The organism is Micromonospora sp. NPDC048894 (assembly GCF_040649765.1).
Taxonomy (GTDB): Bacteria; Actinomycetota; Actinomycetes; order Mycobacteriales; family Micromonosporaceae; genus Micromonospora; species Micromonospora antibiotica.
Window position 1 is genome coordinate 468,066 of sequence record NZ_JBEZFY010000003.1, and the last position, 57,671, is coordinate 525,736.

The window sequence follows — 57,671 nt, forward strand, 5'->3', positions numbered from 1 at the left end:
ACGGGCCTGCGGGCTCTCCACCAGCAGGGTCCGGGTGGCCTCGGACTCCCGCTGCGAGGCCAGCTCACCGAGCAGGTTCTCCCGGTAGAGGGCCAGCGACAGGTCGGTGAAGGCACCGGTCGCGGTGGCGATGTCCGCGTCGGTCATCGACCCGTCGTCGTCGATGAACCAGACGAAACCGAGCAGCAGGTCGTCGTGCCAGATCGGCACGCAGACCCGGGGGAGCAGGTCGAGGGCCACGTCGGCGGGGGTACGCACCGGCTCGCGGGCGGTGAGCACACCCATCCGGCGGAACCAGGCGATCACCTCCGGGGTGGTCTGCCGGCGCAGGATCGACATCCGGCGTACCTCGTCCATCGGCCCGTCGTGTTCGCTGTAGACGACCACCCGCTGCCGCCGGTCCTCGATGAGGGCGGGACGCCCCACCCGGGCGGCGACGGCGTCGACTATGCGCTGAAGCTCACCGTGCATGGATCTCCCCTGGTTGGCTGCGCGGCAGGGGGTGCGACAGCCGGTGCCCTACCCTGTGCGGCCGGTGGGCCTGTGCGCAAGGTCCACCGCGGATATACCGACAAAAGGACGGCCCCCACGGCGACTGTTCCGGCAATTGTCCGAAGAGCCACGACGATCGACGATCGTAGGGTTCCACCTGCGGTGGGCAGCGGGCCGCCGGCGCGTAGGAGGGAACGCCCGAGTGACAGCTGGTAGGCCCTGGCGGGGGGTGCTGGTCGCCATCACCACGCCGTTGCGTGACGACCTCGGCGTCGACTTCGACCGGCTCCAGGAGCACGTGCGGTGGCTCGCCGAGGCGGGCTGCCACGGGGTGACGCCGTGCGCGTCGGTGGGGGAGTACCGGGCGCTGTCCGACGACGAGCGGGCCGACGTGGTGCGGGCGACGGTGCAGGCCGCACCACCCGGCTGCGCGGTGCTGCCCGGCGTCGGCGGGTACGGCAGCCGGCAGTCCCGCCGCTGGGCGGAACAGGCCGCCGCCGCCGGGGCCGCCGGGGTGCTCGCCCCACCCCCGGACGGCTACCCCGCAGGCGACGCCGACGTGGTCGCCCACTACCGGGAGGTGACCGCCGTCGGCCTGCCGGTGGTGGCCCACAACGACCCGTACGACACCCGGGTGGACCTGACGCCGGAGCTGCTCGCCCGGGTCGCCGAGACCGACGGGATCGTCGCGGTCGAGGAGTTCTCCGGTGACGTGCGGCGGGTGCACCGGATCAGGGACCTCTGCCCGCACGTGGACGTGCTGGCCGGCGCGGACGACGTGCTGCTCGAACTGGTGCTGTGCGGGGCCCGGGGCTGGGTCTCCGGCCTGTCCAACGCGCTGCCCCGGCAGGCCCTGCGGCTCTACGACCTCTGTGTCGCCGGGGATCTGGCCCGGGCGTTGCCGCTCTACGCCGAGCTGCACCCGGCGTTCGGTTGGGGCTCCCGGCCGGAGGCGGTGCAGGCCATCAAGCTGGCGATGGACTGCGCCGGACGGTTCGGCGGCCGGTGCCGCCCGCCGCGCGGTCCGCTGCCGCAGCCGGCCGTCGCCCGGCTGCGCCGGGACCTGGTCCGGGCCCTGTCGGTCACCGTCGATCCGGTCGTCGACGGTCGTCCCCGGTGAACCACCCCGGCCGGCGGGGCCGGTCGACGGGCGGGCCGGGCGGGTGGATCGGGCGGGTCGGGGAGGTCCCGGCGGACGCTGGTGGCCCGCCGTGACCCGACGCGGGTCCTTCAGGTGTCGGAAGCGGCCGGTCCACCTGCCGACATCTGCACGGTGACCGGCCCCGGCCCGTCCTCCTAGATTCGCTGCGCGGCCCAGTGACAGGTGCCCCGGCAGCCACCCCCCCCGCCGACACCGGACCGGACGCCGTGTCCCTCCCGACGAGAGGTGAACCTGTGCACCGTGTTACCCGCAACAAACCCCGACTGAGGCGTTCCGTGCTGGCCGCGGTCCTGGCCGGCACGCTGGTGGTGACCGGCGCGGCGCAGGCCGCCGCGGCCCCGGCCAATCCGGCCGGCGGCACCGCGCCGTTCCAGGTCCTCGACCCGCAGGCCTGGCAGAACCCCGACACCATGACCTGGGACGACTACCAGGCGGTGCCGGGTAAGAACTGGGCCGACCCGAGCGTGCGGGGCGCGATCCGCAACTTCAAGATCGCCCTGGTCGCGCTCGACTATCCGGACCAGACGTTCGCGGTGTCCCAACGGGCCCGCTCGACGGTCTTCGGCAACCCCCAGTCGGTCGCGGCCAACATTCCCCGCGCCGACGTGCCGAAGTTCTACCAGGACTTCCTCAACACCCCGAACACCCTGAACAAGGGGCACACCCTGCACGAGTACTGGATGCAGGACTCCAACGGGCGCTACGGCGTGGACCTGGCCGGGTTCGGGCCGTACCAGCTGCCGGCGAAGTCCTACCAGTACGGGCTGGACAACAGCTTCAACCCCGGCGCCTGCCCGGGCGGGGAGGCCTGCAACAAGAACATCCGCACCGACGGGCTGGGCGCGTGGCGGGCGGCGGTCGGTGACGAGGTCGCCAACCAGTACGAGCTGGTCTTCATCCTCAGCGCCGGGCAGGACGAGTCGTCCACCTGGCAGGAGTTCGGGCAGATGATCTTCCAGAACAAGGAGGACGTGCCGGACTCCTGGGGCCCGCCGGACCCCAACCTGCCGAACTGGGCCAAGACCCGCTACGTCGAGTGGACGTCCTGGAAGGCGGCGGCGACCCTGTGGCCCAACGCCGGCTCCGGCTCGTCCACCCAGGGGGAGAGCTCCGGCATGGGGGTGTACGCCCACGAGCTGACCCACCTGCTCGGCATCGGCGACAACTACAACAACCCGTACGGCGAGCCGTTACGCCGGGCGTACACCGGCATCTGGAGCATGATGTCGCGGGGCTCGTTCAACGGCCCCGGTGGCCCGCACACCCGCTGGCAGATCCCGCCGACCAACGGTGGCTCGATGGGGTCGTTGCACACGGTGCGGGACAAGCTCAAGATCGGCCTGCTCGGTGAGGAGCACGTGCTGCGGCTGTCCCGGGAGGCGCTGGCCTCCTCGGGTCTGGTCACCGCCCAGGTGACCGCCCGCGCGGTCGATGCCGGCCCGAAGGGGCTGACCGGCGTGAACATCGCGCTGAACAAGGACCTCTCGCCCGCCTGCACGGTCGCCACGAACCCGCTGTGCGACGGCGGCAGCTTCAACAACTACACCGTCGAGGTCGTCGACCGGATGGGGGCCGACTCGTTCACCCCGGACCGGGGCGTGCTGCTGAGCAAGACCAAGAACGCCGACAACGCGCCGTTCCAGTGGGTGGTGGACGCCAACCCGCAGGACATCGACATGATCGACTTCTACCGGCCGGACGGCACCCCGCAGAAGATCACCATGGGTGACTACCGGCAGCTCTCCGACGCGCTGTTCCACGCCGGGGCGGACACCGGCAGCCAGTACGAGTACGTCGACGAGGCCAACCGGCTGCACTTCTACGTCATCGACCTCAAGCGGGACGCCGCCGGCTCGCTGTCGTACACGGTGGCGGTGCGGTCGCTGGACGGCACCGGGGGGCCGAGCAGCCACGGCGTGACGCTGGGCAAGGGCGAGGTGACCAGCACCGGCAAGCCCACGAACCGGGGTGTGAACTGCTCGTTCGAGCTGACCAACACCGGCGCGTACTCCGCCGGTGGGCAGCAGCACCCGGAGGACGTGACCGCGTACCTCAAGTCGGACGTCTACCGGCTCTCGGCCGAGGTGGCCGGCAAGGGCTGGCGGACCTGGCTGCCCAACCCGCTGGCCACCGCCCAGTTCGGCAAGTCCACCACCGTCCGGGTGTCGGTGGGGGCCACCGCCGCCGCCGCGGACACCGGTTTCGTCAAGCTCACCGCGACCTCGGAGAGCGACCCGTCGAAGACCGTGACGAAGCAGTGCCGGGTGGAGAAGTCCTGACCGGGATCGATCGTCGCGTCGGGTCCGGGACGGCACACGCCGCCCCGGGCCCGACGCACGGGTGGGAGGAGACGACGTGCGGCTGTCCACGGGTGCCCGGCGCGGCACCGGCGCGCTGCTGACCCTGCTGTCGGCCGGGGCGACGCTGCTGGCCGGGGCGACCGGCTGTGCCGGCACCGACGGCGGACCGGAGGCGGTCACCCCGACCACCGTCCGGGTCCTGGTCCGTGACATCAACATCCGGGCCGAGGGTGTGGACTGCGCCGGCACCGGGCCGTACCTCTACTTCCACCACCGGGCGCCGTTCCGGGTGCTCGACCCCGACGGGGCGGCCCTGGTCACCGGGACCCTGCCGGCGGGCACGGCGGTGGCCGCGTTCGCCGAGGACCTCGAGGTGGAACGGGTGCCGACCTACTGCGAGTTCGCGGTGCCGGTGCAGGTGCCGCAGCGGGCCGGGTACCGGCTGGAGGTGGCCGGCCGGCCCGCGCTGGAGCTGACCCCGGACAGCAGCGAGGGGCCGGCGCTGGTGGCGGTGGTGCCGGCATGAGGCGGCTGCTCGCGGCGCTGCTGGCGGTGCTGGTGCTGGCCGGCTGCTCCGCCGGGCCGACCGCGGAGACCGCGCCGGTGCTCGCCGGGGGCGCGTCCACGTTGCCCGGTCCGGTCCCCGCCGACCTGGCGTTGCGCCCGCCCCCCGGCACCGCCCCGGCCGCCCCCGCGTTCACCGGTGCGCTCACCGACGGCACCCCGCTCACCGCCGCCGGGCTGTGGGCGGACCGGCCGGTGGTGTTCACCTTCTTCAGTTCCTGGTGCACCACCTGCGTCGCCCGGCAGGACGCGCTGAGCGAGCTGGCCCGCCGCCACCGGGACCGGGTGGTCTTCGTCGGGGTGGCCGGCGCGGACCAGGCCGACGAGTTGCAGGACTACCTGCGTACGCACCGGGTGGAGTACCCGGTCGTGGTCGACGAGCAGCAGACCGTCTGGCGGTCGTACGCGGTGCGGGAGCCACCGGCCGTCGTGCTGGTCGCCAAGGGCGGTGCGTTGCTGCGGGGCTGGCCGGGCGGGTTGGACGCGGCGGCGCTGGAGCAGCGGTTGGAGGAGCTGGTGCTGGCCGGTTCCGGATAACGGGCCGGGTCACCCGCTCGGGGGAGTGGCACGCCGGCCGGTGCCGCAGCGGTCCACGGCGACGCGTCGGGCACGGTGTCGAGGCGCGTCGGGCACGGTGTCGATTCGATGGTGGGGTCGACACCGTGCCCCGCGCCGTGTCCGCCTGCCCGCCTCCCGGGGCGCCGTCGCTGTTCGCGCTGGTGGGGGTCGGGGAATCGACCGGGGAGCCGGGTCTGGGCGGCCGTTCGGGCAGGGTCTCCGACCGTCGAGAACTTTTGTTTAGACGTGCAAAAGTTTCTCCGTTCGAGGTCTATCTTTAGCCGTCAGCCACCGTTAGTGTCCGGTTCACGGACGTAACACGGCTGACATCCCCCCTTGATCGACCAGTCATCCACCGGGCCACGCGTATTCGGCGGCGCAGGTCCTTACCGACCCTCCCAGCAGGACTCGCACGTCTCCGTGGCCGCAGGGCCACCCTCGAAAGGTGGAAATTGTGAACGAGGAACAACGCCGTTTGGCCGCCGACCCGCAGTACCGTGCCCAGGTCACCCGTCGTCGGCTGCTCGCCGCGTCGGCCGGCGCCGCCGCCGTCCTCGGCGCGGCCGGACTGCCGGTGCTCCAGACCAAGGGCCCGGCCCGCGCGGACGGCAAGTGGCGGGTCGACCCGCTCATCCCGACGCAGAACCGCGGCATCATCCTCTACAGCGTCCGGGACCGGATCTCCGCCGCCCCCGACGACAGCGGCGTGCCCTACGGCTTCGAGCGGGTGCTCGCCAGCCTGGCCGAGATGGGCTACAAGGAGATCGAGTTCGCCGGCTACAACCAGCACACCTCGATCCTGGGCCGGCAGATCACCCCGACCGAGATCCGCAAGATCCTGGACGACAACGGCCTCGTCGCCAACGGCACCCACACGTCGATCAACGCGGCCACCTTCCAGCAGCAGCTCGACATCGCCGAGGAACTCGGCATGAAGAACATCGGCACCGGCAGCGACCCGACCAACAGCGCCTACCAGGCCGACTGGGACGCCGCCGCCGACCTGTGGAACGAGCTGGGCCGGCAGGCCAAGGAACGCAAGATGCGTCTCTACACCCACAACCACGACGTGGCCTACTCGTTCCTGCTCGACAGCGGCCCGCTGGACGCCAACGGCAAGCCGACCCGCTCCTCCGGCGTGCGCCGGCTGGAGTACTTCTTCGCCAAGACCGACCCGAAGTACGTCTACTTCGAGTGCGACATCTACTGGGCGTACGTGGCCCGGTTCAAGCACACCAAGTACACCAACTCCGCCGGCCAGCAGAAGACCTCGCTGTTCGACCCGATCCTCAACGTGGCCCGGCGTACCAAGCGGTTCCCGCTGTTCCACGCCAAGGACGGCAACCGCAACAGCACGCTGGCCAACGGCTACGAGATGATCCCGCTCGGTGAGGGCGACATCAACTTCCAGCAGTTCTTCGAGACCATCGGCGAGTCCGAGTTCCACCACGCCAACTGGGAGATGGACACCGCCCCCGGCGGTGCCGCCAACCCGGGCCAGTCGCTGGACTTCGCCCGGCTCAGCTACGCCAACATGGCCGACCTGACCATCTACCGCAACGACTGACCGCCCCCGACGGCCGGTTACCGGCCGCAGCTGGGCACCGACCGGCGGTTCGCACCACCGTCGGCGGCTCCCGGGTGGCGGTCGCGTCCCCTGACGCGACCGCCACCGCCCGGACGCCGTCGCTTTCCGACCGCCACGCCCCGACCCCGCCCCGGCAGACCCGGGCAGGAAGTCGGCACGGTCCCCGGGCGGTACGCCCCCGCAGGCCCCGCCCGCCACCACGTCACCTCTTCCGACCCGTACCCCGGGCCGCGATGCCCCGTGCCCGCAGCACGGGCCGCGCCCCCGGACCGTGCGGCAGCTCACCGGTCGGCGAACCATCCCGGGGCAGGGACGGCGTCGTCCCGCCTCACCGGAGAGCCAGGCGCAGCACCACGACACCCCGGGTGGCCCCGGCACCCGCCCGGAGCAGGTAGCACATCGTCCCCCACCGGAGGAACCAGATGGCAAGATCGGTACACCGATGGCTCGCCGCGATCGCAGGGGTCGGGATCGTCGTCCCGCTCGCCGCGACCGCCCCGGCGTTGGCCCAGCCGGCCCAGGACCAGACAAGCGTCCTGGTGTTCACCAAGACCGACGGTGAGCGTCACCCGTCGATCGACAAGGGCGTCAACGCGATCCGCACCCTGGGCAACGGCAACGGCTTCACCGTCGACGTCACCCAGAACGCGACCGCCTTCTCCGACGACAACCTGGCCAGCTACGGCGCGGTCGTCTTCCTCAACACCACGGGCGACGTGCTCAACGGCGGCCAAGAGGCGGCCTTCGAGCGCTACATCCGCAACGGTGGTGGCTACCTCGGCGTGCATGCCGCGGTCGAGGCCGAACCATCGTGGACGTTCTACCGCGACATCGTCGGCACCACCGTGGCCGGTACGGCGTCGAGCGGGTCGGCGACCATCGACGTGGCCGACCGGGCGCACCCGGCGAGCAAGCCGCTCGCCCGGCAGCTCACCCTCAACGACCAGTGGTACAACTTCACCACCAACGTCCGGGGCACCGCGCACGTGTTGGCCACGGTGGACGAGAAGTCCTTCACCGGCGGCACCATGGGCTTCGACCACCCGATCTCCTGGTGCAAGGACTTCCAGGGCGGCCGGTCGTTCTACACCGGACTCGGCGACTCCGCCGACACGTACGCCAACGGGGCGTTCCGCAAGCACCTGCTCGGCGCGATCCAGTGGTCGGCCGGCATGGTCCAGGGCGACTGCGGTGCGACGGTCAAGGCCAACTACGAGAAGGTCATCCTCAACGACGAGCCGGGCGAGCCGATGACCCTGTCGGTGCTGCCCGACGGCCGGGTGCTGCACAACACCCGGGCCGGCGAGATCCGACTCTACGACCCGAAGACCGGCGCGAGCCCGGTCATCACCACCCTCCCGGTGTACCAGCACGACGAGGACGGCCTCCAGTCGGTCACCGTCGGCCCGGACTTCGCCACCGACAAGTGGGTCTACGTCTACTACGCGCCGAAGCTCGACACCCCCATCACCGACGCGCCGGTGACCAGCACCGACCCGAGCGCGTGGGACGCCTACAAGGGACACAACCAGCTCTCCCGGTTCAAGTGGGTGGAGGAGCCGACCCCGCACCTGGACCTGGCCAGCGAGCAGAAGATCATGAAGGTCGACACCGACCGGGGCGTCTGCTGCCACGTCGCCGGTGAGATCAAGTTCGACGGCAAGGGGCTGCTCTACCTGGTCACCGGCGACGACACCAACGCCGGCGGCTCGGACGGCTTCACCCCGATCAACGAGTCGCCTACCCAGGGGCCGGGCTACGACGCGCAGCGTTCCGCCGGCAACACCAACGACCTGCGGGGCAAGGTGCTGCGGATCAAGGTGAAGGCGGACGGGTCGTACAGCGTCCCGGCCGGCAACCTCTTCCCCGAGGCCGAGGACCGCGACGACAAGACCCGCCCGGAGATCTTCCTGATGGGCCTGCGCAACCCGTTCCGCTTCGACGTGGACTCGCGGGGCTTCGTCTACATCGGTGACTACTCGCCGGACTCGCAGGTGCCGAACGCGGCCCGGGGGCCGGAGGGCACCGGGCGGTGGATCGCCGCCAACAAGGCAGGCAACTACGGCTGGCCGTACTGCTACTCGCCGACCCTGCCGTACATCGACTACGACTTCGTCACCAAGCAGTCCAAGGGTGCGTTCAACTGCGCCGCACCGGTGAACGACTCGCCGCGCAACACCGGCCGTCGGGTCCTCCCGCCGGTGCAGGACCCGCAGCTCAACTACACCTTCCGGGCCACCACCACCTGCGCCGAGGCGTACCTGAGCACCCCGCCCGGCACCTGTGAGTTCCAGTGGCCGGTGCTCGGCACCGGGGGCGTCGGCCCGATGGGCGGCCCGGTCTACAAGTACGACGCGGCGCTGGCCTCCGAGACCAAGTTCCCGGAGTACTACAACGACGCGGTGGTCTTCGGGGAGTTCACCCGGGACAAGATCTACATGATGCGCACCAACGGCAGCGGCAAGCTGGTCGGGGTGGAGCAGTTCCTGCCGGGCTTCGTCTTCGACAACCCGATGGACATGGAGTTCGGCCCGGACGGCAGCCTCTACCTGCTGGAGTACGGCGACGGCTTCTTCCGGGCCAACCCGGACGCCGCGCTGTCGGTGATCCGCTACGCCAAGGGCACCCGGGCGCCGGTGGCCGAACTGAAGGCCAGCCCCACCTCGGGTGCGGCACCGCTGACCGTGCAGTTCTCCGCCGAGGGCTCCTACGACGCGGACCCGGGCGAGACCATCACCTACGCCTGGGACTTCGACGGCAACGGCAGCACCGACTCGACCCAGCGGGACGCGTCGCACACCTACACCACCGTCGGGGTGTTCACCGCCAAGCTGACGGTCACCGACACCAGCGGCAAGACGGCGGTGCTCACCCGCGAGATCACCGTGGGCAACACCGCGCCCACCGTGAAGGTCACCTCGCCGCTGTCCGGCACGTTCTTCAACTGGGGTGACACCGTGCCGTGGACGGTCACCGTGACCGACCCCGAGGACGGCCCGATCGACTGCAGCCGGGTCACGGTCTCGTTCGTGCTCGGCCACGACACCCACGGCCACGGCATGAGCGACGCCAACGGCTGCTCCGGCTCGTTCGAGACCCCGGCCGACGGCGCCGACCACGCCGGTGGCTACCTGTACGGCGCGATCAGCGCCACCTACACCGACAAGGGCGCCAACGGCCAGCCGGCGCTGTCCTCGCTCGACCAGATCGTCCTGCAGACCTTCCGGCAGCAGGCCGAGTTCGCCCAGGTCCAGCAGGGCGTCACCCTGGCCAACACCACCGACGCCGGTGGCGGCCAGCACGTGGCCGGCATCGACAGCGGTGACCACATCGCGCTCGACCCGATCAACCTGGGCGGGATCGACAAGATCACCTTCCGGTACGCCGGTGGCTCCACGGCCACCGTCGGAACCCCGCGCGGCATCGTCGAGCTGCGGCTCGACTCGCCGACCGGTGCGCTGGTGACCAGCGCGACGCTCAACGCGACCACCGGCACCAGCGCCTGGGCCAGCCAGACCTTCCCGGTCAGCCAGGCCGCCGGCACCCACGCGCTCTACCTGGTCTTCAAGCCCGTCTCCGGCGGACCCACGACCAGCCTGTTCAACCTCAACTGGGTGGAGTTCGGCGGCCCGACCTCCTGACGTCACCCTCCGGTCGCCGGGAGGACGGAGACTCCGTCCTCCCGGCGTCGTATCGGCACCGGGCGGTCACCGGCGGTCGACCGGCCGGACACCGGTGGTGTCCGACCTGGCCGGACACCACCGGTGTCCGGCCAGGTCTGACTGACCGGCCAGTGGCCGGCCGATCGTCGATGATCTAGCGTCCCGTGCGCCGGGGACAGCGCCACCAACCCGGTGAGGAGCAGAAACGAGGGGGGACAGTGCCGTTGCGTGACGAAGCCGCCGATCGGGGAGAGCAACTCCGCCCCGACCGTTCGGGGCCGACCGTGACCTGCCCGCCGGGCTGGCGTCCGCTGCGGGTGGCGATGATCGGCCAGAAGGGCGTGCCGGCCACCTACGGGGGGATCGAACGGCACGTGGAGGAGATGGCCAGCCGGCTGGCCGGGCTCGGCCACGAGATCACCGTCTACTGCCGGGACAGCTACGGCGCGGTGGAGACGACCCGGCACCGGGGCATCCGGTTGCGGCGGGCCCGCACCGTGCCCAGCAAGCACCTCGACGCCATCGTGCACTCGGCCACCTCGACCCTGGCGGCGCTGACCGAGCGCCCCGACATCGTGCACTACCACGGTCTCGGCCCGGTGCTGACCGCGCCGCTGGCCCGCTATGCCTCCCGGGCCCGGGTGGTGCTCACCGTGCACGGGCTGGACAACCAGCGCGACAAGTGGGGCCGGGCGGCGCGGGCGGTGCTCGGCACCGCGTACCGGCTCAGCGGACACCTGCCGGACGCCCGGGTGACCGTGTCGCAGGGGCTGGCGGCGCACTACACCAGCAGGTTCGGCCGGCCGGCCCGCTACATCCCCAACGGGGTGGCCACCCCCACCCACCGGCCGCCCCGGGAGCTGTCCCGGTTCGGCCTGCGCCCCGGTGGCTACCTGCTGCTGGTCGGTCGGCTCGTCCCGGAGAAGGCCGCCGACCTGCTCGTCCGGGCGTTCCGGCGGCTGCCGACCGACCTGCGGCTGGCCATCGTCGGCGGTTCGTCCTTCACCGACGAGTACGTCGCCGGGCTGCGGCAGGCCGCCGGTGACGACCCGCGCATCGTGTTCACCGACTTCGTCTACGGCGACGTGCTCGCCGAGCTGTACTCGCACGCGGCGGCCTTCGTGCAGCCGTCCCGCCTGGAGGGGCTGCCGCTGACCCTGCTGGAGGCAGCCTCGTACGGGTTGCCGGTGGTGGCCAGCGACATCGAACCCCACCGTGAGGTGTTGGCCCACGACGGCCCCGGGCACCGGCTGTTCCGTGACGGCGACGCCGACGACCTGCTGCGGGCGTTGGCCACGGTGACCGCCGACGTACCGGCCGAACGGGCCGGTGCCGCGCTGCTGCGTGACCGGGTCCTGGCCGAGTACAGCTGGGACGCGGCAGCCCGCGAGCTGGAAAAACTCTACTTCTCGCTGGCCCTGCGCGCCCCCCGTCCCGAGGAACCGGACGTTGGGTCGCCCACGGCCGACGTAACGGCCCATGTCCCCCGATCGCGTCGCCCGTTAGATTAGGCCGTTCTCCCGGCCGTCGGCGGCGACCGGCAACAGTTCCCTGGAAACGAGTGGTCGGCGAGCGGTGGACGGACAGCGACACGGCACGGAGGGCGACCTCGGCCTGCCCGGGGGGCGACCCCGCCGGTGGTCCGCCGGTGACCGGACCACCCGCCTGCTGACCGGCGGCGCGGCGCTGCTCTGCGCCGTGGTGGCGGTCGGCGCCGGGCTGGCCGCGACCGGGGGCGGCCGGATCGCCGCCGTGCTGCCCCTGGTGATCCTCGCCGGGCTGGCCGTCGGCGCGCTCGCGCTGACCCGCTTCTCGGCGTACGTGCTGCTGATGCTGGCGGTCCGGTCCTGCGTCGACCTGTTCAAGCTCAGCGGCCCGACGGCCGGCCGGGCCGACGGTGCCGGGGCGACCCGCACGATGGACCCCTCGACGATCCTCGCGGTGCTGTTCCTGCTCGCCGCCGGCCTCTGGCTCGCCGCCCAACTGCGGCAGCACGGCCGGCTGCGCGGCTCCCCGCTCGGCGTGGCGATGCTGCTGGTCGGGGCAACCTGCCTGGTCAGCGCCGTCGGTGCCGCCCAGCCGGTGCCCAGCGCCCTGGAGGCGCTGCGGATCGGCACCGTGGTGGTGATGTTCGTCGTCCTGGAACAGCTCATGCCGGACCTGCCGGCGGTCCGCCGGGTGCTGCTCGCCGCCTACGTCTCGCTGGCGCTGGCGGTCGGCTACACCGTCGTGCTGTCCCTGCTCGGCCACCCACCGGCAGAGGTCAAGGGAGACTTCACCCGGATCAGCGGCCCGTTCAGCCAGTCCACCACGTTCGGCCGCTACCTCATGTTCATGGTGATCTTCGGGTTCGGCATCCACCGCTACCTGAGCCGCCGACTGCGCCTCGGCCTCGGCGTGCTGCTCGCCGCGTCGCTGCTGTTCCTGCTGCTCACCAACACCCGTAGCGCCATCCTGGGTGCGGGGCTGGGCCTGCTGGTGGTCGCGGTGCTGCACCGCAGCCGGCGGATGCTGGTGGCGCTCTGCCTGGTCACGGTGGCCGGGGTGGCCCTGCTGCCGAGCGTGGCGCACCGCTTCGGGCAACTCGCCGACAGCAGCGCCGTGGGCGGCGGCCCGACCGGCAACACCCTCGCCTGGCGGGTCGGCTACTGGTCGGAGATCGTGTCGCTGGCCAACCGCAACCCGGTCACCGGGATCGGCCCCAACATGACGAAGTTCGAGGCCGACGAGGCGAAGAAGCCGCACAACGACTTCCTGCGCGCGTACGTGGAGACCGGGCTGGCCGGGCTGCTGGCGTACCTGGCGATGATGGCGCTGTGCCTGCACACCGGGCTCAACGCGCTGCGCCGGGCCCCACCGGGCACGCTCGGCCGGGGCATCGCGATCGGCTTCCTGGGCTGCGCGGTCGCCTTCGTCGCGGTCAGCGCCGCGTCCAACGTGATCTCGAACGTGGTCACCCTGTGGTATTTCGCGGCGTTCGCCGCGGCAGCCGGCGCGGTCGCCCGCGGGCTACCGGACGACCTGTCCCGGCCGGCGACGCCCCGACCGGTGACGACCGGCCGGACCAACCGATGAAGGATCAAGCAGTGGGGAGCACCAGGGTGGAGATCGTCGACTATCTGCGGGTCGCGCGGCGTCGACTCTGGCTGCTGGTGGGCATTCCGCTGGTCGCCGGGGCGGCAGCCGCGTCGATCGTCCTGCTCGGCCCGCAGCAGTACGCCGCCACCTCCTACGTCGCCGCGCCCGCCCTGGTCGGCGGTAGCGCCGCCCAGCAGTACACCGGCACCCAGGCCGCCAACCAGTTCGCGGCGGCCTTCGCCGCGGCGGTCACCTCCCCGCAGGTGGTCGACCAGGTGGCCGCCGACACCGGGGTCCCCGCCGACGCGCTGCGCGACGGCCTGGCGGTCAAGCAGGTCGGCGCGAGCAGCCAGCTCACCGTGACCTACACCGCCGACGACCGGTCCACGGTCGCCCCGGTGCTCACCGCCACCGGCAAGCGCGCGCTGGCGTTCCTGTTCACCAGCCAGGTCAACATCGCCACCGACGAGGTGAAGGCGGCCACCGACGAGCTGACCGGCGCCACCCGGGCGATCAACGACTGGGAGAAGACCAACAAGGTCAGCCAGCCGGACAAGCTCTACCAGTCGACGCTGCAGGAGATCGCCAGCCTGCGGCAGCAGCAGTTGCAGATGCAGGCGGTCGGCAACAGCCGGGGCGCCGACGCCGCCGCCGACTCGATCAGCGCCGGGCAGAAGCGGCTCGACGAACTCGGCCCCAAGCTGCCCGACTACCAGGCGTTGATCGCCCAGCGGGACAGCGCCACCAGTGCGCTGGCCTCGGCCCGGCAGGGCCTGCAACAGGCCCGCGCCCAGTCTCAGGCGGCCGACCCCGACAAGGTGACCAGCGTCGGCGAGGCGCAGCCGGTGTCCCGGATGAAGGCGCTGGTCGCGCTGGTGCTCCCGGTGTCCGGTGCCGGCCTGCTGCTGGCCGTGCTGCTGGTGGCGGTGCTGGAGTGGCTGGCGCGCAGCCGTCGGGCCGGACAGCCGGCGGCCGTCGGCCGGGCCACCCCGGCCCCGACCGGTGGGCGGCGCAGCAGTGACGACACGGTGGTGCTGCCGGCGGTGACGGCGACCGTGCCCGAGCAGCACTCCCGCCGCCGGTAGGCCGGGGTGACCGAAGCGTCCACCCGGGGCGACCAGCACGTGCGGGGGATGGCCCGGGGCGGCGGTCTCAACCTGCTCGGTGCCCTGCTCAGCCAGGCGGCGGTCTTCCTGGTCATGCTGCTGCTGGCCCGGGTGCTGGGCATCCGGGAGGTCGGCCGGTACGCCCAGTGCTACGCGGTGCTGTCGCTGGCCGGGCTGCTGTCGCTGTCCGGGTTCCGGGCCGGGCTGACCCGGTTCGTGGCGGTGCACCTGGCCGACGACGACGCCCCGGCACTGCGCGGCACCGTCCGGTTGGGGCTGGCCGTCTCCGCCGGCTCGTCGGTCGTCCTCGCCGGGGCCCTGGCCTGGGGGGCACCGTGGCTCGCCGACCGGCTCCACGACCCGGGACTGGTCACCGGCCTACGACTGGTCGCGCTGACCCTGCCCGCGTCGACGATCTGTGAGGCGGCGCTGGCGGCGACCCGGGGCTGGCGCACCCAGCGGCCGTACACCTTCATCGGCCAGCTCTACGAGCCGGGCACCCGGCTGCTGCTCACCGTGCTCGCCCTGGTCACCGGGGCCGGGTTGACCGGGGCGTTCTGGGCGCTGGTGGTGGCCGGCTGGTCGGCCGCCCTGCTCGCCCTGCTGTCGCTGGCCCGGCTGGTGCGCCGGGTGCCGCCGGCCCGCCCGGTGCACCGGCCGGGGGAGCTGTTCCGCTTCTCCACGGTCAGTTGGGTGTCGTCGCTGTCGTCGACCGGGCTGATCTGGGTCGACACCCTGCTGCTCGGCTTCTTCGCCAACCCGGAGATCGGCGTCTACAACGTCGCGACCCGGCTGGTCACCGTGGCCATCTTCGTCCTCGCGCCGGTCAACGCGGCGTTCGGCCCGTACCTCGCGCACCTCTACCACCGGGGGGACCTCGACGACGTCCGCCGGGTCTACGCGGTGGCCACCGGCTGGGTGGTCCGGTTGTCGCTGCCGGCGTTCGTGGCGCTGCTGGTCCTCCCCGGTGACCTGCTGCGCGTCTTCGGCGGCGAGGTCGCCACCGGTGCGGCGGTGACCGTGATCCTCGCCCTCGGCCAGCTCGTCAACGCGGCCACCGGGCCGTGCGGCACGGTGTTGAACATGTCCGGCCGGGTGGCGCTGAACATGGCCGACAACCTGGTCGCCCTGGTGCTCAACGTGCTGCTCAACCTGTGGCTCATCCCCGCGTACGGGATCGTCGGCGCGGCGGCGGCGTGGAGCGCCTCGCTGATCGTGGTCAACATCGCCCGGGTGGTGCAGGTCCGCCACCTGACCGGCGCGTTGCCGTTCACCGTCGGGATGGCCAAGGGGCTCGCCGCCGGGGTGGTCGCGCTGGCCGCCGGGCTGCTGGTGCGCTGGCTGGTGCCGGGCTGGCCGTGGCGGCCGTTCGTCGGCCTGACCACGATCGTCGCCGTCTACCTGGGGACCGTGCTGGCGCTGGGGCTCAGCCGGGAGGATCTGATGGTGCTGCGCACCCTGGCCCGCCGCCGTCGCGGCGACCCGCCCGACACCGCCGCCGGGGACGTCCCGGGCGGCGTCCCGTCCGACGACGGTCCGCCCCCCTCCGGGGTGGGCGAGGGTGGCCGGGACACCTCCGACCGGGCGGTGTCGCGGTGAGCGCGGGGCCGCGCCGGGTCGCCGTGGACCGGCTCCGTCGGGTGGTACGCGGCACCCGCGCCTGGGCGCGGGCGGCGCGGCCCGGCCGGGTCGGCGTACTGCCCGACTTCCTGATCATCGGCGGGCAGCGGTGCGGCACCACCTCGCTGCACCACTACCTCGCCGCGCATCCCGACGTGCGGGCCGCCACCGGCAAGGAACTCCAGTTCTTCAGCCTGCACTTCGGGCGGGGGACCCGCTGGTACCGGGCGCACTTCCCGCCGGCCGCCCCGGGCCGGCGCAGCTTCGAGGCCAGCCCCTACTACCTGTTCCACCCCAGCGTGCCGGCCCGGGTGGCGGCGACGCTGCCCGAGGCCCGGTTCGTGGCGCTGCTGCGCGACCCGGTCGAGCGGGCCTACTCGCACTACCTGCACACCCGCTCGTACGGGCTGGAGCCGTTGGGCTTCGCCGAGGCGCTCGCCGCCGAGTCGGGGCGGCTGGCCGGGGCGCTGGCCGACGGGCCGGACACCCCGGCGGCCCACCACGCGCTGCGCAACTTCTCCTACGCCGCCCGGGGCCGCTACGCCGAACAGCTCGACCGCTGGTACGCCCACCTGCCCGCCGACCGGCTGCACGTGATCCGCAGCGAGGACCTGTACGCCGACCCGGCGGCCACCTATGCGGGCGTGCTGCGGTTCCTCGGGCTGGCCCCGTTCACCCCGGCGGAGTTCGCCCGGCACACCCGCCGGGCGGACACCGGCCCGTCCCAGCTCACCCCGGCGTTACGGGCCGAGCTGGCCGCCGGGTTCGCCCCGCACAACGCCCGCCTCGCCGAGCTGCTCGGCTGGCCCCGTACCTGGTGAGCGAGCGGGCCACGCCCCGTCGCCGGGCTGAACGCCGCTGCGCCAACGTGCGGGACCATGAACAGCTGGCGATTATGTAGACGGCACGCCGAGGACAGTGCGCAAAATCGCAATGTGATCATGGGAGCCCACCGGGCTCACCCGCGCCCGCCGCACACCGCCTGCCCCGAGAGCACCGGCCCGGGGCCCCACCGCACCTACCATCGGACCGCGTGCGGTGGGGAGCCGGTCAGCGGATCGGGGCGAGGACGCTGGCCGGGTCACCCTGCGCCCGCACCAGCACCGGGCTCGGGCCGATCGGCAGCGCACCGGTGCGGGCGGTCGGGTCGGCACCGACCGGCCCCCCGGTCACCCCGCCCGTGGCCGGCAACGACACAGTGCCGGTGGAGGTCGACCAGACCACCAGGGTGCTCTCCGCACCCCGCCGGAACGCCACCCCGGTCAGGCCCTTGCCGTTCACCGGCTCGACGGTCGCGTCCCGGGCCGCCGCCGCCAGGGCGGCCATCATCGCGCCGGCCTGCCGTTGGGTGCCGTCCGGGTCGAGCAGCCCGTAGCGGACCTCCGCACCGGCCCGGTTGTTCGGGTTGTACGCCAGCGGCAACCAGAGCACCTCGTGGATGCCCCCGGCGACCAGCATGCTGACCACCTTGACCATCTCGTCACCCCGGGCCGCGGCGGCGTCGCCGCCGTCCTTCCAGAACTGCCCGACCTCCCACGCCTGCACCGGCACCCCGGACGGCGTCTCGGCCCGCAGGTAGTCCAGCAGCGCCGGCACCCCGGAGAAGTGCTCGTAGAAGTGCAGTTGCCGGACGTCGACCACCCGGTCGTCGAGCAGTTTCTCGGTGACCGCGAGGTAGGCCAGGTTGCGGGAGTTCTGCGCGTTGTCCAACGCCGTGCGCAACGCCGTCGGGTCGTTCACCGCCGGGATCAGCCGCCCCCGGGTGCCGATCCGCCGCTGGAAGTACGCCTGGTACGCGGCGACGGCCTGGTCGGGTTGCCCGGCGCGCAGCAAACGGTCGGCGACCCCCATCCCGTACGCGACGCTGCTCATGCCCGAGTCGACCACCTTGGCCTTCGGGTCGGCCGACCGGATCGCCTCGGCGGCGGCGGTGACCAGCCGGCGGTAGTCCTCCGGGCTGCCCGCCCAGTACTGCTGCGCGTTGACCTCGTTCTCGATGGCGTACTCGCCGACGCCGTACGGCGCGTACCGCTGCACCAGTGTGCGGACGAAGTTCTGGTAGGCGGCCAGGTCCGTCGGCATCGCCGACTCGGTCTTGTTGGCCTGGCCCCGGGTGAACTTCGCCGTCCCGCCGGTCGCCCAGCACACCCCGGTGCGGATCTTCAGGTGCAGGGTGATGCCGAGCTTGCGGCTGCGTTCGGCGATCTGGTCCACCGCCGCGAAGTCCGGGCTGCCCTGGGTCTTCTCGATGTCACACCAGCTCAACTCGTGGTACGTCGTCGAGCCGGTGAGCTTCTCCAGGTAGGGCACGAACTGGTCGTGCCGGGAGAAGTCCCAGTGCGCACCGAACGGGTTGCGGACCGGCGCACCGGCCGGCAGCGGCGTACCGCTGGCACCGGCCGACGGCCCGGTCGCCGACGGGGCGGGCCGGGGAGCAGGAGCGGGATCGTCCGAACAGGCAGCCCCGGCGACCAGGGCGAACAGCAGCGCACCGGCGATCAGCGTCCGCCGCCCGGCCCGGCGGGCCACCGCCGCCCCGGCCCGACGGTGTGCCGACGACCCGGCCCGGCCGGTCGCCGGTGGTCCGGCCGCCCGCCGCCCCGGCGACCCGTCCCGGCGGTTCACCGGTAGCCCAGTTCGCGCAGGGTGGCACCGGAGAAGACCCGGACCAGCACCCGCAGGAAGGGGTCCAGCTCCCGGCGGTAGGTGCCGACCCGGGAGCCGTAGATCGGGGCGTCGGTGCCGGCGGCGGCCCGCCGTCGCTCCGCCTCGGCGGTGTACTTGCCCGCCACGTCGTGCTGCTTGCCGTCGTAGTCGAGCACGCCAGCCTCCCAGGGTTCGCCGAGGAACTCGAACAGGCCACGCATGGCCTTCTCCGGGTCGGTGACCGTCTCCTCGTAGCGCAGTTCGTGGTAGCGGTCGGCCGGCAGCCGGGCCCCGGCGGCGCGGGCGATCCGGATGTAGCGCGGCCACTTCACCACGCACTTGACCGCCGACCAGTAGCCGAACCGTTTGCGGTGCGACACCACCACGTCCCGGCCGTCCCGCACGACGTGCACGAACTGCGCGTCGGGGAAGACCTCGGCCAGGAAGTCGATGGAGAGCGCGTACAGCGGGGTCTTGTCGGCCCAGCGGGTCTTGCCCCGGGAGCGGGCGTAGTCGGCCTGGATGCCGCCGAAGAAGTCGGCGATGCGGCCCAGCCAGTAATCGCGGGGGAATCCGAAGCGGGACAACCGCTCCCAGTCCCGCCCGACGATGCGTTGCATGTCGGCCAGGAACCGGGTCTCCGGGCCGCAGCTGACCCGGGAGTGCGAGTCGAGCACCAGCCGCAGCATCGTGGTGCCGGACCGCTGGCACCCGACCAGGAAGATCGGCCCCTGCGGCCGACCCGCCCCGGCTGCCGCGTCCGGCGCGGGCCGGGCCTGCGGGTCCGGTGCGGGGTCGGCCGTCCGTGCGGGCCGGGCCTGCGGGTCCGGTGCGGTGTGCGGGGCCGGGTCGGTGGGGTCAGCCATGCTCCACCGCCTCGGGTCGGCCGGCCGACGCGTCCAACCGGCCGGTCAGCTCGGTGCACAGCGCCCGTACCCGGGGGTCGATGTCCAGCCGGGGCCGCGCCGGGCTGCGGACGCCGACGTGCGCGTGCAACACCGGGTCGTACGGCAGGTCGAGGAAGGCGCACAACCGCCGGGTGTACCCGGCCGGGTCGGCGACCAGCGCGTCGTACGAGCAGAGCAGGGTGTCCGGGCGGTCGGCCAGGCCCAGGGAGAAGTACAGCGAGTTGCGGACGTACCAGAACAGGGCGGCGGCGGTGTGCGGGGTCATCCGGTCGTGGTCGAAGCCGGCGACCAGCTCCCGCGTCGACGGGTCCAGGCGTTGCCCCTGCCAGCGGTCCCCGATGGTGCCTTCGGCGATCGCCCGCAGCGCCCGCAGGTTGGCGTCGCCGAACTTCGCCACCTCGGAGCGGGCCCGGTCGTCGACGTCCCGGTACGCCCACAGCGCCCGCCCCGGCGCAACCCCGGACAGGTCGAGCAGCTCGTCCACCCGGTGCGTGTCGCACAGCGGCTTGACCAGCACGTACCGGTGCCGGCTGCGCCGGATGACGGCGGTCAGCACCGGGTCGGGGCGCAGCCGGAAACGGTGGAACACCACCCGGTCGTTCTCGTTGCGGACCTCCACCGACGGGTCGGCGTCCAATCCCCGGGTCAGCATGTTGGTGCCGGAGCGTTGCAGGCCCACCAGGTAGACCGGGACGGCCCGGCCGGGCGGCCCGGGATGGGTCCGTCGCCAGCGCCACTTGGCCAGGGCGGTGCGGGCCCGGTCGACCGGGTCGAGCCGGTCCTCCTCGACCAGTCGCCGGATGCCCTCGGTACGCGCCCAGCGCAGGTGCCGGCGGACCCGACGGGCGGTGTACGCCAGCGCCGAAGGTTCGTCGGGGTGGGGCACCGGGTCCTCCTCGGGCACGTCGGGCGGGGTGGGGCACACGGTACCGGCAGATCATCGCGGCTGACCACGTGGCCGTGTGGTCAGCCGGCGATGGGCCGTGTGGCTACTTGGGGATCATGAGCTGGACTCACGACACCGGTGTTGCATACGGTGGGGCCCCTGGTCACCGCTGCTGTCCGGGGCGACCACCCCACCTCCCGACCCCCGACGGACCCCAGCAGCCACCTCCGGAGCAGGCCGATGCGTGTCCTCCACGTCAACAAGTTCCTCTACCGGCGCGGCGGCGCCGAGGGCTACCTGCTCGACGTCGCCGAGCTGCAACGGGGCGACGGCGACGAGGTGGCCTTCTTCGGCATGACCCACCCGGACAACGACGCGCCCACCCCGTACGCCAGGCACTTCCCGTCCCACGTGGAGCTGGACCCGACGCCGCGCGGCGCGGGCGCCCGGGCGGCGGTCGCGGCCCGGATGATCTGGTCGCCGGCCAGCCGGCGGGGCCTGGCCCGGGTGCTCGACGAGTTCCGGCCCGACGTGGTCCACCTGCACAACATCTACCACCAGCTCTCCCCGTCGGTGCTGGCCGCGGTGCGCGCCGCCCGGGTGCCGGCGGTGATGACCCTGCACGACTACAAGCTGGCCTGCCCCAGCTACCAGATGCTCGACCGGGGCGCGGTCTGCGACGCCTGCGTGACCGGCGGTCCGCTGCGCGCGGCCCGCCGCCGCTGCAAGGACGGCTCGTTGGGGGCCAGCTCGCTGCTCGCCGTCGAGTCGTGGCTGCACCGCACCACCCGGGCGTACGGGCCGGTGCAGGCGTTCGTCAGCCCGAGCCGGTTCCTGGCCGACGTGATGCGCCGGGCCGGGGTCTTCCCCGACCGGATGCACGTGGTGTCGCACTTCGTCGACGTCGCCGCGACGGCGGTCAAGACGGCACCCGGCGGGCCGGTGGTCTTCGCCGGCAGACTGGCCGCCGAGAAGGGCGTCGACGTGCTGATCGAGGCGCTCACCCGGCTGCCCGACGACGTGGTGCTGGAGGTGGCCGGGGACGGCCCGGCCCGCGACGGGCTGACCGAGCTGGCCCGGCGGCGGGCCCCCGGCCGGGTCCGGTTCCACGGCCGGTTGGACAAGGCCCGGCTGCACGAGCTGGTCCGCTCGGCCACGGTGGTGGCGGTGCCGTCGCGGTGGAACGAGAACCAGCCGATGGCGGTGCTGGAGGCGTACGGCTGCGGGGTTCCGGTGGTCGCCTCCGACCTGGGTGGCCTGCCGGAGCTGGTGACCCCGGGGGTGGACGGTGAGGTGGTGCCCGCCGACGAACCGGTCGCGCTGGCCGCCGGGTTGCACCGGGTGCTGGCCGACCCGCAGCGGGCGTACCGGATGGGGCGGGCCGGTCGGGCGCGGGTGGAGCGGGACTTCTCCCCACAGGCGCACCTGACCCGGCTGCGGGAGGTCTACGCGAGCGCCGCGCAGGCCGTGCGGGAGCCGGTGTGAACCCGCCGGTGCGGGTGCTCTACCTGGCCGGCAGCGGACGCAGCGGCAGCACCCTGGTCACCACCGTGCTGGGCCAGTACGACGGGGTCTTCGCCGCCGGGGAGCTGCGGTACCTGTGGCAGCGCGGGGAGCTGAAGAACCGGCCCTGCGGCTGTGGCCGGCCGCTGCGGGACTGCCCCCTGTGGGACCGGGTGCGCCGGGAACTGCCGACCGACCGGGCCGCCGCGATCGCCGCCGGGCTGCGCGGCCGGCTGCGGATGCGCGGGCTGCCTGCGCTGCTGCGCCGGCACCGCCGCGGTCTCCGGCCGGTGCCCGCGCACCCCGACGACGCGGTCCTGGCCGACCTGTACGCGGCCGTGGCCCGGCACACCGGGGCACGGGTGGTGGTCGACTCGTCGAAGCTGCCCCCGTACGGTGCGTTGCTCGGCGCGCTGCCCGGCATCGAGCTGCGGGTGCTGCACCTGGTCCGTGACCCCCGGGCCACCGCCTTCTCCTGGCGTCGTCGCCGGGGTCTCGACGGCGACACCGACCCGGAGCTGATGAGCCGACCGCCGGTGTGGAAGGCGGCCCTGCTCTGGCTGGTCTGGAACACGGTGACCGTCCGGCTGTGGGGTGACCGTGCACCGGCGGGTTACCTGCGGGTGCGCTACGAGGATCTGACCGCCGACCCGGAGGCGACGCTGCGCCGGATCGTCGCCTTCGCCGGGGTCGACCCCGACGGCGGCCCGTTCACCGGCCCGGCGACGGTACGGCTGACGCCGACGCACTCGGTGGCCGGCAACCCGTCGCGGCACCGGACCGGCCCGGTGCCGATCACCGCCGACGTGCAGTGGCGGCGCGACCTGTCCCGCTGGTCGTACGCGCTGGTCACCGGGCTCACCGCGCCGGGGCTGCGCCGGTTCGGCTACCCGTGGCGGCGCGGCGTCCCGGCACCGGCCGGGGCGGGGCGGCCCGCGCGGGGTGGGCCGGCTGCGACCGGTGGACGGTCGGTGGGCGTCGGGCGGGCGGGGTCGACCGGGCACGAGGAGGGCTGAGCGATGTTGGCGGTGGTGGTGGGCACCGGGCGGTGCGGCTCGACGCTGGTGCAGGAGTTGTTGTCCCGGCACCCAGGGGTCGGGTTCGTCTCCGGGGTCGACGACAAGCTGTCCCGGCTCAACCTGGCCGGCCGGTTCAACGGGCCGCTGTACCGGCGTTCCGCGCCCCGCCCTGCGGGTATGACGTCGCTGCGGCACAGCCGCCGGCTGCTGGAGAAGGGCCGGTTGCGGGTCGCCCCGTCGGAGGCGTACGACCTGCTGGACCGGCACGTGGTGGCCGGTTTCTCCCGCCCGTGCCGGGACCTGACCGCCGACGATCTCACCCCGTACCTGCGGCGGCGGCTGCGGGCCTTCTTCGACGCCCGGATCGAACGGCAGGGTTGCCGGCTGCTGCTGCACCACGTGACGGGCTGGCCGCGCGCCGGGTTCCTGCGGGCCGGCTACCCGCAGCTGCGGGTGGTCAACGTGGTCCGCGACGGTCGGGCGGTGACCAACTCCTGGCTCCAGATGGGCTGGTGGGACGGCTGGCGCGGGCCGGACAACTGGTTCCTCGGGCCGCTGCCGACCGACCTGCGCCAGGAGTGGGAAGAATACGACAGGTCGTTCCCGGTGCTCGCCGCGCTGGGCTGGAAGATGCTGATGGACTCCTTCGCCGAGGCGCGGGCCGCGCACCCCGAGGGGCAGTGGCTCGACGTGCGCTACGAGGACCTGCTCGCCGACCCGCGCGGCGAGGTGGCCCGGATGCTCGACTTCCTCGACCTGGACTGGTCACCGGCGTTCGAGCGGGGTTTCGGACGCTACCGGTTCCACGCCGGGCGGCAGGCCGCCTACCACGAGGAGTTGGGCGACGCGCAGCTCGCCGCCGTGGAACGGGTGCTGGACAAGCCGCTGCGGCAGTGGGGCTACCGGGACTGACCGGCACGTCCACCGCCCCGCCCGGTGTCGTCGGGGCGGCCGGGGCAAAGTTCCTACAGGTGCAGGTGGTGGTGCCGGTCGGTCGGCCCATAACGTGCGCGGTCTCGCCGAGATTCAAGGAGACCGCATGGCTGGATCGGGAACACCCCTCCGCGCCGGGGTGGCCGCACTGTCCGCGATGGTGCTCGCCGCCCTGGGCGCGGCACCACAGGCGCTGGCGGCGCAGGACGTACCGACGATCGTGGTCCAGGACGGGGTCACCCAGCCGGTGTTCGGCTATGGCGACGCCATCCGGGAACGCCTGTTCATCGACTCCACCTTCGACAGCGACAACGACGGTCTGCGCGACATCATCGCGTTCGACCTGATGCGACCGGCGGCCACCGCGAACGGGCTCAAGGTGCCGGTCATCATGGACGCCAGCCCGTACTACTCGACGGTCTGCCGGGGCAACGAGTCCGAGTGCAAGGCCGACCTGGACGGCGACGGACTGCTCGACAAGTGGCCGCTGTTCTACGACAACTACTTCGTGCCGCGCGGCTACGCGGTGATCCTGCTGGACATGGTGGGCACCAACAACTCCACCGGCTGCCCCACCACCAACGCCAACCAGGACAATCTCAGCGCCAAGCAGGCGATCAACTGGCTCAACGGCCGGGCCACCGCGCGCAACGCCGCCGGTCAGGTGGTCACCGCCGACTGGCACAACGGCAAGTCGGGCATGATCGGCAAGTCGTACGACGGCTCGCTGGCCATGGCGACGGCGGTGACCGGCGTCAAGGGCCTGACCACGGTGGTGCCGATCAGCGGCCCGACCGAGTACTACGACTACGTACGCAGTAACGGCGTGGTCACCCGGGGTAACAGCTACGTGGCGTCGCTGGCCAACACGGTCACCAACCCGGAGCGGCGGGACTACTGCAAGCCGGTACGCGACGCGATGGCCGCCGCCGACGGCGACGAGACCGGTGACTACACCGCCTTCTGGAACGAGCGCAGCTACGTCAAGAAGGTCCCCAACATGACCGCCAGCGTGCTGCTCTACCACGGTCTCAACGACGACAACGTCCGCGCGGACCACTTCAGCAAATTCTGGTACGCCCTGGCGGAGAACAACGTCCAGCGCAAGCTGTGGCTCTCCCAGGAGGGGCACGTCGACCCGTTCGACTCGCGGCGCGCGGTGTGGGTGTCCACCCTGCACCGGTGGTTCGACTTCTGGCTGCACGGGATCGCCAACGGCATCATGGACGAGCCCCGGGTCGACCTGGAGCGGGCAGCCGACGTGTGGGAGACCCACGCCGACTGGCCGATCCCCGGCAAGGCCGACACCGAGGTGTTCCTCCAGCCCGGCACCACCGGGGCGGGGGGCCTGAAGCTGGTGCCGACGGCCAAGCCGGCGACCGGCGCGTTCCAGGACAGCCGGACCCAGAGCCAGAACACCATGATCCTCAACCCGGACACCGTGCAGCCGAACCGGCTGGCGTTCCTGTCCGCGCCGCTGACCGCGCCCCTGCACATCTCGGGCACGCCGAAGGTGCAGCTGCGGGCCTCGGCCGACCAGACCGACACCAACTTCGGGGCGATCCTGGTCGACTACGGCACCGACGAGCGGGTGGCGCACCGGGCCTCCGGTGAGGGCATCGTCACCCTGGCCACCGAGGACTGCTGGGGGCTGAACAGCCCGACCGACGACGGCTGCTACAAGCAGACCGCCAAGCGGGTCGCCACCGCCGACTACGAGCTGGTCACCAAGGGCATCATGGACGCCCAGAACCGGCAGTCGATCCGGACCGCCGTGCCACTGGTGGTGGGGGAGTCGTACAACTTCGCCTTCCCGCTGCTGCCGGAGGACTACGTGTTCAAGCCGGGCCACCGGATCGGCGTGATCATCGTGGCCAGCTACCCGCAGTACTCCAGCCAGGCGGACACCACCGCCGCGAACATCCAGGTCGCCCTGAAGAGCAGCAAGATCGTTCTTCCGGTGGTCGGCGGCACCACCGCCGCCCACGCGGCAGGTCTCTGACCACTCCCCGGGGTGGCCGCCGCAGCACCGCTGCGGCGGCCACCCCGCCCGGTCACCCCACCGTGCAGGGGGTGCCGTTGAGCACGAAACCGGTGGGCGGGACGTTCGGGCCGCCGTAGGACCCGACGAAACCGGCGGTGGTGCTGCCCCCGGCGGCGATCCGCCGGTTGTCGTCGGTGCTGGCGACCGTCACGGTACGCCCGGTCTGCGTCCAGGTGGCGCTCCAGCCGCTGCTCACCTGCTGCCAGCCGGTCGGCCAGCTCCAGGTCAACGTCCAACCGTCGACGGGGTTCGCCCCGTTGTTGACGATCTCGACGTTGCCGACCCAGCCGTTGCCCCAGTCGCTGGCGGTGGTGAGCCGGACGGTGCAGGTGCTGTCGGCCGGGCCGGCGGTGGTGAAGGTGACCGGCGACGACGACCAGGACACCTTCCCGGCGGTGTCCCGGGTCAGCACGTTGAGCGTGTACCGGGTGCCCGGGACGAGGTTGTCCACGGTGAACGAGGTGCCGGCCGTCTCACCGAGCTGCTCGCTGACCGTGCCGTTCTGCCGGTACACCTCGTACTTGGCGATCGGGGCGCCCTTCGGCGGGGCCGGCGACCAGGAGATCGTCGCCGACCTGTCGGTCACCCCGCTCGCCGTCGGCTGCCCCGGCGGGGCCGGGTGCGCGGTGACCGGGGACGAGGGCCGCAGCACCAGCGTGGTCAGCGAGTACGCCGGCAGCGTCCGGCTGGCGGCGCTGCCCGACTGCCCGGTGACCACGCCGGACGCCCCGTTGGTCAGCGAGTACGTCGTCGGCGCGGCGTCCGACGGGGTGAAGCCGGCGTAGTCGATGGTGACCGGTCGGGCGTTGGCCGGGTCCTTGTTGACCAGCAGCACCGCGAGATCCCCGTCGGCCCGCCGCACGGCGTGCGCGGTGACCAGCGGCTCATCGGTGGCGGCGCGGACGAACTGGTCACCCGGCCGGGCGAACAGGTTCATCATCGACAGCCCGTGGTACGGCGCGAACGGGGTGTTCAGCGGCGGTTCGCAGACCGAGTTGTCGGCGGTGCACCCGCCGCTGGACAGCAGCCCGAAGTCGCCGTAGTCGGTCTGCCCGCCCACCTGCGACACGGTGCCGATGCCGTTGTGCACGTTCCACCACTGCACGGTGAAGACGCCGTTCTCCAGCAGGTCGCTGTAGGCGTCGGCGAGGAACAGCGCGCCCGGCTGGGTGTTCTGCCCGGTGCCGACGTTCAGCTCGGTGAAGCTGATGCCGATCCGGGTGGCGTTCGGGCCGGCGTACCGGGCGAGCTGGTCGCGCAGCAGGTGGGCGGCCTCGTCGATGTGGGCCGTGCGGGCCAGCGACTCGGCGGCGGTGCCACCCGGGTACCAGTGCACGTCCACGAAGTCGATCTTGGGGCCGGCGATGGAGAGCACGGTCCGGTTCCACGGGCCCGGGTCACTGCCGGCGGTGATCCCGTCCGGCCAGTTGCCCGGCATGGTCAGCACCGCGCCGACCTTGACCGTGGGGTCGACCGCCTTCATCGCGTCGGCGTAGTCGACCACCAGCCGGGCGTACTGGCTGGCGCTCTTGTCGGGGTGGTCGTCTGCCTCCCAGGCCGACCCGTAGTGCCCGTTGCCGTAGTTCTCGTTGCCGACCGTCCACCACTTCGCGCCGTACCCCTTGGTGACGTTGGCGTAGCGCACCCAGTCGGCGGCCTCGGCGGGGGAGCCGGTGCCGTAGTTCGCGATGATCATCGGCTGCGCGCCGACCCGCCGGGCGGCGGCCATGAACGTGTCGAAGTCGGTGTTCGGGGCGACGTACCCGCCGGGCGCGGTGTGGTCACGCCAGTGGTAGATGTCGGCGTACGAGCCGCCCGGGTAGCGCATCATCCGCACCCCGGCGGCCTTGAGCAGGTCCGACGTCTCGGCCGTGCCGAGCTGGGAGTCCCAGATGGCGTGGTTGACGCCCAACGCGGTGGCCGGCACGGTGGCCAGCCCGGCGTTGGCGTTGACGGTCACGGCCACCGGGTCGGCCGCCGCGTCGGCGGGCGACGGGGCGGTCACGGCGAGCCCACCGGTGGCGAGCAGCAGGCTCGCGGCGAGCGCCGTCCAGCGCTCCCGGCGACGCGACGGGCGCGACGACGGGGCGGAATCTCTGTTCATACGGGTTCCTTCGTGGGTCACCACAGCACACCGCCCGGCCGGTCGGGGTTGCGTCGCCCACGAGGGCGTCGAGACGGCGGGCGGGACTGATGGACGGGAGTGCTGGCGTCGTTCCGTCGTGCTTGTCGCCGTCCCCCGGAAACCCAACGGCTCCCGGTTGCCCTGGACGACTGTCAGCCCCGCGCGCGGCAGCCATCGACGCACCAGAATCCCACGACGATCGTCGCGAATTCAAGGCGGTGGGCCCGGGTGATGCCGTGCCGTGCCGCCGGTCGGCCCGGTCGCACGGCCGGGACGGCTCAACGCCGGGCAGCCACCCTCGCCGCGACCCCGGCCACCCGCACCACCACGGCCATCCGCCGGGGCCGGGAGACGACCGCCGGCCGGGTACGCAGGCAGTCGCGCACCACGTCGGCGGCCCGCTCCACGCTGAGCAGCATCGGCTTGACCGGTGACTTCGCCATCTTGGTGTCGACGAACCCGAACCGCACGACGGTCACCCGCACCCCGTGCGGGCGCAGCGCGCCCCGCAACCCCACCAGGTACGACGTCAACCCGGCCTTGGCGGCGGCGTACCCGGGTGCCTGGGCCGACGGGGCGGCGTCGGCGAGGCTGGACAGGCCCACGAGGTGCCCGCCGCCCCCGGCCACCATCGCCGGCACGACCACCTCCACGGTGCGCGCCGCACCGATCAGGTTGACCTCCAGCGCCCGGGTCTGCGCCGCCAGGTCACCGAGGTCGAAGAACTCACCGACCCCCGCCGCGTAGACGCACACGTCCACCCCGCCGAGCCGGTCGACCGCCCCGGCCAGCACCGTGCGGTAGGTGTCGCCGGTGACGTCGGCGACGTGGTGGGTGTACCCGGGGGCGGTCAGGTCGCTGCCGCTGCGGGACACCCCGGCGACCGTCCAGCCGGCCGCCACCAGTTGCCGGGTCAGGGCCAGCCCGACGCCGTCGCTGTTGCCCACCACGACCGCCCGTCGCCCCTGCGCATCCATGCCCGGACTCTAGCCACCACCGTCCGGCCCGGACTCCGCAGACCACCGCCCGGCCCGCGACACGACGCCACCCCGCCCACCGGGTCGGTGGACGGGGCGGCGGCGCAGCGGCAACCGTCAGGGCTGGCCCTGGTAGATCTCGTCGTCGGCACCCCGGACGAAGAGCCGCACCAGACCGCCGTAGACGCTTCCCGCCGGAGCGGAGATCGTCTGGCCCGGGCCGTCGACCGTGCTCCAGCCCGTCCACGCGCCGGAATCCTGGAGATACCAGGCGGTGCGCAGGTCGTCGCCGCCGGTACGGACGAAGACGTGCAGCCCGCCACCGTAGACCAGGGCGGCCGGCGCGGACGCCGCCCGTGCGGTGCCCGGCACGTCGCCCCACCCCGACCAGGCCCCGGTGGACAGCGAGTACCTGTTGGTGCGCACGCTGCCGTTCGTGCCCCGGACGAAGACGTGCAGGTCACCGCCGTAGATGGCGGCGGACGGGGCCGAGTTGGCACCGGTCGGGCCGGCCAGGGTCGCCCAGCCGGACCAGGCGGCGGTGTCCAGCGTGTACTGGTTGGTGCGGACCTTGCCGTTCGCGCCCCGGACGAACAGGTGCAGTTGGCCGCCGTAGACGGTGGCGGACGGGGCCGACGACGCCGACGTGGTGCCACCGACCGTGCTCCAGCCGGACCAGGCGCCGGTGTCCAGGGCGTACCGGTTGGTGCGGATCTTCTGGTCGGACTGCACGAACAGGTGCAGTTCCCCGCCGTAGACGGCCGCCGCCGGTGCCGAGGTCGCCATGGCGTCACCGGGGACGGTGGACCAGCCGGACCAGGCGTCGGTGTTCGTGTCGTACCGGTCGACCCGTACCTGCCCGTCGGGGCCCTGCACGAAGACGTGCAGGTCGCCCCCGTAGGTGGCGGTGGCCGGCGCGGACCGGGCCTGCGCCGTACCCGGCACCGGCGTCCAGCCCGCCGCCCGCGCAGCCGAGGGGCGGGTGGCGGTGCCCACGGTGCGGGCCTGCGCCGCCGCGTCGCCCGGACGGGCGGCTGCGGAGGCGACGCCCGTGGCGGGGCCCGCCGGGTGGACGCCCGCCGGCACGGCGGCGGCGGGGGTGGCGACGAGGGTGACCACGCCCAGACCGAGAGCGAACGCGGGCAACCGGTACCGCACCAGTTTCATCGATCGATTCAGACGCATGCATGCTCCCTTGTGGACGACCGGTGGTGACGACGGCTCGGTCGCTTGCGGCTGGCCCACCGGGCTGCGAACCCGCCGTTCCCGCGCCGGCCGCCGCCCCGCATCCCCGGGCGACCCCCCGTCGCCGCCACCCTATCCACCCACCCCCGTCCCCACATCCACCAAACCACCCCCACCCGCTAGTGCGGACCGCCGCCGCCGGCGGTCCCGGTGGCGGCGGTGATCAAGAGGTTTACGTCACCCGGACCGGTTCTCCTGACGCAAAGCTCTTGATCACCGCCAGTGGGTGCGGTCAGACGACCGCGCAGGGGGAGCCGTTGAGGGTGAAGAAGGGCGGTTTCGCGGTGTTGCCGGTGTGGTTGGCCTGGAAGCCGATGCTGACCGAGCCACCCGGGGGGATCGAGCCGTTGTAGGAGACGTTGGTGGCGGTGACCGCCCCGCTGGTCGGCGAGTAGGTCGCGTTCCAGCCGCTGGTGATGGTCTGCCCGGCGGGCAGGGTGAACGCCAGGTTCCAGCCGTTGATCCCGGTGTCCCTGAGGGTGGTGATCGTGATCGCGGTGGTCAGGCCCGTGTTCCAGGCGTTCACGGTGTAGGCGATCCGGCACTCGGCCCCCGGGCCCGGGGTGGTGGGCGTGGGCGGGAACGGCGTCGGCGGCGTGGTGGTCGGCACCGGCGGCGTCGTCGGAGGCGGCGTGGTGGTGGGCGGCGGAGTGGTCGGGGGCGGGGTGGTCGGCGGTGCCGTGGTCGGGGGCGGGGTGGTGGTCGGCGGGGCGTCCAGGCCGAAGAACCGGATCGCCTGCGCCGCGTCGACCGGCAGGTTGTGCGTCACTCCCTGCATGCTGATCGCCTCGACCGGCGCGGTGCCGCCGCTACCGCCGTACCGGGTACGGGTGTAGCCGGCCTGCGGGGTGTCGGTGAACGTCGGCGTCTGGCTCAACCCCTGCACGTTGGTCCACTGCTTGACCTCCTCGCCGAAGTTCGGATAGCGCAGGGTCTCGTCGTTGGTGCCGTGCCACAACTGCATCCGGGGCCGCTTGCCGGTGTACCCCGGGTAGGCGTTGCGGACCAGGTCACCCCACTGCTGCGCGGTCTTCGTCACCTGCCCGTTGGCGCACTGGCTGTTCCACTCCGAACCGTCGGTGGTGGCGAAGCAGCCGAACGGCACCCCGGCGAAGGCCGCACCCGCCGCGAACACGTCCGGGTAGTCACCGAGCAGCACGTTGGTCATCATCGCCCCGGACGAGGTGCCGGTGGCGAAGATCCGGTTCGGGTCGACGGGGTACCGGGCCCGGACGTAGTCGACCATCGACTTGATGCCCACCGGATCGCTGCCCCCGTCGCGGCGCAGCGCCTGCGGGGAGGAGACGTCGAAGCACTTGCTGCTGCGGGTCACCGACGGGTAGATGACGATGTAGCCGTACCGGTCGGCCAGGGCCGCGTACTGGGTGCCGGAGTAGAACGCCGGACCGCTGCCGGTGCAGTAGTGCACCGCCACCAGCAGGCCCGGTCGGGGAGCCACGGTGTTCGGCACGTACAGGTACATCTGGAGGTTGCTCGGGTTGGCCCCGAAGTTGGTCACCTGGGTCAGCGCCGCCGCCGAGGCCGGGGTGGGGGCGGCGATCGCGGCCAGCGCGGTGAGCGCGGCGGCGACCAGGGCGGTGCCGAACAGTTTGATCCTGGATCTCATGGGCGGGTTCCTCCGGAGGATCGCGGACATACGGATCTACCGATCGAGGCTGCCCGGCGCTCGATCATGTCCGGCTCAGGAACATCCATGAGTATCGTTAGCCTGTCGTCGGCTCGCAAGGCGACCCGTACCACCGGAACTTCCGGTCGCCGCCGGGCGTGGACACCGGCGAACGGCGGGACCACGCCAGTGGATAATGACCCCATGCGTGGTCCTGCGATGACGGACGTCGCCCGCCTCGCGGGAGTCTCCCACCAGACGGTCTCCCGGGTGCTCAACGACCACCCGAACGTCCGGGAACAGACCCGGGTACGGGTCCGCGCGGCCATCGCCGAGCTGGGCTACCGACCGAACCGGGCGGCGCGGGCACTGGTCACCGGCCGCTCCCAGCTGATCGGGGTGGTCGCCCAGAACAGCACCCTGTACGGTCCGGCGTCGCTGCTGGCGGCCCTGGAGCAGGCCGCCGCGTCGGCCGGCTTCGCGGTCAGCGTCGGCAGCGTCAGCACCCTCGACCGGCGGTCCATCTCCGCCGCCGTGGAGCGGCACCTCGACCACCGGGTCGCCGGCATCGTGGTGATCGCCCCGGTGGCCTCGGCCGACGAGGCGCTCGACCACCTGCCGCACGGGGTGCCGCTGGTCACCGTCGACGGCGATCCGGCCCGGGAGGCGGCGCTGGTCACCGTCGACCAGGCGGCGGGGGCCGGGCTGGCCACCCGGCACCTGTTGGACGCCGGGCACCGCACGGTGTGGCACGTCTCCGGCCCGGCGGACTGGTTCGACAGCGCCGGCCGGGTCGAGGGCTGGCGGGCGGCGCTGCGGGCGGCCGGCGCGGAGGTGCCGCCGGTGCTGTCGGCCGACTGGAGCGCGGCGTCCGGCTACCGCTGCGGGCAGATGCTGGCCCGGATGCCGGAGGTGACGGCGATCTTCGCGGCCAACGACCACCTCGCGCTGGGGGTGCTGCGGGCGCTGAGCGAGCGGGGGCGTCGGGTGCCGGAGGAGATCAGCGTGGTCGGCTTCGACGACGTGCCGGAGGCGGCGTACTTCATCCCGCCGTTGACCACCGTGCGCCCCGACTTCGACGCGGTGGCCCGCGCCGGCCTGGCGATGCTGCTACGCCAGATCGAGGCCGGCCCGGGAGCGGTCGAACGGCACACCATCGCCCCCACCCTGGTCCACCGCTCCAGCGTCACCGCACCCCCCACCTAACCCCTACCTAACCCCCACCCCCACCCCCACCCCCACCCCCACCCCCACCCCCACCTGGCGGCGGTGATCAAGAGGTTTGCGTCAGGTTGGAGATCAACGGTGACGCAAACCTCTTGATCAACGGGGTTGGCGGCGGGGTTGGGGTGGGTCAGTTGTAGGGCATGGTGGGGAACCAGCCGATGCCGAAGATCGCCGGGACCCGGAGGTCCCAGTAGACGACGGTGAAGACGCCGAGGGCGACCAGCAGGGCGCCGGTGACCAGCGCCGAGCGGGTCGGGTCGGTCATCCAGCGCAGGAAGCCTCCCCGGGTGACCAGCACGACGACGACGAAGAGCAGCGTCACGATGACGATGTTGCCCAGCGACTGGAGGGTGAACGCCGCCGCGCCGTACAGCGGGTTGCCGGTCTCCACCGCCCAGTGGAAGAGCTTGTTGAACAGCGGGTACGGCCGTCCGATGAGGAAACCGCCGATCAGCGCCCCGATGAGCACCACCCGGGCCACCGGCCGCCGGGCGAACACGTCGGGCACCAGCCCGAGAGCACCCAGCCCGAGCAGGGCGAGCACCAACCCGATCACCCCGAAGACCACCGACGACTGGATCAGCCGGACCGGCATGCCACCTACCGTCTCGGTGGACAGCTGCGGCAGGCTGTCGCCGATCAGCACCCCCACCGCGCCGTACGTCGCGGAGACCGCGATCATCCCCAGTGCCAGCCAGCCCACCGGGCGGACCAGCGTACGCAGTTGGTGGCGCAGCCGGGTGGGCGATCCGGCCTGGCTCAGCGGCCCGACCGACGCGACCATCGCGATGTTGCAGGCGGTGAAGGTGCCGGCGAACCCGGACACGAAGGCGAACAGCAGCCCCGCGCCGGTGCCGCCGATAGCGGTCGCCTTCGCGTCGTGGCCGAGCAGGTTGTTGGCCACCGTGTCACCGATGACCGAGTCGACGAACTCGAACGACCAGAGCACCGCCAACAGCACCCCGGCGGCAGCGCTGACCAGGGCGGCGGTGCCGTGCCGGGCGGGTGCCGGTGAGACCGGTCGCACCGGCGTCGGCGACACCGGCCGGCGGGGTGCCGGGGAATCGGGGCTTTCTCGCAGGGCCATGGTGCCTCGTCTCTGCCGATCCGGGCGGGCCCACGGCCGACCGACAGCGACCCGACCCGGCAGGCGCCCGGCCCACCGGGCCCCGGGCCTGACGGGTGACGCCGTGTGCCGTCGCACCCGCCGGGCAGCGACCGCTGCCCGCTCACAGCATGCCGACGCGTACCGGTGCGGTCTTATTCGAGCGTGCCGACTTTTCTCGGCCTGTCGAACCGCCGGGCCGAACCGTCCGACCCGCGCAGCACCCGCGCCGCCACCGTCGGCGCGAGCAGCCGGCGCGGTGGGTCGACCAGGTTGAGCACCCGCAGGAACGCCGCACCGAGCGTCGGGTTCGCGGTGGCGGCGGCGTGCAGCCGGTGCACGTAGGCGTTGGTCAGCCGGACCCGCGCCGACCGGGGGCCGGGGACCTCGGGGAAGCGCAGGTCGGTGCCGACCGCGATGGACCACGGCATGTCGATCACCCGGGCCGCCCGCCGGAAGAACCGCCGGGCCAGCCCGTGCGGCCCGGCGGGCAGCAGTCGGGCCAGCTCCACCGCCTGCAACGCGGCCGCCGTGATGCCCTGCCCGTAGATCGGGTTGAAGCTGCACAGCGCGTCGCCGAAGACCAGGTAACCGGCGGGGAAGCGGCGCAGCCGCTCGTAGCGGCGGCGGACGCTGGCCGGGAACCGCATCCGGGCCGGCGCACCGAGCGGGCGGGCCTGCCGCAGCAACGCGCCGATCTCCGGCGCCGGCAGGCTGTCGGCGAAGGCGAGCAGGCCGGCGTCGTCGAGCGGCGGTTCCTCGCCGAACATGCCGCTGAGGGCCACCGCGAACCGGTCCTGCTCCTGCACCGCCACGATCCCACCGCGGGTACGACCGGGCACCGCGTTGGTGAGGACCCCGAGCAGCCCGTCGAGCTGCTGTGGTTGACGGTGGTAGAGCCGGGTGACGTAGGTCAGCCCGACCGGCACCTGTTCCTCCGGGGCGGGGCGGTAGCCGAGTTCCGCCAGCCACACCGGGCTGCGGGTGCCCCGCCCACCGGCGTCGACCACCAGTTCGGCGGAGAGTTCCCGGGTGGTCGAGGGGCCGTCGGCCCGGCGGTGCACGCGTACGCCGGTCACCCGTCGCCGGTCCGGTGTGGTGGTCAGGGCGGTGACCTCGTGGCCGGGCAGGATGGTCACCCCGGGCAACGCGGCCACCCGGTTGCGGATGACCTGCTCCAGCAGGGGGCGGCCCACCCCGATCGCCCGCAGTCCGGACGCCGCCGGCTGCATCAGGTAACCGTCGTTGTACCAGCGCACGTCGCCGTGCAGGTCGATCAGGGGCGCACCGAGCGCGACCAGCTCGTCGGTCACCCCGGGCAGCAGTTCCTCCAGTACCTGCCGTCCCCGGTCCAGCAGCACGTGCAGCTGTCGGCCCTGCGGCACCCCGCGTCGACTGGCGGCCTGCTCGGGCAGGGGATCGCGGTCGACCAGGGTGACCCGGCCGTGGGTTTCGCTGAGCACGCGGGCGGCCAGCAGCCCGCCGATACTCGCGCCGACCACCACCGCGCTGTCGGTCGCCATACTCCGACGCTAGGCGTACGGCTGTCGTCCTGTCGTCTCGCAACGTGCGCTTCATCGACCATTGACGTGGTCACCGTACCGGGGAAGGGTGACATGATGCGACGGCGCGAATCCCATCCGTCGTCGTACGACGTGTTGCGGGGCGACCGTACCGACCCGCCGGGGCGCCGTCGCCCGGTCCGGCACGGGCGGGTCGGGGCCTGCCCCGGCCGCGGCCTCCGCGTCACCTGACAGTGCTGATCCGGACGAAAGGACTCCTCGTGCGCCGCTTCCCGCGAACGTCCGTCTTTGCCGGTGACCCGGTGCCGCGCCGCCACCCGTGGCGTCGGGTCGTCGCCGCCGTGGCCGGGCTCGTGCTCCTGCTGGTCGCCGCCCCCAACGCGGTCGCCGGTCCGCCCGGTCCGGCCGGGACGGCCGACCGGGCGCTGCCCCCCGGGTTCCGGCACGGCTTCGTCGAGGTCGAGGGGACCCGGCTGCACTACGTGCGTGGGGGGAACGGACCGGCGTTGGTGCTGCTGCACGGTTGGCCGCAGACCTGGCAGGCATGGCGGCCGGTGCTGCCCGCGCTGCGCGCCGGCCGGACGGTCGTCGCGTTCGACCTGCCCGGTCTGGGGGACTCCGCCGCGCCGGCCGGCGGGTACGACAAGGCCACCACCGCCCGCCGGTTGCACGCCGCGACCCAGCAGCTCGGCCTCGGCCGGGTGGAGTTGCTCGGCCACGACGTCGGCGCGTTGGTGGCCTACCCGTGGGCGCGGGACTACCCGGCCGACGTGTCCCGGATGATCGTCATCGAGACCGCGCTCTCCGGCTTCGGCCTGGAGGACCTCTACAGCCGCAGCTGGCACTTCCTGTTCAACGCCACCCCGGCGCCGACGCCCGAGCTGCTCATCGACAACTCGGACGTCGAGGTCTACCTGGACCGGATCTTCGACTTCTCGTCCCAGCACGACACCATCGACCGGCCGGTCTACTACCGCGCCTACCGCGACCCGGCCGACCGGACGGCCGGCTACGAGTACTACCGCGCGTTCAACACCGACATCGCCGACAACCGGGCACAGGCCGCCGCCAAGCCGGTGACCGTGCCGGTGGTGGCGATGGGCGCGGCGTTCTCCTTCGGCCCCGGGGTCGCCGCCTCCTACCGGCAGGTCGCCACCGACGTGCGGCAGGTCGTCGTACCGGACTCGGGCCACTGGGTCCCGGAGGAGAACCCGCAGTTCCTCATCGACTGCACCAGGTTGTTCCTCGGCCTGCCCGGGGCGCCGACTCCGACTCCGGCGCTGGCCGGCTGCGCCGCCTGATCCACGGCCCGGTGCCCCGCACGTCGTACGTGCGGGGCACCGGCGGATCGGGGCCCGGCACGGGTGCCGCCAGCCGGCCGGGACGTGGGTGCCCGGGTGGAGCCGGTCAGGCCAGCGCGTCGAGCGCGGCGCGGTCCGCCGGGGTCAGGCGCAGCCGGGCCGCGGCCATGTTCTCCTCGAGGTGCCGCACCGAGCTGGTGCCGGGAATGACCAGGATCGCGGGTGAGCACGCCAGCAACCACGCGATCGCGATCTGCGCGCGGGTGGCGTCGTGCCCGTCGGCGATCCGGTCGACGGTACGCCGCTGCGTGGCGCTGAAGTCCGGCCCGAACGGCAGCTGCGGTCGCCCGGTACGCCCGCTGAGCAGCCCCGCACCCAGCGGGAAGTACGGCACGAAGGCGATCTGCTCCTCGGTGCACCGGTGCAGCACGTCCAGGCAGTCCCGGTCGAGCAGGTGGAACCGGTTCTGTACCGCGGCGATCGGGATCGTCGCCCGGGCCTGGTCCAGTTGTTTCAGGGTGACCCCGCTGAGCCCGACGTCGCCGACCAGGCCCTCCTCCCGCAGCCGCACCAGCATCGCGAACGACTCGGAGAACCGGGCCCCGCCCGGGCGGAGCAGCCCGTCCCCGCCGACCCGCAGGTAGACCAGCTCCAACCGGTCCCGGCCCAGCCGGCGCAGGTTCTCCTGCACCTGCCGCCGCAGCTGGTCAGGGGCCCCGGCGGGCACGAAGTCGCCCCAGTTGTCGCGTACCACCCCGATCTTCGTGCCGATCACCAGGTCGTCGGGGTACGGGTGGAGGGCCTCGCGGATCAGGTCGTTGGCCACGTGCGGGCCGTAGAAGTCACTGGTGTCGAGGTAGTTCACCCCCAGCTCGACCGCCCTGCGCAGCACGGTCAGCGCCGCCGCGTGGTCGTCCGGGGGGCCGAAGGAACCGGGACCGGGCAGTTGCATGGTGCCGAAGCCCAACCGGTTGACGCTCGACCCGTCGCCCAGCCGGAGCCGGCCGGCCTCCGGTGCGAGCCTGTCCGACAGTGTCACCGTTGCTCCCCTCGGGGGACGCCGCGCGGGGCGACGCCCGTGTGTGCGGGTCTGCCGGGCGGCGGGAGCCGGCGGGACGCCCGCCACCCGTCGGCCATCCTTCCGGACGACCCGGTCACCATCCGGCAGGCCGGTGCAGCGTGTCGGGCACCGGGTGACCCTGCGTGAGCCTGGTGGTGGCCGCCACGCGGCGGCCGGGACGCGCCGGGGCGTGCGGCGGGCGTCGCGGACCCGGTGCCGTCGGCGGGTTCCGTGCGGGGCTGCGGGGGCGTCGCCGACCCGGTGCCGTCGACCGGGTTCAGTGCAGGGGACGCGGGCCGAAGCCGAGTGCCCGGTCCACGCCGATGTGGAAGAACCAGCAGGCGGCCACGAGCGCGAGCACCGACCATCCGGTCGCGTCGAGGGCGTGCGCGAGGCCGTACCCGGCGAGCAGGACGAAGGGGGCGACGTAGGTGTGTCCCAGGTTGTAGACGATCGCGCCGACTCGGTGGTCGACCGCGTAGCCGAGCATCGACAGGTCGAAGACGAGGAACAGGGCGAACAGCCACCACCAGGCGAAGCCCGTCAGGACGAGCAGGACGACGGCGGCCCCGGCGACGGCTGCGCCCTCGACGCGGTGCAGGACCGGCACCGGGGTGGCCGGCGGGGTGCCCCGGGCGGGCACGGCGCTCACGGGTGCTTCCAGTTCTCCAGGGCGGTCAGCATGCTGTTGACGGCCCTGTCGTAGCTGCGTTCGAGGTCGGCGGCGAGCTTGAACGCGCCGGCCGTCTCCAGGCTGACGAAGCCGTGGATGACCGAGCGTAGGAACCGGGTGGCGTCGATCGCGTCGTCGCCGAGGAGCTGGTAGCCGGCGAGCACGCTGTAGATCACCTGGAGGGCTGCGGCGCTCGCCTGCTGGTCCTCGACGTCGTCGGGTTCGGGTGCCCGGATGGTCATCGGGTACTGCATCGGGTGTTGCCGGGCCCAGGTGCGGTAGGTGGCGGCCAGGCTGCGGACCGCGTCGTCGCGGGCGCGGCCGATGCACGCCTGGGCGACGGCCGCCGACAGGTTCGCCTTGGCGCGGAGCATGATGCCCCGGCGGAGCCCGGGAAGGCCGTCGATGTGCTTGTAGAGCGACGGGACGCGGACGCCGAGGCTGTCGGCGAGCGCGGCGAGGGTCAGTTCGTCGGTGGGGTGGGCTTCGAGCAGTTGTGCGCCGCGCGCGACGACGACGTCGGTCGTGAGGCCGGCCCTAGGCACGGGCGTGCACCCTGCTGAGGAAGTCGAGCACGGCCCGGGCGGTCAGCTCGGGCTGCTGGGACTGCGGGTAGTGGCCGGCGTCGGGCACCATGACGACCTCACCGCGCAGGGTCTCGCCGATCCAGGCCGCCTCGGCCGCCGGGTCCTTGAAGTCGGGGTCGCGCTCGCCCATGACGACCAGCACGGCGGTGTCCACCTCGGCGAGCCGCGCCTCGGCGAAGCGGTGGTCGGTCTGCCGGGCGGTGCGGGAGAACGCCGCGCCGTAGCCGGGCTGCCGGAGCTTGGCCACGACGGCCGCCCGGTAGTCGGCGAAGTCGGCCGGCTTGGCGCCGGCGTAGAGGGTGGGCAGGTAGGCCTTCCAGACGTGGGCCACCCACAGCGGCGACATGAGCAGGTGGAAGAGGCTGCGCATGCCCGGCGGCTGTCGGGGGTTGCGGACGAACGGCCCGACGAGCACGAGCCCGCAGACCTGCGCGGGGTGCTCGGCGGCGACGATGACGCCGGCACCGGCGGCCAGTGAGTTGCCGACGACGACGGCCGGTCGGCCGAGTTCGTCGATCAGGGCGCTGATGTCGGCGGCCGTCTCGGGGTCGCCGTAGGAGGTGAAGGTGGTGTCGCTGTCGCCGTGGCCGCGCAGGTCGGTGGTGACCACCGTGTAGCCGGCGTCGACCAGGGTCGGGGTGAGGAAACGGTACGACGAGCGCAGTTCCGCCATGCCGGGCACGAGGAGCACGAGCGGGCCGCTGCCCTGGACGTCGTAGGCGATGCGGCCCTCGGCGCGGTGCAGGTAGCGGGTCGGGGGCGGGTCAGCGTTCCGGGAACCGGTCATGAGGCTAGCTTAGCTAGCTCAAAAGCTAATCGCAATAGCTTTTGCTGTCGGGGGAGGTCGGCGGGGTTCGTGACCAGCTCAGCACGCCAGCCGGACCGGCGGGCGGGATCGGGAAACCCGCACGCCGGTCCGGTCGGACAATCCTCACGAATTGGTAGTTGATGTCTTAAAAGTGACTCTGTGGCCCGGTGCGGCTCACAGCCGGACCAGACCACCGTCGGCCATGATGGTCTGCCCGGTGACGAAGGCGGCGTCGTCGCTGGCCAGGAAGGCCACCGTGCCGACCACGTCCTGCGCCTCGCCCGGCCGCTTGATGGCCTGCATCGCCGCCACGTGCTCCTGCGCCGCCCCCGCCATCGGGCTCTCCGCGAGCCCGGGGGTACGCGACAGCGTCGGCCCGACCGCGTTGACCGTGATGCCGTACGAGGCGACGTCGCTGGCGAGCGCCCGGGTGAACCCGATCACCCCCATCTTGCTGGCCATGTAGTGGGTGAACCCGGGCAGGGCCAGGCCGACCGAGTTGGAGGTGAGGTTGACGATCCGCCCCCACCGCGCCTCGCACATGTGGTGCAGCACCGCCTTGGTCATCAGGAACTGCGAGTCGAGGTTGACCGACAGCACCTTGCGCCAGGCCTCGTACTCCAGCTTGAAGATGTTCTTGGCCGGATAGATGCCGGCGTTGTTGACCAGGACGTGGCAGCCGCCCATCCCGGCGGTGATCTCCGCGCCGATCCGGGCCACCTCGTCGGGGTCCGAGACGTCCCCGGTGACACCGAGGGCCTTGCGCCCCTCGCCCTCCACCAGCGCCACCGTCTCGATCGGGTCGACCAGGTCCACCGCCACCACGTCCATGCCCCGGCGGGCCAGGCCCTGACAGATCGCCTGCCCGATGCCCCGCCCGCCGCCGGTCACCACGGCGATCCGGTTACCCGTGCCCGTCATCAGCCCCACCCCTTCGCCGTGGCGTCCTGGTCGTCGACGACCGGCCCGGACCGCCCGGCGGCCAGCCGCAGCGCGCCCGACGGGCAGAGGTCGACCGCGACCCGGGCCTCCTCGGTGTCGACCGGTTGCCGACGCAGCAGCACCCGGCCGTCCTCGCTCTGGTCGAACAGGTCCGGCGTGGACAGCACGCACTGCCCGGCGCCGATGCACAGGCCACGGCTCACCACCAGCGTCGTCGTCGGTTCCTCCGCGCCCACCGGGTCACCCCCCTCCACCGCGGTCCCCCTCACCAGGTCACCGGCAGCCGGTCGAGGCCGTAGATGTTCGACTCCTTGCGGAACGGCAGGCCGTCGAGCTCCTCGGCCAACCGCAACCCGGGGATCCGGGTGAACAGGGAACGGAAGACGATCTCCAGCTCGGCGCGGGCCAGGTTCTGCCCGATGCACTGGTGGATGCCGTAGCCGAAGGCCATGTGGTGCCGGGCGCCCCGGTGGACGTCCAACACCTCCGCGTCGGGGAAGACGTCGGTGTCCCAGTTCGCGGAGGCGAACGACAGCAGCAGCCCGTCGCCGGCCCGGACGGTCACCCCGCCGACCTCGATGTCGGCGGTGGCCACCCGGGGCAGCGCGTCCACGACGGTGAAGTAGCGCAGCAGCTCCTCCACCGCCAGGCCCATCGCCGCCGGATCACCGGTGACCACGGCGAGCTGGTCGGGGTTCTCCAACAACCCGGCCACCCCCAGGGAGATCATGCTGGCGGTGGTCTCGAAGCCGGCGACCAGCAGCAACATCGCCAACCCGACGAGCATGTCGTGGTCGAACAGCGGGGTCTGCCGGTTCTGCACCACCAGCCGACCGAGCAGGTCGTCGGTCGGTTCCGCCTCCTTGGCGGTCACCAGGCGGTCGACGTAGGCCCGCAGCTCGCTGCTGGTCTGCTGGCGCTGCTCGGCGGAGACCGTCCGGCGCAGCTGCGCGTCGGCGCTGCGCACGATCAGGTCGCGGTCCTCGTACGGCATGCCGAGCAGTTTGGTGATCATCGAGGCGGGGACCGGCAGCGCCAACGCGGCGACCAGGTCCACCGGTTTCGGCCCGGCCAGGATCGCGTCGATGCACTCGTCGACGGTGCGTTGGATGTGCGGACGCATCTCCTGCGCCCGGCGCAGCGTGAAGTCACCGATCAGCATCCGCCGCTGCGGACCGTGCTCCGGCTGGTCGAGCCCGATCAGCGAGCGGCCGACCGCGGCGATGTTGCGCCGGGTCTGCGGGGTCACCGGCTCGGTCAGCGGCAGGTTGGGGTGGAACCGGTTGGCGCTCACCCGGGGGTCGGTCAGCAGCCGGCGGACGTCGGCGTAGCGGGTGACCAGCCAGGCGAGTTGCCCGTCCGGCACCCGGACCCGGCTGACCGGCGCCTCGGCGCGCAGCCCGACGTACTCGGGGGCAGGGGCGAACGGGCAGGTCCGGGGCATCGGGAAGTCGGGTGCCTCCCCGGTGGACGCCGCATCGGCGGCGTATGTGCTGTTGACGGTCATCACGGTCCTTTCGCGGTGTGCGTCGGTGGGCCCGGACGGTGGCGACCCGGCACGCGGAGCCGACGGCGTACCCGGTGGCGACCCGGGACGCGCCGCGGCGGCGCGGGCCGGCTCATCCCGGATGCCGGGCGAGATGGGCGAGCAGGGCCGCGGAGAGCCGGTCGGGGGCCTCCTCGGGCACCCAGTGCGACACCCCGTCCAGGGCGAGGAACTCGTACGGGCCCTTCACCCAGGCGGCGGTGCCGTGCGCGGCGACCGGCCCGACACCGATGTCGGCACTGCCCCAGACATAGAGCGTCGGCACGTCGACCGGTCCGGCCTCGACGTCCTCCGGCCGGGTCGCCCGGTACCAGTTCAGCGCGGCGGTCAGCGCGCCCGGCGCGGTCAACCGGTCCAGGTAGGTCGCCAGCTTCGCCGGCCCCACCGCCGCGCCCAGCATCCGGCGCAGCAACGCCGCGTCGTCGGCCAGCAGCATCCCCTCGGCCTGCCCCGGCTGCCGGAACATCGCCAGGTACGCCGAGCGGCTCTGCTGGTCGGGATCGGCGGCCAGCGCGTCGGCGAACGGCCGGGGATGCGGCACCGACACCGCGGTGAAGGTGCGCAGCAGCTCCGGGTGCCGATCGGCCACCGCCCAACCGATCGCCGCCCCCCAGTCGTGCCCGACCAGGTCGAACCGGTCCCAGCCGAGCTGCCCGGCGACCGCGACGACGTCGGTGACCAGGGCGTCCATCCGGTACGCGTCGACGTCGTCGGGGCGTACCCCGGGGGAGTAGCCGCGCTGGTCCGGTGCGACGGCGTGGTGACCGGCGGCGCCCAGCGCGGCGAGTTGGTGCTCCCACTCGACGGCCCCCTCGGGGAAGCCGTGCAGCAGCAGCACGCCCCGGCCGTCGGCGGGGCCGGCGGTCAGCGCGTCGAAGGTGCCGGCGTCGGTGGTCAACCGCAGCGGTGTGGTCATGCCGGCCGCCCGGCCCGTGCGGCGGCCACGTCGCGGTACTGGTCGACCAGCCGGTGCAGCGCCGGGACCAGGTCGTTCGGGGTGGGCAGGCCGGCCACCTGGGTCCGCAGCCGTTCGGCGTTCGCCTTGAACGACGGGTCCTTGAGCACCCGGGCCAGATCCTCGGCGAGGGCCTCGGAGGTGAGGTGGTCGGCGTCGGCGACGAACCGGCCGGCCCCCTGCTGTTGCAGGCCGTTGGCGTGGGCCAGCGGCCCCCACCACTGGAAGCCCCAGTGCGTCCCCGGAATGATCAACTGCGGGACGGCCTGCTCGATGGCGGTGGCAAAGGTGCCCGCCCCGCCGTGGTGCACGATCGCCGCGCAGCTCGGCAGCAGCATGGCCAGCGGCACGAAGTCGACCACCCGGACGTTGTCCGGCAGCTTCGGGATGGTGGCGAGCTGCTTGGCGTTGAAGGTGGCGATCACCTCGGCGTCCAACCCGCTCACCGCGTCCAGCAGATCGGCGGCGGGAGCCTCGGTGCCGCGCCCGTTGCGGTGCGACTCGCCGAGGGTGAGGCAGATTCGGGGCCGCTGCTGCGGCTCCCGCAACCAGTCGGGGATCCGGGCCGGCGGGTTCACCGCGATGTGCCGCACCGGCACCAGGTGCAGCCCGTCGGGCTGGTACTGCCACGGCGGCATCGGGTCGATGGTGAAGTGCCCGACGGCGACGTCCTCGTCGAACCGGGTGCCGTAGCCGGTCAACACCCGGTCCAGCCAGTCACGCAGCGGATCGCCCTCGTCCCGGGCGGCCCGGCGCAGCTGGGTGATCCCGTCCGGGCCCATCATCATCCGGGCGTGCGGCACCCCGCACACGGTGGCCGCGGCCGGCGCGGCGTACACCATGGAGTCCCAGACCACCAGGTCGGGCCGCCACGAGCCGATCAGCGCGACCAGGTCGGCGATCATCTCGTCGGTGGAGAACAACGCGAAACCCCAGGACGCGCGGGACAGCTTCTCCAACGGGTTGTCCCGGGGGAAGTCCTGCTGCAACGGCATCTCCTGGCGTTCACCGGGCGCCATCACCACCGCAGGCGCCTCGCCGGGGCGTACCCCGGGGTAGAACGCCGGCATCTCCGTGCGCGTCCGACCCACCTCGACCGGGACGAACCCGGCCGCGATGATGGCGTCGGCGATCTCGGGCTGACTGGCGACGCGGACGTCGTGTCCGGCCGTGCGCAGCGCCCACGCCAACGGCGTCATGATGTGCAGGTGCGCCTTGTTGGCGTGCGGCACGAAGAGCACTCTCATCCGGTCTCCCTCAGCTCGGTGTGGCCTGGCTCGGCAGGCGCGGCGGCCGGGACACGACCGGCACGCGGACATGCTGCTGCGCCCCCCGTCGACCTCCTCCCCACCATGATCTCGGCCCGGTCGCCCCCGGACATCTCCATACATGCCCTTTCCCCGTCGGGCACCGGGCATCGTCGAAGTAGGAACCCGCCGCCGACCTCTCCATACTCGACGGACAGGCGGCGCCACCCCAGCACCGGCCGCCCACCGGTCGGGTGCCCCGCACGGCGGCGGCACCGCCGGCCGCCGTCGTGCTCGCGCCGCGCGCGACCGCCCGGCCAGCTGCCGGCACGGCCTTCCCTGCCCGTACGACGAAAGGGACCCCCATGTTCGCCGACGCCGACCCTGCCCTGATGGAACCCCGAGACTTCGCCCGACTGGTCACCGCCACCCCCGTCGACGAACTGCGCCGGGTGATGGGCGGCCCGCACCGCCGCACCATCCTCGACGGCATCTTCGTCCGGATGCCCACCCTGTTCCGGGCCGACCGGGCCGGCAACACCGAGGCCGTCCTGCACTGGAGCGTCGGCGACCGGCGCGAGGGCACGGTGGACACCTACGAGATGGTGATCGCCGGCGGCGAGTGTGTGCTGTCGGAGCGGCCGGACCGGGAGCCCCGGCTCACCCTGACCCTCAGCGACATCGACTTCCTCAAGCTGGTCAGCAGCAGCGCCAACCCGGTCACCATGTTCGTGCTGGGCCGGATGAAGGCCAAGGGCGACCGGGGACTGGCCATGCGCATCCCCACCCTGTTCGACATCCCGAAACCCTGACCCGGACGCGGCGGCGGGGGCGCACCCGGTGCGCCCCCGCCGCCGTGTCCCCGTCGCCGGCCCGGATCAGCCGGCCAACCGGCGGCTGATGTCCGCCCGCAGCTGCTTCTTGTTCACCTTGCCCACCGCCGTGAACGGCAGCTCGTCGACGGTCACCAGCCGCTCCGGCAGCTTGAACGCGGCCACCCCGGCCCGCTGCATCACCGCCCTTACGTCCTCCAGGGCCACCGCCCGGCCCGGTTGCGGCACCACGTAGAGGCAGACCCGCTCACCCAGCTCGGCGTCCGGCATGGCGACCGCGGCGGCCAGGCTCACCGCGTCGAGCTGGTAGGCGAAGTTCTCCACCTCCTCGGCGGAGATCTTCTCCCCACCCCGGTTGATCAGGTCCTTGTCCCGCCCCTCGATGACCAGGTTCCCGTCCGGCCGCAGCCGCACGATGTCGCCGGTGTTGTACCAGCCGTCGACGAAGGCCCGCGCGGTCAGCTCCGGCGACCGGTAGTAGCCGCGCGGCGTGTACGGCCCCCGGGTCAACAGCACCCCCGCCTCGCCCGGCGGCACCGGCCGACCGTCCTCGTCGACCAGCCGCAACTCGTCGTCCGGGCAGATCGGGCGGCCCTGGGTGTGGCACACCACGTCCGGCGGGTCGGCCGGGCGGGTCAGGCAGAGCAGCCCCTCCGCCATCCCGTACACCTGCTGCAACGCGCAGCCCAGGACCGGGGTGACCCGCTGGGCCACCTGGTCGGCCAGCCGGGAGCCGGCGACCTGCACCCGGCGCAGCGAACCGAGGTCCCGGTCGGGGTCCTTCTCCCGGTACTCCAGCCAGCGTTGCACGGCGGCCGGCACCAGCGAGGTGAAGGTGACCCGCTCCCGCTGCACCGTCTCGAACGCGCGCTCCGGTGCGGGCGACGGCAGGATCACCACCCGGCCACCGGCCAGCAACGTGCCCAGCAGACCCGGCCCGGCCATCGGATAACCGTGCGCCAGCGGCAGCACCGCCAGGTAGACCGTCGACGCGTCCACGTCGGACAGCTCGGCCGCCCGGCGCATCATGTACCCGTAGTCGTCGTGGGTCCGGGCGATCAGCTTCGGCACCCCGGTGGTGCCGCCGGAGAGCAGGAACAGGGCGACCGCCGAGCCGGCGGGAGCGGCGGCGTCGAGCGCCGACCGGGCCGCCGCCGGGTCGTCCGCCGGCCGGCACAGCCGCCGCAGGTCGACACCGTCCGCGCGGACCTCCGCCCCGGCCACCAGCACGTGCCGCAGGGTCGGGGCGTCGGCGGCCACCTCGTGCGCCAACGCCTGGTGGTCGAAGTCCTTCAACACGTCCGGTACGACCAGCGCCCGCGCCCCCGTCAACGCCACGATCGCGGCGATCTCCTGCCGACGGTGCGCCGGCAGCGCCATCACCGGGACCGCGCCCAGCCGGAAGCAGGCCACCGTCAGCACGACGAACTCCCAGCAGTTGGGCAGCTGCACCACCACCCGGTCGTCGGGGCGTATCCCCAGCTCCCGCAGGCGGGTGGCGGCCCCGTCCGCGCGGGCGGTCAGCTCGGCGAAGGTGAGCCGTACCGGGCCGTCGACCAGGCACGTCGCGGTGGGGTCGGCGTCGGCGGCGGCGTACAGCTGCGCCCCCAGCGAACGGTGAGTCCAGTACCCCCGCTCGGTGTACCGCGCCACCAGCTCCGGTGGCCACGGCACGGTCCCGTCGAGGGTAGGTCGGGTCGCTTCTGCGGACATGTGGGTCCTCCCGATCCGGTGGGTCGACGCGGCGCACCGGCGTCGGGGCCCGCGCGGCGCGACCGAGGAATTCGCGTGTCGAACTCGCGGGGAAACCGTACGGAGGCGCACCGCCGAGTTCCTTCTCCCGCATTGCGCTATTGCGCCGCCGGGCATTAACGGAGGTCACGGCGGGTGCCGGTGGCCGCCGTCGGCCGCCGACGATCGCACTCAGGAAGGTGCCCCTGTGATCGGTGGGGGAACAGGATGTTCCGCAGTTGAGGTCAGCGTCCGGACCTGACCGTCACCGCGACATTTCCGAAGGACAGCGACCACCGCATCCGGCTGTGTTCCGGGTGCGGTCGGCGATGTGGAGAGGAGCCTGGACGTGAGCCAGGATGGGGAATTTTCTGAGGCAGTGGCCATTGTCGGTATGAGCTGCCGGTTCGCCCCTGACCTTGACTCGTTGGAGAAGTTCTGGGCATTTCTCATCGGTGGTCGACATGCCGTGAGCGCCATGCCCGACAAGCGGTGGGAACCGTACGCCTCGACCAGCCCCCAGGCCACCGCGATCCTGCGGAAGACGACCCGACTGGGCTCATTCCTCGACGACATCGAGGGATTCGACGCGGACTTCTTCGGCATCTCTCCCCGGGAGGCGGACTTCCTCGACCCGCAGCAGCGGATCGTGTTGGAGTTGGCCTGGGAGGCGCTGGGCAACGCGGGTGTGCCGCCGTTGTCGCTGCGCGGTTCGGACGCCGGTGTCTTCGTGGCGGCCAATTCCAACGACTACGGCCGCCGCCTGCTGGAGGACATTCCGCGGACCGGGGCATGGGCGGTCAACGGCACCACCTACTACGGCATCGCCAACCGCATCTCGTACTTCCTCGACCTGCGGGGCCCCAGCATGGCGGTCGACACCGCCTGTGCCGGTTCCCTCACCGCGCTGCACCTGGCCTGCCAGAGCCTGCGCGAGGGGGAGATCCCGCTGGCCGTCGTCGGCGGGGTCAACATCATGGCCAGCCCGACCCTGTTCGTCGCCCTGGACGCGGCCGGGGCGACCGCCCCGGACGGGCGCAGCAAGGCGTTCGCCGCCGACGCCGACGGCTACGGCCGGGGCGAGGGCGCCGGCGTGGTGGTGCTCAAGCGGCTGTCCGACGCCCGCCGTGACGGCGACGAGGTGCTCGCGCTGATCCCCGGCAGCGGGGTGTTCCAGGACGGCCGCTCCGACGGGATGATGGCGCCCAACGGCTCCGCCCAGGAGCACATGCTCCGGGTGGCCTACGAGCGTGCCGGCATCGCCCCGGAGACGGTGCACTACGTCGAGGCGCACGGCACCGGCACCCCGGTCGGCGACCGGGAGGAGGCCAAAGCGTTGGCCGCCGTCTTCGGCGCCGGACGGCCCGCCGACGAGCCCTGCCTGATCGGTTCGGTGAAACCCAACATCGGTCACGTCGAGGCGGGCTCGGGCATCGCCGGTGTGATCAAGGCGGTGCTGGCGTTGCGGCACGCCGAGATCCCGCCGAGCCTGCACCGCGAGCCGAACCCGGACTTCGACTGGGCCGCCTCCGGGCTGCGGCTGATCGGCGAGCGGTCCCCGTGGCCGGCCGGCGACAGCCCGCGCCGGGCCGGCGTGTCCAGCTACGGCGTCGGCGGGTCCATCTCGCACGTCATCCTCCAGGAGGCGCCGCCCGCCGTGGCCGCCTCGACCGGGGCCACGGCCGACCCGGCGCAGGCCGGTACCGCCTCGACCGAGGTCGTCGCCGGGGCCCGGCCGTCGGTGTACCCGCTCTCGGCGATGTCCGAGGCCGGGGTGGCGGCGCTGGCCAGCCGCACCGCCGACTGGCTGGTGGAGCACCCGGGGGCGTCCCTGCCGTCGGTGGGGCACACCCTGGCGCAGCGCCGCTCGCACCTGCCGCAGCGGGCCGCCGTGCTGGCCGCCTCACCCGGGGAACTCGTCGAGCGGCTGCGGGAGGTGGCCGACGGCCGCACGACCCCGCAGGTCGCCCGGGGTCGGACGGTGGCCGATCCGGCCCCGGTGGTCTGGGTCTTCTCCGGCCACGGCGCGCAGTGGGCGGGCATGGGCCGGCAGTTGCTGCGCGACGAGCCGGTCTTCGCCGCCGCCGTCGACGCGCTGGCCGAGGTGTTCCGCGAGGAACTCGGCTGGACGCCCCGCGAGGCGCTCACCGCCGGCGGCCCGTGGAACGGCGTCGAGGTGCAGGCGTTGACCTTCGCCACCCAGGTCGCCCTGGCGCAGACCTGGCGGTCCCGGGGGCTCACCCCGGCCGCCGTGATCGGGCACTCGGTGGGGGAGATCGCCGCCGCCGCCGTCGCCGGCAGCCTGGACGTGCTGGCTGCCGCCCGGTTCGCCTGCCAGCGGGCGCGCGCCCTGGAACGCCTCCAGGGCCAGGGCGGGATGGCCATGGTCGGGCTCGGCTTCGACGAGGCCCGGCAGCGGCTCGCCGGTTCGGTCGGCGTGGTCGCCGCCATCTCGGCCAGCCCCACCTCCACCGTGCTGTCCGGGGACCGGGAGACCGTCGAGCAGATCGTGACGCGTTGGCGCGAGGAGGGGGTGGCGGTGTGGCGGGTCGACACCGACATCGCCTTCCACAGCCCGCACGTCGACGCCGCGGTGGCCGAGGTCGCCGCGGCGGCCGGTGCGCTGCGGCCCGGAACGCCCCGCACCCCCCTCTACAGCACCGCGTTGACCGACCCCCGGTCGACCGCGCCGCGTGACGGCGCGTACTGGGTGGCGAACCTGCGTGAGCCGGTGCGCTTCACCGACGCGGTGACGGCGGCGGTCGCCGACGGGCACCGGGTCTTCCTGGAGGTCTCCACCCACCCGGTGGTCACCCACTCCATCGGGGAGACCCTCGCCCACCTCGGCGTCGAGGACGCCACCGTCGTGCACAGCCTGCGCCGCGACACCGACGAGGAACGTGCCCTGCTGGCCGGCCTGGCCCGGCTGCACTGCGCGGGCGCGGCGGTGGACTGGGAGCGGCTGCACCCGACCGGTTCGTTGCTGCCGATGCCCTCGGTGGCCTGGCAGCACCGGCCGTACTGGATCTTCCCGGAGGCCCGGGCCGAGTCCGGTCCCGGCGGGGGGCACGACCCGGAGCGGCACAGCCTGCTCGGCGGCCGGATGACGGTCTCCGGCGCCCCGCCCCGGCAGGTGTGGCAGACCTACCTGGACATGTCGTCGCGGCCCTACCCGCTCGACCACGAGGTGGTCGACGTCGAGATCACCCCGGCCGCCGTCCTGATCAACAGCTTCGCCCTGGCCGCCGCGGAGGACGGCCGGCTGCCCGCGCTGGCCGACATCGTGCTGCGTACCCCGCTGGCCGTCGCGCCGCCCCGGGTGGTGCAGATCGTCCTGTCGGAGAACACCGCCCGGCTGGCCACCCGGGTCGCCCCGCAGGACGGTGCCCCCGTCGTCGACGACGAGGAATACGAGTGGATCACCCACTCGACGGCGACCATCGACTGGAGCACCGAACTGGTCGACGGCCGGGTCGACGTCGACGAGGTGCGGGCCCGGTGCCCGCAGGAGTGGTCCTGGCAGCGGGTCGACGAGATGTTCCGCCGGATGGGCGTCGGCGGCTACGCGTTCCCCTGGGACGTCGTGGAGCTGCGCCGCAACGACGAGGAGCAACTCGCCGACATCGTCATCGTGCCGCCCCCGGCGCAGGCGGCCACCAGTTGGGCGCACGTCATCGACGGCGCGCTGACCATCAGCGCGGTGCTGGTCACCCCGGAGTACGCCAGGCACCAGTGGATGTCCTCGCACATCGAGTCGGTCGTCTTCACGGGGGAACCACCGGCGCACATCACCGTCCACTCGGTGCGGTCGCCCAGGTCGCCGCAGGACACGGTGGACGTGCAGGTGGCGAACGAGCACGGCGAAGTGGTCTGCCAGGTGCGCGGCCTGCGGTTCTCCGCCATCTCGGACACCGACAGCGCGGTGGCCGCCCCCCGCGAGCTGGTGCACGAGGTGGTCTGGCGGTCGCTGGACCTCACCGTCGACGGCAGCAGCACCGAGCTGTCCCGGGTGGTCGTGGTCGGCGGTGACGCCGCCGCCGGTGACCTGGCCGGGGCGCTGGCCGGCACCGGGCTGCGTACCGTGCGGGTGGACGGCCCGGACGAGCTGGCCACGGTCGGTCTCACCCCGCGTGACGCGGTCCTGGTCGCACCGGGTGCCGGCGACGCCGGCGAGTCGGCCGAGCAGGCCGCCGAACGGTGCGGCTGGGAGCTGATCCACAGCGCGCAGGCACTGATCGAGGCCCAGGCGGCCGGGGGCGACCCGGCCGCCGCCCAGCCCCGGCTCTGGTGCCTGACCCGGGGCGTGCGGCAGGCGGTGGCGGAGCGGTCGCTGGCCCACGCCCCGCTGTGGGGCATCGCCCGGATCATCGCCGGGGAACACCCGGACCTGTGGGGTGGGGTCGTCGACCTCGCCGACGACGCCGACGTCCCCGCCGAGACCCTCGCGACGGTGCTGCGCCGGCTCACCGGCGACGAGGACGTCGTCTCGGTCACCGGTGGTGAGGTGGCGGTGCAGCGGCTCGGGCAGGTCGAGCGGCCCGCCGACGGCACCGCGTTGCAGTGCCGGCCGACCGACACCTACCTGATCACCGGTGGCCTCGGGGCACTCGGCCTGATGGTGGCCCGGTGGCTGGCCGACCGGGGGGCCCGGCGGATCCTGCTCGCCGGCCGCCGTGGCCTGCCGCCGCGCGCCGACTGGGACGGCGACCACGACGTGCGGACCCGTCGGCAGATCGACGGGGTGCTCGAACTGGAGGCGCTCGGGGTGACCGTCCGGACCCTGGCGTTGGACATCACCGACCCGGTGGAGGTCGCGGCGGCGCTCGACCCGGCCTCGCACGGCATGCCGGCGGTACGCGGCATCGTGCACGCCGCCGGCGTGGTACGCGACGCGATGGTGGACAAGGTCGACCGGGAGGGGCTGCACGACGTCCTCGGGCCCAAGGTGAACGGGGCGATGGTGCTGCACCGGCTCTTCCCCCCGGGCACGCTGGACTTCTTCGTAATGTTCTCGTCCTGCGGGCAGTTCACCCGGCTGACCGGGCAGACCACCTACGCGGCGGCCAACTCGTTCCTGGACGCCCTAGCGGCGCACCGGCACGCCGACGGTCACACCGAGACGACCAGCCTCGGCTGGACGTCCTGGCGCGGGGTCGGCATGTCCGAGTCGATCTCGTCGACCATGCTGGAGGCCAACTCCCGTGGCCTGGACGCGATCTCGGTGACCGAGGCGTTCCGGGCCTGGGCCTTCGCCGACCGTTTCCACAGCCCGTACCACGCGATCCTGCGGGTGCTGGCGCCCACCACCAACGCCCCCCGGCTGCCGATGCTGCGGGAGCTGACCGCGACCAGGTCGACCACCGAGGGCGGCACCGGTCAGGCGTTCAGCGTCGACTGGGTCGACACCCCGGAGCAGGAGCTGCGGGAACTGGTCACCGCCGACGTGCGGGAGCAGGCCGCCGCCGAGCTGAGCCTGGCCGCCGAGGACCTGGAGCTGCGCCGGCCGCTGGTCGAGCTGGGCGTGGACTCGGTGATGACGGTGGCGCTGCGGGTGCGGCTCCAGGGCCGGTACGGCCTGGAGCTGCCGCCGAACATCCTGTGGAACAAGCCGACCATCGCCGCCCTGGCCGACCACATCGTCGACAGTCTGCGCCCCGCGGAGCCCACCGACGACGACCCGGCCGACGACCCGGCCGCGTTGCGGGTGGGCTGACCCCCACCTGCGGCGATCCCGCCGTACCCCGGCCGGTGCACCCACCGGCCGGGGTACGGCTATTTCTCGTCCGCCCCCGGAAACGATTTCTCGGAAACGGTCTCCGACATCGCAATCGCGGAGATGTCAGCGGTGTCGGACCGCCGGAGGATAGGGGGGACGGACGGACCGTTCGGGGGTGAATGTGTCCACTGTCCGCAGTAGTCCCAGGAGAGGAAGCGACCACGATGTCCACTGGTACCCAGGTGGCTCCGGCCATTGACGGAGAAAAGGCACTCGACGCGTATTACGGGTCGTTCACCAGCGACCAGGAAAAGGAGGTCCTCACCGTTCCGTTGCGCCTGGTGCAGGCCTGGTCCCGCAACGACGCCGCCGGGGTGGCGAATGCGTTCACCGAGGACGGCGTGATGATCCTGCCGGGTGACGTGTTCAAGAAGGGCCGCGACGAGATCCGCTCGTTCATGGCCGCCGCGTACGCCGGGCCGTTCAAGGGCACCGGGGTCACCGGCCGCCCGGTCGACGTGCGGATCATCGCCGACGACGCCGCCCTGATCCGTACCCACGGTGGCATCCTCGCCGCCGGCCAGACGGACATCGCGGAGGAGCTGGCCGTGCGTTCCACCTGGGTCGTCGTCAAGCGCGACGGCCAGTGGCAGCTCGCCGGCTACCAGAACAGCCCGCGCGGCGCCGGCGCGACGCTGCGCTGGTGACCGGTCACCCACTCGGACAGGAGGAGACAGCATGAGCACCGAGGGCGCATCGCTCGTGGCCGGCGCCAAGCAGTGGGCCTCGTACTACGGCGACTTCCCCAACGGGGTGGAAGGGGCGGTGCTGACCGCGCCGCTGCGCTGCCGGGCGGCGTGGGACGCCAACGACGCCGAGGGCTTCGCCTCCCTCTTCATCGACAACGGCAGCATGCTGGTCGGCGACAACCAGCTGATGAGCCGCGACGAGATCCGGTCCTACCTCGGCGAGCTGTTCGCCGGCCCGTACAAGGGCTCCCGGTTGACCCTGGAGTTCAGCGAGATCCAGGTCGTCTCGGAGTCGATGGCGCTGGCGGTCAGCGTCGGCGGGGTCGTCTACGCCGACGCCGCCGCCCTCGCCCCGGGCGACAACGTCCGCATCATGTGGGTCGTCGTCAAGCAGGACGGCGACTGGCGGATCGCCTCCTACCAGAGCAGCCCGATCACCGGCTGAACCGGTCCCGGCCAGCGCCGGGGGCGACGAGCGCCCCGGTGCGCGCCGGGTGACCAGCGGGCCGTCCAGGGCCGGGACGACGAGGGGTCGGCCCGGCCCTGGACGACGAGAGGAGAAGAGGAACCGATGACCACGACCATGGCACCCTGGGGAGACGCCTCGGCGCTGCTGGCCGCCGCAGGTGTCCCCGAGGACCCGTCCTACTACCGGGGGTACACCGACGCCGACGAGCGGGCGGCGTTGACGGTGGCCATGCGCATCCAGGCGGCCTGGGCGGCCAACGACGCCGACATGTTCGCCGACGTGTTCACCGACAACGGCAGCCTGCTGATGCGCGACGAGCAGCTCACCAGCCGGGAGGAGATCCGGGCGTACATGTCCCGGGGTTTCGCCGGGCCGCTGCGAGGCGCCCGGGTGAAGGGTTGGCCGGTCGAGGTCAGCTTCCTCACCGACGACGTCGCTCTGGTGGTGACCGAGGGCGGCATCATCATGGCCGGCCAGGACGACATCGCGCCGGAGAACTTCATCCGGGCCACCTGGGTGATGCTGCGCCAACCCGACGGCCAGCTCCGGCTGGTCTCGCACCAGAGCAGCCCGATCAGGGGCTGACGCCGACGCGGTCGACGACGACCGCCCGACCGCCGCGGTCGTGGTGACGACGGGATCCCGATCACGGATCACCACGGCCCCGGGGCACGCCCGGCGGGGACCGCCCGGTCCCCGCCGGTGGCGCGGAGACCCGCGACCGACAACCGAGAACCTGACCTTGGAGGGTGCAGTGGTGTACGACTACGTCATCGTCGGCGCGGGATCAGCGGGGTGTGTCCTGGCCGCCCGGCTCACCGAGGACCCCGACGTCACGGTGTGCCTGATCGAGGCGGGTCCCCGGGACACCGCCGACAACATCCACGTCCCGGTGGCCTTCGGCACCCTGTTCCGCACCGCCCTGGACTGGGACTACGACACCCACGAGGAGCCGGCGCTGGGTCGGCGGCGGGTCTACCTGCCCCGGGGGCGGGTGCTGGGCGGCACCAGCTCGATCAACACGATGGTCTACATCCGGGGCGCGCGCGGCGACTTCGACGGCTGGGCGCAGCCCGGCTGGGGCTTCGACGACCTGCTGCCGTACTTCAAGCGGTCCGAGGACAACGAGCGGGGGGCGTCGACCTACCACGGGGTCGGCGGGCCGATGGCGGTCTCCGAGGGGCGGGCCAACAACCCGATGTCGTCGGCGTTCGTCGAGGCGGCCACCGACGCCGGCTACGGGGCCAACGACGACTTCAACGGCGCGGGGCAGGAGGGTTTCGGCTTCTTCCAGCTCACCCAGCGCGACGGCCGCCGGGAGAGCACCGCGACCGCGTTCCTGCACCCCGCCCTCGACCGGCCCAACCTGACCGTGGAGACCAACGTCCACGTGCACCGGGTGCTGATCGAGAACGGTCGGGCGGTCGGGGTGACCGGGACCCGGCTGGACGACACGCTGACCGTCACCGCCTCCCGGGAGGTCATCCTCGCCGCCGGGGCGTACAACTCGCCGCAGCTGCTGATGCTCTCCGGGGTCGGCCCGGCCCCGCTGCTGGGCGCGCTCGGCGTGCCGGTGCTGCTGGACCAGCCGCAGGTGGGGCAGAACCTCCAGGACCACGCGCTGATCCCGCTGGTCTACACCCACTCGCAGCCGATCAGCCTGCTCGCCGCCAACCAGCCCGAGCACCTGCAACGCTTCATGGCCGAGGGGCGTGGCCCGATGACGGCCAACGGGCCGGAGGCCGGCGGCTTCGTGCGTACCCGCGACGACCTGACCGCCCCGGACGCGGAGTTCCTGGCCGCGCCGGTGATGTTCGCCGACAGCGGGCTCGGCACCCCCACCCACCACTCGATCTCGTACGGCCCGTCGATGATCGCCCCGCGCAGCCGGGGGTACGTGCTGCTGGCCTCGGCCGACCCGACGGCCAAGCCGAAGATCGTGCACAACTACTTCCAGGACGAGCGCGACCTCGACGACGCGGTCGCGGCGACCCGGATCGGCATCCGGATCGCCCAGCAGAAGGCGCTGGCCCCGTACACCGAGGGACAGTTCGCGCCGCCGGCCTCGGACTCCGACGAGGACCTGCGGCACTACGTCCGGCAGTACGCCCACTCGATCTTCCACCCGGCGGGCACCTGCGCGATGGGCGCCGTGGTCGACGAGCAGTTGCGGGTCAACGGGCTGGAAGGGCTGCGGGTGGTCGACGCCAGCGTCATGCCCACCCTGGTCCGGGGCAACCCGAACGCCGCCGTGATCGCCATCGCGGAAAAGGCGGCGGACCTGATCGCCGGGGTCGCGCCGCTGCCCCGGCAGGCCGAGGCGGTCGCCCGGTGACCTGCCTCCCGCCCACCGACCCGTCCGTTCCGGTGGGCGGCGTCCTGTCCGCCGACCGTACCCGCACAGGAGGAGTGAGATGACCAGCGCGACCGAGGCCCCCCCGAGGGAAGAACTGGTACGCCGCGCCAGCGAGCTGGTGCCGCTGCTGCGCCGGCACGCCAGCTGGCAGGAGGAGAACCGGCGGCTGCACGACGAGACGGTCGAGGCGCTGGCCGACGCCGGCCTGTTCCGGATGCGGGTGCCGCGCCGCTACGGCGGCTACGAGTCGGACACCCGCACCCTGCACGAGGTGATGGTGGAGCTGGGCCGGGGCGACGGCTCGGTGGCCTGGACGGCGTCGGTGTGGGCGATCCCCGGCTGGATGGTCGGGATGTTCCCCGACGCGGTGCAGGACGAGGTCTACTCCACCCCCGACGTGCGGATCTGCGGGACGTTGAGCCCGTCGGCCAGCGGCACCCCGAAGCCCGGCGGCGGGATGGTGCTCAACGGCAGCTGGAGTTTCATCAGCGGCGCCCTGCACAGCCACTGGCAGGAGGTCATCGCGATGGCCCCCGCCCCGGACGGGGTGAACCAGTGGCCGGTGATGGCCCTGGTGCCGCTGTCCGACCTGGAGATCGTGGACGACTGGTACACCGCCGGCCTGCAGGGTTCGGGCAGCATCACCACGGTGGCCCGGGACGTCTTCGTGCCGCAGGAGCGGATCGTGCCGATGCCCGCCGTGCTCCAGGGGCAGAGCGCCTCGGCGCTCAACCGGGACCTGCCGATGTACCGCAACCCGCTGCTCGGGGTGGCGAACGCCTCCTCGGCCGGTACGGTGA

The 57,671-nt window shown here is 72.9% G+C and carries 44 protein-coding genes (2 of these 44 cut by a window edge); 24 read left to right on the plus strand and 20 right to left on the minus strand.

Features of this window, described 5'->3' with window-relative positions; all coding sequences use genetic code 11:
* Positions 1 to 471 carry the beginning of a helix-turn-helix domain-containing protein gene (locus AB0C22_RS08975; RefSeq protein WP_357534354.1) on the minus strand. 762 nt of this gene lie to the left of the window's left edge, so only the first 471 of its 1,233 coding nucleotides appear in the window; its start codon is at positions 469 to 471; its stop codon lies beyond the left edge, outside the window.
* A 223-nt stretch (positions 472 to 694) separates the two neighbouring features.
* Here AB0C22_RS08975 and AB0C22_RS08980 point away from each other — a divergent pair, with 223 nt between their 5' ends.
* The 11 genes from AB0C22_RS08980 to AB0C22_RS09030 all read left to right on the plus strand — a co-directional run bounded on the left by AB0C22_RS08980 (position 695) and on the right by AB0C22_RS09030 (position 16,951).
* Positions 695 to 1,612, plus strand: coding sequence for a dihydrodipicolinate synthase family protein (locus tag AB0C22_RS08980; RefSeq protein WP_357534356.1), 918 nt, complete (start codon positions 695 to 697; stop codon positions 1,610 to 1,612).
* A 317-nt stretch (positions 1,613 to 1,929) separates the two neighbouring features.
* Complete coding sequence (locus AB0C22_RS08985) at positions 1,930 to 3,933, plus strand: M6 family metalloprotease domain-containing protein (protein WP_357534358.1); 2,004 nt, start codon at positions 1,930 to 1,932, stop codon at positions 3,931 to 3,933.
* A gap of 76 nt (positions 3,934 to 4,009) precedes the next feature.
* Positions 4,010 to 4,480 (plus strand): hypothetical protein, encoded by a 471-nt coding sequence (locus AB0C22_RS08990; protein WP_219462752.1) that lies wholly within the window; start codon positions 4,010 to 4,012, stop codon positions 4,478 to 4,480.
* The gene (locus AB0C22_RS08995; RefSeq protein ID WP_357534361.1) at positions 4,477 to 5,055 is read left to right on the plus strand and encodes a TlpA disulfide reductase family protein; all 579 of its coding nucleotides are present in this window, start codon (positions 4,477 to 4,479) and stop codon (positions 5,053 to 5,055) included. The genes AB0C22_RS08990 and AB0C22_RS08995 overlap by 4 nt, the downstream gene beginning before the upstream one ends.
* A 475-nt stretch (positions 5,056 to 5,530) precedes the next feature.
* Entirely contained in the window at positions 5,531 to 6,643 is a 1,113-nt protein-coding gene (locus tag AB0C22_RS09000; protein WP_307799121.1) for a sugar phosphate isomerase/epimerase, read from the plus strand.
* A 443-nt stretch (positions 6,644 to 7,086) separates the two neighbouring features.
* Positions 7,087 to 10,305 (plus strand): ThuA domain-containing protein, encoded by a 3,219-nt coding sequence (locus AB0C22_RS09005; protein WP_219462747.1) that lies wholly within the window; start codon positions 7,087 to 7,089, stop codon positions 10,303 to 10,305.
* A 305-nt stretch (positions 10,306 to 10,610) separates the two neighbouring features.
* On the plus strand, positions 10,611 to 11,837 hold the full coding sequence (locus AB0C22_RS09010) for a glycosyltransferase family 4 protein (RefSeq protein ID WP_219462741.1): 1,227 nt from the start codon (positions 10,611 to 10,613) through the stop codon (positions 11,835 to 11,837).
* A gap of 64 nt (positions 11,838 to 11,901) precedes the next feature.
* A complete protein-coding gene (locus AB0C22_RS09015; protein ID WP_219462740.1) occupies positions 11,902 to 13,401 on the plus strand; it encodes an O-antigen ligase family protein in 1,500 nt (499 codons plus the stop codon).
* Between the two features lie 11 nt (positions 13,402 to 13,412).
* Complete coding sequence (locus AB0C22_RS09020; RefSeq protein ID WP_219462739.1) at positions 13,413 to 14,489, plus strand: Wzz/FepE/Etk N-terminal domain-containing protein; 1,077 nt, start codon at positions 13,413 to 13,415, stop codon at positions 14,487 to 14,489.
* A 6-nt stretch (positions 14,490 to 14,495) separates the two neighbouring features.
* Positions 14,496 to 16,109, plus strand: a complete 1,614-nt coding sequence (locus tag AB0C22_RS09025) for a flippase (protein WP_219462738.1) — start codon at positions 14,496 to 14,498, stop codon at positions 16,107 to 16,109.
* Positions 16,106 to 16,951: a sulfotransferase gene (locus AB0C22_RS09030; RefSeq protein ID WP_219462735.1), complete on the plus strand. Its 846-nt coding sequence runs from the start codon at positions 16,106 to 16,108 to the stop codon at positions 16,949 to 16,951. Before AB0C22_RS09025 ends, AB0C22_RS09030 begins: the two co-directional genes overlap by 4 nt.
* A 229-nt stretch (positions 16,952 to 17,180) precedes the next feature.
* On the opposite strand, the gene AB0C22_RS09035 is transcribed toward AB0C22_RS09030, so the two are convergent.
* The 3 genes from AB0C22_RS09035 to AB0C22_RS09045 are packed head-to-tail and all read right to left on the minus strand — an operon-like array spanning position 17,181 to position 20,570.
* Positions 17,181 to 18,755 carry a hypothetical protein gene (locus tag AB0C22_RS09035; protein WP_219462733.1) on the minus strand — a complete coding sequence of 525 codons (1,575 nt, stop codon included), beginning with the start codon at positions 18,753 to 18,755 and terminating at the stop codon, positions 17,181 to 17,183.
* A complete protein-coding gene (locus tag AB0C22_RS09040; protein WP_357534365.1) occupies positions 18,752 to 19,642 on the minus strand; it encodes a sulfotransferase in 891 nt (296 codons plus the stop codon). Before AB0C22_RS09040 ends, AB0C22_RS09035 begins: the two co-directional genes overlap by 4 nt.
* Positions 19,635 to 20,570 carry a hypothetical protein gene (locus AB0C22_RS09045; protein ID WP_357534367.1) on the minus strand — a complete coding sequence of 312 codons (936 nt, stop codon included), beginning with the start codon at positions 20,568 to 20,570 and terminating at the stop codon, positions 19,635 to 19,637. Before AB0C22_RS09045 ends, AB0C22_RS09040 begins: the two co-directional genes overlap by 8 nt.
* Before the next feature lie 240 nt (positions 20,571 to 20,810).
* Here AB0C22_RS09045 and AB0C22_RS09050 point away from each other — a divergent pair, with 240 nt between their 5' ends.
* The 4 genes from AB0C22_RS09050 (at position 20,811) to AB0C22_RS09065 (ending at position 26,027) form a co-directional block, all read left to right on the plus strand.
* Positions 20,811 to 22,055 (plus strand): glycosyltransferase, encoded by a 1,245-nt coding sequence (locus AB0C22_RS09050; RefSeq protein WP_219462728.1) that lies wholly within the window; start codon positions 20,811 to 20,813, stop codon positions 22,053 to 22,055.
* The gene (locus AB0C22_RS09055) at positions 22,052 to 23,089 is read left to right on the plus strand and encodes a sulfotransferase (protein ID WP_357534369.1); all 1,038 of its coding nucleotides are present in this window, start codon (positions 22,052 to 22,054) and stop codon (positions 23,087 to 23,089) included. The genes AB0C22_RS09050 and AB0C22_RS09055 overlap by 4 nt, the downstream gene beginning before the upstream one ends.
* Before the next feature lie 3 nt (positions 23,090 to 23,092).
* Positions 23,093 to 24,004, plus strand: a complete 912-nt coding sequence (locus tag AB0C22_RS09060; protein WP_357534371.1) for a sulfotransferase — start codon at positions 23,093 to 23,095, stop codon at positions 24,002 to 24,004.
* Between the two features lie 127 nt (positions 24,005 to 24,131).
* Positions 24,132 to 26,027 carry a CocE/NonD family hydrolase gene (locus AB0C22_RS09065; protein WP_357534373.1) on the plus strand — a complete coding sequence of 632 codons (1,896 nt, stop codon included), beginning with the start codon at positions 24,132 to 24,134 and terminating at the stop codon, positions 26,025 to 26,027.
* Between the two features lie 52 nt (positions 26,028 to 26,079).
* Here the strand turns inward: AB0C22_RS09065 and AB0C22_RS09070 are convergent, their stop codons facing one another.
* The 4 genes from AB0C22_RS09070 to AB0C22_RS09085 all read right to left on the minus strand — a co-directional run bounded on the left by AB0C22_RS09070 (position 26,080) and on the right by AB0C22_RS09085 (position 32,043).
* Positions 26,080 to 28,173 carry a cellulose binding domain-containing protein gene (locus tag AB0C22_RS09070; protein ID WP_357534375.1) on the minus strand — a complete coding sequence of 698 codons (2,094 nt, stop codon included), beginning with the start codon at positions 28,171 to 28,173 and terminating at the stop codon, positions 26,080 to 26,082.
* Positions 28,174 to 28,472: 299 nt separating this feature from the next.
* The gene (locus AB0C22_RS09075; protein ID WP_219462720.1) at positions 28,473 to 29,171 is read right to left on the minus strand and encodes an SDR family NAD(P)-dependent oxidoreductase; all 699 of its coding nucleotides are present in this window, start codon (positions 29,169 to 29,171) and stop codon (positions 28,473 to 28,475) included.
* Between the two features lie 117 nt (positions 29,172 to 29,288).
* On the minus strand, positions 29,289 to 30,356 hold the full coding sequence (locus AB0C22_RS09080; protein WP_357534377.1) for a hypothetical protein: 1,068 nt from the start codon (positions 30,354 to 30,356) through the stop codon (positions 29,289 to 29,291).
* Between the two features lie 292 nt (positions 30,357 to 30,648).
* Entirely contained in the window at positions 30,649 to 32,043 is a 1,395-nt protein-coding gene (locus tag AB0C22_RS09085) for a PHB depolymerase family esterase (RefSeq protein ID WP_357534379.1), read from the minus strand.
* A gap of 204 nt (positions 32,044 to 32,247) precedes the next feature.
* Here AB0C22_RS09085 and AB0C22_RS09090 point away from each other — a divergent pair, with 204 nt between their 5' ends.
* Complete coding sequence (locus tag AB0C22_RS09090) at positions 32,248 to 33,249, plus strand: LacI family DNA-binding transcriptional regulator (protein WP_244252065.1); 1,002 nt, start codon at positions 32,248 to 32,250, stop codon at positions 33,247 to 33,249.
* Positions 33,250 to 33,397: 148 nt separating this feature from the next.
* Here AB0C22_RS09090 and AB0C22_RS09095 read toward each other — a convergent pair whose 3' ends face one another.
* Together AB0C22_RS09095 and AB0C22_RS09100 are read right to left on the minus strand one after the other, a co-directional pair.
* The gene (locus tag AB0C22_RS09095) at positions 33,398 to 34,357 is read right to left on the minus strand and encodes a hypothetical protein (protein WP_255597612.1); all 960 of its coding nucleotides are present in this window, start codon (positions 34,355 to 34,357) and stop codon (positions 33,398 to 33,400) included.
* A gap of 173 nt (positions 34,358 to 34,530) precedes the next feature.
* Complete coding sequence (locus AB0C22_RS09100; RefSeq protein ID WP_219462716.1) at positions 34,531 to 35,898, minus strand: FAD-dependent monooxygenase; 1,368 nt, start codon at positions 35,896 to 35,898, stop codon at positions 34,531 to 34,533.
* A gap of 260 nt (positions 35,899 to 36,158) precedes the next feature.
* Here AB0C22_RS09100 and AB0C22_RS09105 point away from each other — a divergent pair, with 260 nt between their 5' ends.
* Positions 36,159 to 37,199, plus strand: a complete 1,041-nt coding sequence (locus tag AB0C22_RS09105; protein ID WP_308290787.1) for an alpha/beta hydrolase — start codon at positions 36,159 to 36,161, stop codon at positions 37,197 to 37,199.
* A gap of 106 nt (positions 37,200 to 37,305) precedes the next feature.
* On the opposite strand, the gene AB0C22_RS09110 is transcribed toward AB0C22_RS09105, so the two are convergent.
* The 9 genes from AB0C22_RS09110 to AB0C22_RS09150 form a co-directional block, all read right to left on the minus strand.
* Positions 37,306 to 38,238: an oxidoreductase gene (locus tag AB0C22_RS09110; protein ID WP_308290786.1), complete on the minus strand. Its 933-nt coding sequence runs from the start codon at positions 38,236 to 38,238 to the stop codon at positions 37,306 to 37,308.
* A gap of 298 nt (positions 38,239 to 38,536) precedes the next feature.
* Positions 38,537 to 38,911, minus strand: coding sequence for a DUF4260 family protein (locus AB0C22_RS09115; protein WP_219462715.1), 375 nt, complete (start codon positions 38,909 to 38,911; stop codon positions 38,537 to 38,539).
* Positions 38,908 to 39,477: a TetR-like C-terminal domain-containing protein gene (locus AB0C22_RS09120; protein WP_219462713.1), complete on the minus strand. Its 570-nt coding sequence runs from the start codon at positions 39,475 to 39,477 to the stop codon at positions 38,908 to 38,910. Before AB0C22_RS09120 ends, AB0C22_RS09115 begins: the two co-directional genes overlap by 4 nt.
* Positions 39,470 to 40,306 (minus strand): alpha/beta hydrolase, encoded by an 837-nt coding sequence (locus AB0C22_RS09125; protein WP_219462711.1) that lies wholly within the window; start codon positions 40,304 to 40,306, stop codon positions 39,470 to 39,472. Before AB0C22_RS09125 ends, AB0C22_RS09120 begins: the two co-directional genes overlap by 8 nt.
* Before the next feature lie 195 nt (positions 40,307 to 40,501).
* Positions 40,502 to 41,248, minus strand: a complete 747-nt coding sequence (locus AB0C22_RS09130) for an SDR family oxidoreductase (protein WP_219462709.1) — start codon at positions 41,246 to 41,248, stop codon at positions 40,502 to 40,504.
* Positions 41,248 to 41,478: a (4Fe-4S)-binding protein gene (locus AB0C22_RS09135; RefSeq protein ID WP_208566830.1), complete on the minus strand. Its 231-nt coding sequence runs from the start codon at positions 41,476 to 41,478 to the stop codon at positions 41,248 to 41,250. Before AB0C22_RS09135 ends, AB0C22_RS09130 begins: the two co-directional genes overlap by 1 nt.
* Positions 41,479 to 41,534: 56 nt before the next feature.
* Positions 41,535 to 42,776: a cytochrome P450 gene (locus AB0C22_RS09140; protein WP_208566658.1), complete on the minus strand. Its 1,242-nt coding sequence runs from the start codon at positions 42,774 to 42,776 to the stop codon at positions 41,535 to 41,537.
* Positions 42,777 to 42,888: 112 nt separating this feature from the next.
* Positions 42,889 to 43,731 (minus strand): alpha/beta hydrolase, encoded by an 843-nt coding sequence (locus AB0C22_RS09145; RefSeq protein ID WP_219462707.1) that lies wholly within the window; start codon positions 43,729 to 43,731, stop codon positions 42,889 to 42,891.
* Entirely contained in the window at positions 43,728 to 45,017 is a 1,290-nt protein-coding gene (locus AB0C22_RS09150; protein WP_219462705.1) for a nucleotide disphospho-sugar-binding domain-containing protein, read from the minus strand. Before AB0C22_RS09150 ends, AB0C22_RS09145 begins: the two co-directional genes overlap by 4 nt.
* Before the next feature lie 365 nt (positions 45,018 to 45,382).
* On the opposite strand from AB0C22_RS09150, the gene AB0C22_RS09155 reads away from it, so the two are divergent.
* Positions 45,383 to 45,829: an SCP2 sterol-binding domain-containing protein gene (locus AB0C22_RS09155; RefSeq protein WP_208566655.1), complete on the plus strand. Its 447-nt coding sequence runs from the start codon at positions 45,383 to 45,385 to the stop codon at positions 45,827 to 45,829.
* A gap of 66 nt (positions 45,830 to 45,895) precedes the next feature.
* Here AB0C22_RS09155 and AB0C22_RS09160 read toward each other — a convergent pair whose 3' ends face one another.
* Complete coding sequence (locus AB0C22_RS09160; RefSeq protein ID WP_357534385.1) at positions 45,896 to 47,563, minus strand: AMP-binding protein; 1,668 nt, start codon at positions 47,561 to 47,563, stop codon at positions 45,896 to 45,898.
* Positions 47,564 to 47,930: 367 nt separating this feature from the next.
* On the opposite strand from AB0C22_RS09160, the gene AB0C22_RS09165 reads away from it, so the two are divergent.
* The 6 genes from AB0C22_RS09165 to AB0C22_RS09190 all read left to right on the plus strand — a co-directional run.
* A complete protein-coding gene (locus AB0C22_RS09165) occupies positions 47,931 to 53,294 on the plus strand; it encodes a type I polyketide synthase (RefSeq protein WP_357534387.1) in 5,364 nt (1,787 codons plus the stop codon).
* 227 nt (positions 53,295 to 53,521) lie between these two features.
* Positions 53,522 to 54,004 (plus strand): SgcJ/EcaC family oxidoreductase, encoded by a 483-nt coding sequence (locus tag AB0C22_RS09170; protein WP_219462701.1) that lies wholly within the window; start codon positions 53,522 to 53,524, stop codon positions 54,002 to 54,004.
* A gap of 31 nt (positions 54,005 to 54,035) precedes the next feature.
* On the plus strand, positions 54,036 to 54,491 hold the full coding sequence (locus AB0C22_RS09175) for an SgcJ/EcaC family oxidoreductase (protein WP_219462693.1): 456 nt from the start codon (positions 54,036 to 54,038) through the stop codon (positions 54,489 to 54,491).
* A gap of 126 nt (positions 54,492 to 54,617) precedes the next feature.
* Complete coding sequence (locus tag AB0C22_RS09180; protein ID WP_219462682.1) at positions 54,618 to 55,100, plus strand: SgcJ/EcaC family oxidoreductase; 483 nt, start codon at positions 54,618 to 54,620, stop codon at positions 55,098 to 55,100.
* 172 nt (positions 55,101 to 55,272) lie between these two features.
* Positions 55,273 to 56,850 (plus strand): GMC family oxidoreductase N-terminal domain-containing protein, encoded by a 1,578-nt coding sequence (locus AB0C22_RS09185; RefSeq protein ID WP_357534389.1) that lies wholly within the window; start codon positions 55,273 to 55,275, stop codon positions 56,848 to 56,850.
* Positions 56,851 to 56,929: 79 nt separating this feature from the next.
* Positions 56,930 to 57,671: the 5' portion of an acyl-CoA dehydrogenase family protein gene (locus AB0C22_RS09190; protein WP_208566649.1), read on the plus strand. Its footprint extends 446 nt past the window's final position; only the first 742 of its 1,188 coding nucleotides appear in the window; the start codon lies at positions 56,930 to 56,932; the stop codon falls past the right edge of the window.

What these genes read in the sequence shown, in the direction of transcription:
- AB0C22_RS08995 (WP_357534361.1), top strand. Translation starts at nt 4,477, where the DNA reads ATGAGGCGGCTGCTCGCGGCGCTGCTGGCGGTGCTGGTGCTGGCCGGC.
- AB0C22_RS09005 (WP_219462747.1), top strand. Translation starts at nt 7,087, where the DNA reads ATGGCAAGATCGGTACACCGATGGCTCGCCGCGATCGCAGGGGTCGGG.
- AB0C22_RS09040 (WP_357534365.1), bottom strand. Translation starts at nt 19,642, where the DNA reads ATGGCTGACCCCACCGACCCGGCCCCGCACACCGCACCGGACCCGCAG.
- AB0C22_RS09050 (WP_219462728.1), top strand. Translation starts at nt 20,811, where the DNA reads ATGCGTGTCCTCCACGTCAACAAGTTCCTCTACCGGCGCGGCGGCGCC.
- AB0C22_RS09060 (WP_357534371.1), top strand. Translation starts at nt 23,093, where the DNA reads ATGTTGGCGGTGGTGGTGGGCACCGGGCGGTGCGGCTCGACGCTGGTG.
- AB0C22_RS09065 (WP_357534373.1), top strand. Translation starts at nt 24,132, where the DNA reads ATGGCTGGATCGGGAACACCCCTCCGCGCCGGGGTGGCCGCACTGTCC.
- AB0C22_RS09070 (WP_357534375.1), bottom strand. Translation starts at nt 28,173, where the DNA reads ATGAACAGAGATTCCGCCCCGTCGTCGCGCCCGTCGCGTCGCCGGGAG.
- AB0C22_RS09075 (WP_219462720.1), bottom strand. Translation starts at nt 29,171, where the DNA reads ATGGATGCGCAGGGGCGACGGGCGGTCGTGGTGGGCAACAGCGACGGC.
- AB0C22_RS09080 (WP_357534377.1), bottom strand. Translation starts at nt 30,356, where the DNA reads ATGCGTCTGAATCGATCGATGAAACTGGTGCGGTACCGGTTGCCCGCG.
- AB0C22_RS09085 (WP_357534379.1), bottom strand. Translation starts at nt 32,043, where the DNA reads ATGAGATCCAGGATCAAACTGTTCGGCACCGCCCTGGTCGCCGCCGCG.
- AB0C22_RS09090 (WP_244252065.1), top strand. Translation starts at nt 32,248, where the DNA reads ATGCGTGGTCCTGCGATGACGGACGTCGCCCGCCTCGCGGGAGTCTCC.
- AB0C22_RS09095 (WP_255597612.1), bottom strand. Translation starts at nt 34,357, where the DNA reads ATGGCCCTGCGAGAAAGCCCCGATTCCCCGGCACCCCGCCGGCCGGTG.
- AB0C22_RS09100 (WP_219462716.1), bottom strand. Translation starts at nt 35,898, where the DNA reads ATGGCGACCGACAGCGCGGTGGTGGTCGGCGCGAGTATCGGCGGGCTG.
- AB0C22_RS09125 (WP_219462711.1), bottom strand. Translation starts at nt 40,306, where the DNA reads ATGACCGGTTCCCGGAACGCTGACCCGCCCCCGACCCGCTACCTGCAC.
- AB0C22_RS09130 (WP_219462709.1), bottom strand. Translation starts at nt 41,248, where the DNA reads ATGACGGGCACGGGTAACCGGATCGCCGTGGTGACCGGCGGCGGGCGG.
- AB0C22_RS09140 (WP_208566658.1), bottom strand. Translation starts at nt 42,776, where the DNA reads ATGACCGTCAACAGCACATACGCCGCCGATGCGGCGTCCACCGGGGAG.
- AB0C22_RS09145 (WP_219462707.1), bottom strand. Translation starts at nt 43,731, where the DNA reads ATGACCACACCGCTGCGGTTGACCACCGACGCCGGCACCTTCGACGCG.
- AB0C22_RS09150 (WP_219462705.1), bottom strand. Translation starts at nt 45,017, where the DNA reads ATGAGAGTGCTCTTCGTGCCGCACGCCAACAAGGCGCACCTGCACATC.
- AB0C22_RS09155 (WP_208566655.1), top strand. Translation starts at nt 45,383, where the DNA reads ATGTTCGCCGACGCCGACCCTGCCCTGATGGAACCCCGAGACTTCGCC.
- AB0C22_RS09160 (WP_357534385.1), bottom strand. Translation starts at nt 47,563, where the DNA reads ATGTCCGCAGAAGCGACCCGACCTACCCTCGACGGGACCGTGCCGTGG.
- AB0C22_RS09170 (WP_219462701.1), top strand. Translation starts at nt 53,522, where the DNA reads ATGTCCACTGGTACCCAGGTGGCTCCGGCCATTGACGGAGAAAAGGCA.
- AB0C22_RS09175 (WP_219462693.1), top strand. Translation starts at nt 54,036, where the DNA reads ATGAGCACCGAGGGCGCATCGCTCGTGGCCGGCGCCAAGCAGTGGGCC.
- AB0C22_RS09180 (WP_219462682.1), top strand. Translation starts at nt 54,618, where the DNA reads ATGACCACGACCATGGCACCCTGGGGAGACGCCTCGGCGCTGCTGGCC.